The organism is Pseudomonas sp. GL-B-26 (genome assembly GCF_019947405.1).
In the GTDB taxonomy this organism is placed as follows: Bacteria; Pseudomonadota; Gammaproteobacteria; order Pseudomonadales; family Pseudomonadaceae; genus Aquipseudomonas.
On the sequence record NZ_JAGYGJ010000028.1, the window covers coordinates 1 to 57,671 of the forward strand.

Annotated in this window: 46 protein-coding genes and 1 other RNA gene (1 of these 47 running past the window's edge); 28 read left to right on the plus strand and 19 right to left on the minus strand. The window is 59.9% G+C overall.

Translation table 11 applies throughout. From position 1 onward, the window contains the following. Positions 1-149: 149 nt before the first annotated feature. Positions 150-842: an alpha/beta family hydrolase gene (locus KGB23_RS18595; RefSeq protein ID WP_223432112.1), complete on the minus strand. Its 693-nt coding sequence runs from the start codon at positions 840-842 to the stop codon at positions 150-152. 109 nt (positions 843-951) lie between these two features. Between KGB23_RS18595 and ccoN (KGB23_RS18600) the strand changes: the two genes are divergently transcribed. The 8 genes from ccoN (KGB23_RS18600) to ccoP (KGB23_RS18635) all read left to right on the plus strand — a co-directional run bounded on the left by ccoN (KGB23_RS18600) (position 952) and on the right by ccoP (KGB23_RS18635) (position 7,867). Then, positions 952-2,376, plus strand: coding sequence for a cytochrome-c oxidase, cbb3-type subunit I (ccoN, locus tag KGB23_RS18600; protein ID WP_008157299.1), 1,425 nt, complete (start codon positions 952-954; stop codon positions 2,374-2,376). 10 nt (positions 2,377-2,386) lie between these two features. Further along, positions 2,387-2,995 (plus strand): cytochrome-c oxidase, cbb3-type subunit II, encoded by a 609-nt coding sequence (ccoO, locus tag KGB23_RS18605; RefSeq protein ID WP_223432113.1) that lies wholly within the window; start codon positions 2,387-2,389, stop codon positions 2,993-2,995. Positions 2,996-3,010: 15 nt separating this feature from the next. Continuing rightward, positions 3,011-3,211: a cbb3-type cytochrome oxidase subunit 3 gene (locus tag KGB23_RS18610; RefSeq protein ID WP_223432152.1), complete on the plus strand. Its 201-nt coding sequence runs from the start codon at positions 3,011-3,013 to the stop codon at positions 3,209-3,211. Beyond that, positions 3,208-4,161, plus strand: coding sequence for a cytochrome-c oxidase, cbb3-type subunit III (gene ccoP, locus KGB23_RS18615; RefSeq protein WP_223432114.1), 954 nt, complete (start codon positions 3,208-3,210; stop codon positions 4,159-4,161). The genes KGB23_RS18610 and ccoP (KGB23_RS18615) overlap by 4 nt, the downstream gene beginning before the upstream one ends. Before the next feature lie 484 nt (positions 4,162-4,645). Beyond that, positions 4,646-6,088 (plus strand): cytochrome-c oxidase, cbb3-type subunit I, encoded by a 1,443-nt coding sequence (gene ccoN / locus KGB23_RS18620; RefSeq protein ID WP_008157290.1) that lies wholly within the window; start codon positions 4,646-4,648, stop codon positions 6,086-6,088. After that, a complete protein-coding gene (gene ccoO / locus KGB23_RS18625; protein WP_018925301.1) occupies positions 6,088-6,696 on the plus strand; it encodes a cytochrome-c oxidase, cbb3-type subunit II in 609 nt (202 codons plus the stop codon). Before ccoN (KGB23_RS18620) ends, ccoO (KGB23_RS18625) begins: the two co-directional genes overlap by 1 nt. Before the next feature lie 5 nt (positions 6,697-6,701). Next, positions 6,702-6,887 (plus strand): CcoQ/FixQ family Cbb3-type cytochrome c oxidase assembly chaperone, encoded by a 186-nt coding sequence (locus tag KGB23_RS18630; protein WP_003175465.1) that lies wholly within the window; start codon positions 6,702-6,704, stop codon positions 6,885-6,887. Next, the gene (ccoP, locus tag KGB23_RS18635; protein WP_223432115.1) at positions 6,884-7,867 is read left to right on the plus strand and encodes a cytochrome-c oxidase, cbb3-type subunit III; all 984 of its coding nucleotides are present in this window, start codon (positions 6,884-6,886) and stop codon (positions 7,865-7,867) included. Before KGB23_RS18630 ends, ccoP (KGB23_RS18635) begins: the two co-directional genes overlap by 4 nt. 80 nt (positions 7,868-7,947) lie before the next feature. Here ccoP (KGB23_RS18635) and KGB23_RS18640 read toward each other — a convergent pair whose 3' ends face one another. Then, positions 7,948-8,958: a metallophosphoesterase family protein gene (locus tag KGB23_RS18640; protein ID WP_223432116.1), complete on the minus strand. Its 1,011-nt coding sequence runs from the start codon at positions 8,956-8,958 to the stop codon at positions 7,948-7,950. A gap of 458 nt (positions 8,959-9,416) precedes the next feature. Between KGB23_RS18640 and ccoG the strand changes: the two genes are divergently transcribed. From ccoG to KGB23_RS18680, 8 genes are all read left to right on the plus strand, one after another. Next, positions 9,417-10,832 carry a cytochrome c oxidase accessory protein CcoG gene (gene ccoG, locus KGB23_RS18645; RefSeq protein ID WP_223432117.1) on the plus strand — a complete coding sequence of 472 codons (1,416 nt, stop codon included), beginning with the start codon at positions 9,417-9,419 and terminating at the stop codon, positions 10,830-10,832. Between the two features lie 11 nt (positions 10,833-10,843). Further along, positions 10,844-11,383 carry a FixH family protein gene (locus tag KGB23_RS18650; RefSeq protein ID WP_008146825.1) on the plus strand — a complete coding sequence of 180 codons (540 nt, stop codon included), beginning with the start codon at positions 10,844-10,846 and terminating at the stop codon, positions 11,381-11,383. A 174-nt stretch (positions 11,384-11,557) separates the two neighbouring features. Continuing rightward, positions 11,558-14,008: a heavy metal translocating P-type ATPase gene (locus KGB23_RS18655; protein ID WP_223432118.1), complete on the plus strand. Its 2,451-nt coding sequence runs from the start codon at positions 11,558-11,560 to the stop codon at positions 14,006-14,008. Positions 14,009-14,030: 22 nt separating this feature from the next. Continuing rightward, positions 14,031-14,249 (plus strand): cbb3-type cytochrome oxidase assembly protein CcoS, encoded by a 219-nt coding sequence (gene ccoS, locus KGB23_RS18660; protein ID WP_007905420.1) that lies wholly within the window; start codon positions 14,031-14,033, stop codon positions 14,247-14,249. Then, on the plus strand, positions 14,242-14,925 hold the full coding sequence (locus tag KGB23_RS18665; RefSeq protein WP_223432119.1) for a sulfite exporter TauE/SafE family protein: 684 nt from the start codon (positions 14,242-14,244) through the stop codon (positions 14,923-14,925). The genes ccoS and KGB23_RS18665 overlap by 8 nt, the downstream gene beginning before the upstream one ends. A 282-nt stretch (positions 14,926-15,207) precedes the next feature. Then, complete coding sequence (hemN, locus tag KGB23_RS18670; RefSeq protein WP_223432153.1) at positions 15,208-16,590, plus strand: oxygen-independent coproporphyrinogen III oxidase; 1,383 nt, start codon at positions 15,208-15,210, stop codon at positions 16,588-16,590. Positions 16,591-16,719: 129 nt separating this feature from the next. Beyond that, positions 16,720-17,454 (plus strand): fumarate/nitrate reduction transcriptional regulator Fnr, encoded by a 735-nt coding sequence (gene fnr, locus KGB23_RS18675; protein WP_046047868.1) that lies wholly within the window; start codon positions 16,720-16,722, stop codon positions 17,452-17,454. A 78-nt stretch (positions 17,455-17,532) separates the two neighbouring features. Further along, positions 17,533-18,081 (plus strand): adenine phosphoribosyltransferase, encoded by a 549-nt coding sequence (locus tag KGB23_RS18680; RefSeq protein ID WP_008146813.1) that lies wholly within the window; start codon positions 17,533-17,535, stop codon positions 18,079-18,081. Positions 18,082-18,211: 130 nt separating this feature from the next. On the opposite strand, the gene KGB23_RS18685 is transcribed toward KGB23_RS18680, so the two are convergent. The 5 genes from KGB23_RS18685 to dnaX form a co-directional block, all read right to left on the minus strand. Then, positions 18,212-19,360 (minus strand): acyl-CoA dehydrogenase family protein, encoded by a 1,149-nt coding sequence (locus KGB23_RS18685; protein WP_223432120.1) that lies wholly within the window; start codon positions 19,358-19,360, stop codon positions 18,212-18,214. Positions 19,361-19,542: 182 nt separating this feature from the next. After that, positions 19,543-20,145: a recombination mediator RecR gene (recR, locus tag KGB23_RS18690; protein ID WP_033055661.1), complete on the minus strand. Its 603-nt coding sequence runs from the start codon at positions 20,143-20,145 to the stop codon at positions 19,543-19,545. 65 nt (positions 20,146-20,210) lie between these two features. Continuing rightward, on the minus strand, positions 20,211-21,245 hold the full coding sequence (locus KGB23_RS18695; RefSeq protein ID WP_223432121.1) for an NADP-dependent oxidoreductase: 1,035 nt from the start codon (positions 21,243-21,245) through the stop codon (positions 20,211-20,213). A 265-nt stretch (positions 21,246-21,510) separates the two neighbouring features. After that, positions 21,511-21,849 (minus strand): YbaB/EbfC family nucleoid-associated protein, encoded by a 339-nt coding sequence (locus KGB23_RS18700; protein WP_008028561.1) that lies wholly within the window; start codon positions 21,847-21,849, stop codon positions 21,511-21,513. A gap of 67 nt (positions 21,850-21,916) precedes the next feature. Continuing rightward, positions 21,917-23,992 (minus strand): DNA polymerase III subunit gamma/tau, encoded by a 2,076-nt coding sequence (dnaX, locus tag KGB23_RS18705; protein WP_223432122.1) that lies wholly within the window; start codon positions 23,990-23,992, stop codon positions 21,917-21,919. Positions 23,993-24,136: 144 nt separating this feature from the next. Between dnaX and KGB23_RS18710 the strand changes: the two genes are divergently transcribed. Next, positions 24,137-24,886: a substrate-binding periplasmic protein gene (locus KGB23_RS18710; protein WP_223432123.1), complete on the plus strand. Its 750-nt coding sequence runs from the start codon at positions 24,137-24,139 to the stop codon at positions 24,884-24,886. Between the two features lie 55 nt (positions 24,887-24,941). Here the strand turns inward: KGB23_RS18710 and KGB23_RS18715 are convergent, their stop codons facing one another. After that, on the minus strand, positions 24,942-26,642 hold the full coding sequence (locus tag KGB23_RS18715; protein ID WP_223432124.1) for a putative bifunctional diguanylate cyclase/phosphodiesterase: 1,701 nt from the start codon (positions 26,640-26,642) through the stop codon (positions 24,942-24,944). A 283-nt stretch (positions 26,643-26,925) separates the two neighbouring features. On the opposite strand from KGB23_RS18715, the gene KGB23_RS18720 reads away from it, so the two are divergent. Beyond that, entirely contained in the window at positions 26,926-27,240 is a 315-nt protein-coding gene (locus tag KGB23_RS18720; RefSeq protein ID WP_008146799.1) for a helix-turn-helix domain-containing protein, read from the plus strand. Between the two features lie 182 nt (positions 27,241-27,422). On the opposite strand, the gene ffs is transcribed toward KGB23_RS18720, so the two are convergent. From ffs to KGB23_RS18750, 6 genes are all read right to left on the minus strand, one after another. Next, positions 27,423-27,519, minus strand: an RNA gene (gene ffs / locus KGB23_RS18725) — signal recognition particle sRNA small type. Positions 27,520-27,666: 147 nt separating this feature from the next. Further along, complete coding sequence (locus tag KGB23_RS18730) at positions 27,667-28,830, minus strand: putative zinc-binding metallopeptidase (protein WP_223432125.1); 1,164 nt, start codon at positions 28,828-28,830, stop codon at positions 27,667-27,669. A 172-nt stretch (positions 28,831-29,002) separates the two neighbouring features. Then, positions 29,003-31,360 carry an NAD-dependent DNA ligase LigA gene (gene ligA / locus KGB23_RS18735; RefSeq protein ID WP_223432126.1) on the minus strand — a complete coding sequence of 786 codons (2,358 nt, stop codon included), beginning with the start codon at positions 31,358-31,360 and terminating at the stop codon, positions 29,003-29,005. A gap of 91 nt (positions 31,361-31,451) precedes the next feature. Beyond that, positions 31,452-32,306: a cell division protein ZipA gene (gene zipA / locus KGB23_RS18740; RefSeq protein WP_056744244.1), complete on the minus strand. Its 855-nt coding sequence runs from the start codon at positions 32,304-32,306 to the stop codon at positions 31,452-31,454. A 258-nt stretch (positions 32,307-32,564) separates the two neighbouring features. Then, positions 32,565-36,053 (minus strand): chromosome segregation protein SMC, encoded by a 3,489-nt coding sequence (gene smc / locus KGB23_RS18745; RefSeq protein ID WP_223432127.1) that lies wholly within the window; start codon positions 36,051-36,053, stop codon positions 32,565-32,567. Positions 36,054-36,055: 2 nt separating this feature from the next. Beyond that, a complete protein-coding gene (locus KGB23_RS18750) occupies positions 36,056-36,715 on the minus strand; it encodes a GntR family transcriptional regulator (protein ID WP_046047881.1) in 660 nt (219 codons plus the stop codon). Between the two features lie 266 nt (positions 36,716-36,981). Here KGB23_RS18750 and xdhA point away from each other — a divergent pair, with 266 nt between their 5' ends. The 4 genes from xdhA to guaD all read left to right on the plus strand — a co-directional run bounded on the left by xdhA (position 36,982) and on the right by guaD (position 43,103). After that, a complete protein-coding gene (xdhA, locus tag KGB23_RS18755; RefSeq protein WP_223432128.1) occupies positions 36,982-38,436 on the plus strand; it encodes a xanthine dehydrogenase small subunit in 1,455 nt (484 codons plus the stop codon). After that, positions 38,429-40,828: a xanthine dehydrogenase molybdopterin binding subunit gene (gene xdhB / locus KGB23_RS18760; RefSeq protein WP_223432129.1), complete on the plus strand. Its 2,400-nt coding sequence runs from the start codon at positions 38,429-38,431 to the stop codon at positions 40,826-40,828. The genes xdhA and xdhB overlap by 8 nt, the downstream gene beginning before the upstream one ends. 116 nt (positions 40,829-40,944) lie before the next feature. Further along, positions 40,945-41,790, plus strand: a complete 846-nt coding sequence (gene xdhC / locus KGB23_RS18765; protein ID WP_223432130.1) for a xanthine dehydrogenase accessory protein XdhC — start codon at positions 40,945-40,947, stop codon at positions 41,788-41,790. Between the two features lie 8 nt (positions 41,791-41,798). Continuing rightward, positions 41,799-43,103 (plus strand): guanine deaminase, encoded by a 1,305-nt coding sequence (gene guaD, locus KGB23_RS18770; RefSeq protein WP_223432131.1) that lies wholly within the window; start codon positions 41,799-41,801, stop codon positions 43,101-43,103. Between the two features lie 154 nt (positions 43,104-43,257). Here the strand turns inward: guaD and KGB23_RS18775 are convergent, their stop codons facing one another. Next, positions 43,258-44,022 carry a GntR family transcriptional regulator gene (locus tag KGB23_RS18775; RefSeq protein ID WP_223432132.1) on the minus strand — a complete coding sequence of 255 codons (765 nt, stop codon included), beginning with the start codon at positions 44,020-44,022 and terminating at the stop codon, positions 43,258-43,260. Positions 44,023-44,265: 243 nt separating this feature from the next. On the opposite strand from KGB23_RS18775, the gene KGB23_RS18780 reads away from it, so the two are divergent. Next, positions 44,266-45,456, plus strand: coding sequence for a benzoate/H(+) symporter BenE family transporter (locus tag KGB23_RS18780; protein WP_223432133.1), 1,191 nt, complete (start codon positions 44,266-44,268; stop codon positions 45,454-45,456). A gap of 142 nt (positions 45,457-45,598) precedes the next feature. On the opposite strand, the gene KGB23_RS18785 is transcribed toward KGB23_RS18780, so the two are convergent. Then, a complete protein-coding gene (locus KGB23_RS18785) occupies positions 45,599-45,943 on the minus strand; it encodes a YggL family protein (protein WP_007896965.1) in 345 nt (114 codons plus the stop codon). Between the two features lie 234 nt (positions 45,944-46,177). On the opposite strand from KGB23_RS18785, the gene dacB reads away from it, so the two are divergent. After that, positions 46,178-47,638 carry a D-alanyl-D-alanine carboxypeptidase/D-alanyl-D-alanine-endopeptidase gene (gene dacB / locus KGB23_RS18790; RefSeq protein WP_223432134.1) on the plus strand — a complete coding sequence of 487 codons (1,461 nt, stop codon included), beginning with the start codon at positions 46,178-46,180 and terminating at the stop codon, positions 47,636-47,638. A gap of 154 nt (positions 47,639-47,792) precedes the next feature. Here dacB and KGB23_RS18795 read toward each other — a convergent pair whose 3' ends face one another. Both KGB23_RS18795 and rlmKL read right to left on the minus strand, forming a co-directional pair. Then, a complete protein-coding gene (locus tag KGB23_RS18795; protein WP_223432135.1) occupies positions 47,793-50,192 on the minus strand; it encodes a GGDEF domain-containing protein in 2,400 nt (799 codons plus the stop codon). Positions 50,193-50,334: 142 nt separating this feature from the next. Continuing rightward, a complete protein-coding gene (gene rlmKL, locus KGB23_RS18800) occupies positions 50,335-52,605 on the minus strand; it encodes a bifunctional 23S rRNA (guanine(2069)-N(7))-methyltransferase RlmK/23S rRNA (guanine(2445)-N(2))-methyltransferase RlmL (protein WP_223432136.1) in 2,271 nt (756 codons plus the stop codon). Between the two features lie 530 nt (positions 52,606-53,135). Here rlmKL and rmf point away from each other — a divergent pair. Further along, on the plus strand, positions 53,136-53,351 hold the full coding sequence (rmf, locus tag KGB23_RS18805) for a ribosome modulation factor (protein WP_003223300.1): 216 nt from the start codon (positions 53,136-53,138) through the stop codon (positions 53,349-53,351). A 293-nt stretch (positions 53,352-53,644) separates the two neighbouring features. On the opposite strand, the gene KGB23_RS18810 is transcribed toward rmf, so the two are convergent. Further along, positions 53,645-54,664, minus strand: a complete 1,020-nt coding sequence (locus KGB23_RS18810; protein ID WP_223432137.1) for a quinone-dependent dihydroorotate dehydrogenase — start codon at positions 54,662-54,664, stop codon at positions 53,645-53,647. Between the two features lie 229 nt (positions 54,665-54,893). On the opposite strand from KGB23_RS18810, the gene KGB23_RS18815 reads away from it, so the two are divergent. From KGB23_RS18815 to KGB23_RS18825, 3 genes are all read left to right on the plus strand, one after another. Beyond that, positions 54,894-56,105, plus strand: a complete 1,212-nt coding sequence (locus tag KGB23_RS18815; RefSeq protein WP_223432138.1) for a CmpA/NrtA family ABC transporter substrate-binding protein — start codon at positions 54,894-54,896, stop codon at positions 56,103-56,105. 15 nt (positions 56,106-56,120) lie between these two features. Next, complete coding sequence (locus KGB23_RS18820) at positions 56,121-56,696, plus strand: ANTAR domain-containing response regulator (protein WP_008146285.1); 576 nt, start codon at positions 56,121-56,123, stop codon at positions 56,694-56,696. Positions 56,697-57,041: 345 nt separating this feature from the next. Continuing rightward, positions 57,042-57,671, plus strand: partial view of a nitrate/nitrite transporter gene (locus tag KGB23_RS18825; RefSeq protein WP_223432139.1) — the 5' portion only. Its footprint extends 582 nt past the window's final position; only the first 630 of its 1,212 coding nucleotides appear in the window; its start codon is at positions 57,042-57,044; its stop codon lies off the right edge, out of view.

Here is a 57,671-nt window from a genome sequence, read left to right on the forward strand (position 1 = left end):
ACCCTCCCGAAACGTCGGACCGCCCCATAGGGGAGAGGGGGAAAGGGAGCCGATCTTTGTCGTTTCCGGAGCCTGAGTTCGACTCGATTTTTCAGGTCGATGCATCGCGAAAGACACCTCGGTCAGTTCCCTCTCCCTCTGGGAGAGGGTTAGGGTGAGGGCTGGCCCTGAAGAAATGCAGCCACCCTGCCCGCCGCAGCCGCCAGATGCTGCTCATGGGTAAACCCCGAAGCCTTCAACGGCTTCAAGTCATGATCCCCTAACACCAGCCAGTACACCTCGATACTCGGCGCCAACGTGTAAGCCTCGATCGCTTCACGATTCCCCAATGCATCCCGCTCGCCCTGAACAATCAAAGTCCGGGTCTTGAGCGCGGCCAAATGTTCGACGCGTGGTTTCTCCGGTTTACCGACGGCATAAAAGGGATAGCCGAGACACACCAGCGCATCCGCCCCCAATTCATCCGCCAACAAACTCGCCATCCGCCCCCCCATGGACTTGCCACCAATGGCCAGACGCCCAGCGACATGGCGTCGCACCACCGCATACACCTCACGCCAGCACTCGAGCAGTTTCGGCGCCGGGTTCGGTGGACGTTTACCCCCATCAAGACGCCGTTGCGCCATGTACGGAAACTCGAAGCGCAGCACATTGACGCCTTGAGTAGCAAGGCGCGCAGCCATGTCGTTCATCCAGCCACTGTCCATCGGCGCACCGGCGCCATGGGCGAATATCAGCGTCGCCGATGCCGGCACTGAAGCGGCATTCCACAACCATCCATGATCCCGCACACACTGCGCCCATTGATCCCCGTCAATACTGGCCTTGTGCTCTTTGTCCATGCTTGCCTCGCTTTTAGTCTGCCTATAACTCCAGGCGAAGGGAGCGTCTGCCGTGCGGCTTACTCGCAAAGACAGGCCTTCACTTCGGCTGAACCGTGGATGGGGAACCATGAACACTTCTATCAGTACCGCCTACAACTACAAGGTGGTCCGCCAATTCGCCATTATGACGGTGGTGTGGGGCATCGTCGGCATGGGGCTCGGGGTTTTTCTCGCGGCCCAATTGGTCTGGCCTGAACTCAACTTCAATCTGCCGTGGACCAGCTTCGGGCGCCTGCGCCCGCTGCACACCAACGCAGTGATCTTCGCCTTTGGCGGTTGCGCCCTGTTCGCCAGTTCGTTCTATTCGGTGCAACGCACCTGCCAGACCCGATTGTTCGCGCCGAAAATCGCCGCGTTCTGTTTCTGGGGCTGGCAGCTTGTGATTCTGTTGGCGGCCATCAGCCTGCCATTGGGTTACACCAGTTCCAAGGAATACGCCGAGCTGGAATGGCCGATCGACATCCTGATCACCATCGTCTGGGTCGCCTACGCCGTGGTGTTCTTCGGCACGATCATGCAGCGCAAGACCAAGCACATCTACGTCGGCAACTGGTTCTTCGGCGGCTTCATCATCACCGTGGCGATTCTGCACATCGTCAACAATCTTGAGCTGCCGGTGAGTTTCACCAAGTCCTACTCGGTATACGCCGGTGCGACCGATGCCATGGTGCAGTGGTGGTACGGGCACAACGCCGTAGGCTTTTTCCTCACCGCCGGTTTCCTCGGGATGATGTACTACTTCGTGCCGAAACAGGCCGAGCGTCCGGTGTACTCCTATCGCTTGTCGATCGTGCACTTCTGGGCGCTGATCACCTTGTACATCTGGGCCGGTCCGCACCACTTGCACTACACCGCGCTGCCGGACTGGGCACAGTCACTGGGCATGGTGATGTCGCTGATCCTGCTGGCGCCGAGCTGGGGCGGGATGATCAACGGCATGATGACGCTCTCGGGCGCCTGGCATAAGTTGCGCAGCGACCCGATCCTGCGCTTCCTCGTGGTCTCGCTGGCGTTCTACGGCATGTCGACCTTCGAAGGGCCGATGATGGCCATCAAAACGGTCAACGCCCTCTCCCACTACACCGACTGGACCATCGGCCACGTTCACGCCGGCGCCCTCGGTTGGGTAGCGATGATTTCCATCGGCGCGCTGTACCACATGATCCCGAAAATCTTCGGTCGCACGCAGATGCACAGCATCGGCCTGATCAACGCGCACTTCTGGCTCGCCACCATCGGCACCGTGCTGTACATCGCTTCGATGTGGGTCAACGGCATCGCCCAGGGCCTGATGTGGCGCGCCGTCAACGAAGACGGCACGCTGACCTACTCCTTCGTCGAAACCCTGGTGGCCAGCCACCCAGGCTTCGTCGTGCGCCTGGTAGGCGGTGCGATCTTCTTCAGCGGCATGTTGCTGATGGCCTACAACACCTGGCGCACCGTGCGGGCCTCGCAGCCTGCCGAAGTCGCCGCTGCTGCGCAGATCGCCTGAGGAGGCCGCCATGAAACACGAAACAATCGAGAAAAACGTCGGCCTGCTGATGTTGCTGATGGTGCTGGCCGTGAGCATTGGCGGTCTGACCCAGATCGTCCCGCTGTTCTTCCAGGACGTGACCAATAAACCGGTGGAAGGCATGAAGCCCTACACCGCGCTGCAACTGGAAGGTCGCGACATCTACATCCGCGAAGGCTGCGTCGGCTGCCATTCGCAGATGATCCGTCCGTTCCGCGCCGAGACCGAACGCTACGGCCACTACTCGGTCGCCGGTGAAAGCGTCTGGGATCACCCATTCCTGTGGGGCTCGAAACGTACCGGTCCGGACCTGGCCCGGGTTGGCGGTCGCTACTCCGAAGACTGGCACCGCGCGCACTTGTACAACCCGCGCAACGTGGTGCCGGAATCGAAAATGCCCGGCTATCCGTGGCTGGTGGCCAATCAACTCGACAGCAGCCACACCGAAACCAAGATCCGCGCCATGCGCACGTTGGGCGTGCCGTACACCGACGACGACATCGCCGACTCGGTCGCCTCGCTCAAGGGCAAGACCGAAATGGACGCCCTGGTCGCTTACCTGCAAGTGCTCGGCACATCCATCAAGAGCAAGAGGTGAGCCATGCCCTTTGAAATAGTGAGTGAGATGAGCAGTGGAATGATCCGCGGCCTGGGCACGGTCGTGGTGTTCATAGCCTTCGTCGGCCTGACGCTGTGGGTGTTCAACAGCAAGCGCAATCCGGAATTCGCCGAAGCGCGTTTGCTGCCGTTCGCCGATGAACCGCTACCCGATGACGCCACCCAAGAACCTGAAACAAGGAGTACCCGGCCATGACCACCTTCTGGAGTACGTGGATCTGCGTACTGACCATCGGCAGCCTGATCGGCCTGACCTGGCTGCTGATCGGCACCCGCAAGGGCGAAACCAAGGGCAGCGTCGACCAGACCATGGGCCACAGCTTCGACGGCATCGAGGAGTACGACAACCCGCTGCCGCAGTGGTGGTTCATGCTGTTCGCCGGCACGCTGGTGTTTGCCGTTGGTTATCTGGTGCTGTACCCCGGCCTGGGCAACTGGAAAGGCATTCTGCCGGGTTACGAGGACGGTTGGACCGGCGTCCACGAGTGGGAAAAAGAGATGAGCAAGGCCGATGCGAAGTTCGGGCCGATCTTCGCCAAATTCGCGGCGATGCCCGTGGAAGAAGTGGCGGCGGACCCACTAGCGTTGAAAATGGGCGGTCGCCTGTTTGCCTCCAATTGCGCGGTCTGCCACGGCTCGGATGCCAAGGGCGCTTTTGGCTTCCCCAACCTGGCTGACAACAGCTGGCGCTGGGGCGGCAACGCCGACACCATCAAAACCACGATCATGGGTGGTCGCATGGCCGCGATGCCGGCCTGGGGTGAAATCCTTGGTGATGCCGGCGTGAAGAACGTCGCAGCTTATGTGCGCCATGACCTGGCCGGCCTGCCGTTGCCTGCCGACAGCGGTGCCGACCTGCACGCCGGACAGCAAGCGTTCAGCACCATGTGCGTAGCCTGTCATGGGGCAAACGGCCAGGGCACTGAAGCCATGGGCGCGCCGAATCTGACGCAACCGGCCGGTTTTATCTACGGTACAAGCCTGGCGCAACTGCAACAGACGATTCGTCATGGCCGCCAGGGCCATATGCCGGCGCAGAACGAACTGCTCGGCAACGACAAGGTGCAACTGCTGGCCGCTTACGTTTACAGCTTGTCTCATGGGTTGACCACCGAGCGCTTGCAGGCTGAAGGCAAACACGAATAAATCTCGACCGCTCTGCTGCCGCATTCTCCCGGATGCGGCAGTTCCCTGCCCCCTTTGCGACCAAGTGTCGCACCCCTCCGTTGGTCCTCCTTTCGGTTCACCAGATTCGGGTCTAAGCTTCCCCCGATGCGGACTGGCATGAGCCGGTTCCAGGTCGACCCAACCCGATGTGTTCGACGAATCTGCTCGATGACAGGCCGCAAAGGCTGGTAGATACCGGCTGTCGTGCCAATTGCCATCTGTCACCCGATCGTTGTGTTTGAACACACCCCGTTACATCCGACCTGACCCCCTCACCATTTTCGTCCGCTGCGACATTTTGCCCTTGGGCAATTTTGTCCCTACGCGGCGCATGGAAAGGCCGCAGAATCAGCTTTTGAAAGCATTGACCCAGGTCATGGCGCGTTGCAATGACCCCCCGCTTTCTCCATACTTGCGGCCGATTTTTACTCCTAATAAAACACCCAAACCGTGGAACCTTAGAATGAGCACAGCAATCAGTCCGACTGCTTATAACTATAAGGTAGTCCGCCAGTTCGCCATCATGACGGTGGTCTGGGGGATCCTTGGCATGGGGCTTGGTGTCTTCATCGCCTCACAGCTTGTATGGCCGGAATTGAACTTCGGTCTGCCGTGGACGACTTTTGGACGCTTACGCCCGTTGCACACCAACTTGGTGATTTTCGCCTTCGGTGGTTGTGCTCTGTTTGCCACTTCTTATTACGTCGTGCAGCGAACCTGCCAAACGCGACTGATTTCCGACAGCCTCGCGGCCTTCACCTTCTGGGGTTGGCAAGCGGTGATCGTCGGCGCGATCGTTACCTTGCCGCTGGGTTACACCACCACCAAGGAATACGCGGAACTGGAATGGCCCCTGGCTATTCTGCTGGCCATCGTCTGGGTGACTTACGGTCTGGTGTTCTTCGGCACCATCACCAAGCGCAAAACCAAGCACATCTATGTGGGTAACTGGTTCTACGGTGCCTTCATCGTTGTGACGGCGATGCTGCACATCGTCAACCACGCTTCCCTGCCGGTCAGCTTCTTCAAGTCCTACTCGGCCTACGCCGGTGCGACTGACGCGATGATCCAGTGGTGGTACGGCCACAACGCGGTCGGTTTCTTCCTGACCACGGGCTTCCTGGGGATGATGTACTACTTCGTTCCGAAGCAGGCCGAACGTCCGATCTACTCCTATCGCCTGTCGATCGTGCACTTCTGGGCGCTGATCACCCTGTACATCTGGGCCGGTCCGCACCACCTGCACTACACCGCGCTGCCGGACTGGGCTCAGTCGCTGGGCATGGCGATGTCGATCATCCTGCTGGCACCAAGCTGGGGCGGCATGATCAACGGCATGATGACCCTGTCGGGCGCCTGGCATAAGCTGCGCACCGACCCGATCCTGCGCTTCCTCGTTGTGTCGCTGGCCTTCTACGGCATGTCGACCTTCGAAGGCCCGATGATGGCCATCAAGACCGTCAACTCGCTGTCTCACTACACTGACTGGACCATCGGCCACGTACACGCCGGCGCCTTGGGCTGGGTAGCGATGATCTCGATCGGCGCGATCTACCACATGATCCCGAAACTGTTCGGTCGTGTGCAGATGCACAGCATCGGCCTGATCAACACGCACTTCTGGCTCGCGACCATCGGTACCGTTCTGTACATCGCTTCGATGTGGGTCAACGGCATCACCCAGGGTCTGATGTGGCGTGCAATCAACGACGACGGCACCCTCACCTACTCGTTCGTTGAAGCGCTGCAAGCCAGCCACCCTGGTTTCATCGTTCGCGCCCTGGGCGGTGCGTTCTTCGCCAGCGGCATGCTGTTCATGGCCTACAACGTATGGCGTACCGTACGTGCCTCGAACCCGGCTGAAGCCAAAGCTGCTGAACAGATTGCTGTAGTTGGAGCTCACTGATGAAGCATGAAGCAGTCGAGAAGAACATTGGCCTGCTGGCCTTCTTCATGGTTATCGCCGTCAGCATCGGCGGCCTGACCCAGATCGTTCCGCTGTTTTTCCAGGACGTCACCAACAAGCCGGTCGAAGGCATGAAGCCTCGTACCGCCCTTGAACTGGAAGGCCGCGACATCTACATCGCCAACGGTTGTGTCGGCTGCCACTCGCAGATGATCCGCCCGTTCCGCGCTGAAACCGAACGCTACGGCCACTACTCGGTCGCTGGTGAAAGCGTCTGGGACCACCCATTCCTGTGGGGTTCCAAGCGTACCGGCCCGGACCTGGCCCGTGTTGGCGGTCGTTACTCCGATGACTGGCAGCGTGCGCACTTGTACAACCCGCGCAACGTTGTGCCTGAGTCGAAAATGCCGGCCTACCCGTTCCTCGTGGAAAACAAGCTCGACGGCAAAGACACCGCCAAGAAAATGGAAGTCTTGCGCACGCTCGGCGTCCCTTACACCGACGAAGACATCGCCGGCGCCAAGGATGCTGTGAAGGGCAAAACCGAAATGGACGCGCTGGTGGCCTATCTGCAAGGCCTGGGCACCATCATCAAAAGCAAACGGTGATTTAGATGGATATCGGGATGATTCGTGGCCTGGGCACCGTTGTTGTGATGGTGGCCTTCATCGGTCTGGCGTTGTGGGTATTCAGCCCCAAGCGCAAGTCGGAGTTTGAAGACGCGACCTTGCTGCCTTTCGCGGATGATCCCGAAGCCATCAAGCACGTCGAGCAAGCTTCTAGGAGTAACAAAGAATGACTACGTTCTGGAGTCTGTACGTCACAGTCCTCAGTCTCGGCACGATCTTCGCCCTGACCTGGCTGCTGCTGTCCACCCGCAAGGGCCAGCGCAGCGAAGCCACCGAAGAAACGGTCGGCCACTCCTTCGACGGGATCGAGGAGTACGACAACCCACTGCCGAAATGGTGGTTCATGCTGTTCGTGGGCACCATCATCTTCGCCCTGGGCTACCTGGTGCTGTACCCCGGTCTGGGTAACTGGAAAGGCCTGCTGCCGGGTTATAACTACCTCGATAACGAAAAGCAGACCGCGTTCGCCAACGGCCAGAGCGGCTGGACCGGCGTTCACGAGTGGGAAAAGGAAATGGCCAAGTCGGACGCCAAGTTCGGTCCGATCTTCGCCAAGTTCGCTTCCATGCCTATCGAAGAAGTCGCCAAGGACCCGCAAGCCCTGAAGATGGGTGGCCGCCTGTTCGCCTCCAACTGCTCGGTCTGCCACGGTTCTGACGCTAAAGGCGCTTATGGCTTCCCTAACCTGACCGACGCCGACTGGCGCTGGGGCGGCGAAGCGGAAACCATCAAGACCACCATCATGGGCGGTCGTCACGCTGTGATGCCGGCCTGGGCAGAAGTGATCGGCGAGCAAGGCGTTGCGAACGTTGCCGCGTTCGTACTGACCAGCCTCGATGGCCGCAAACTGCCGGAAGGCACCAAGGCTGACCCGGTTGCCGGGCAGAAACTGTTCGCTGCCAACTGCGTGGCGTGCCACGGCCCGGCAGGCAAAGGTACACCAGCAATGGGCGCACCTGACCTGACCCACCCGGCAGCGTTCATCTACGGTTCGAGCTTCGCTCAACTGCAGCAGACCATCCGTTACGGCCGTCAGGGCCAGATGCCTGCGCAAGAACAGCTGCAAGGCAACGACAAGGTTCACCTGCTGGCCGCTTACGTCTACAGCCTTTCTCACGGTGAGAAAGCACCAGTGGCGGACGCCCAGTAAGGCAAACGCTTGACCGCAACAACAAACGGCCCCGCCAGTGAGAATTGGCGGGGCCGTTTTGGTTTTTACCGAGCGCCTGTTTACTTCAGAACAGGGATGGTCTTATCAAGCTTTCGGCTAGGCCAGTTACTGTTACGTACAACGTTCACATTCAGCTCTTTACGATCCTTGGAGAAGCTGGCAATCAGATAGGTTTGCTGAGACGCGGCACCGCTCATGAATACGGGAACCTGACCAAAGTAGTCATATTTTGTCCCACTGTAATAGCTCCCCGAGACAAAGTGGTCGTGCCCACCAAAAACCGCTGTCACCTGATATTTCGCAATCATGCCCCTGAACCTTGCGATTTGCTCATCACTTCCCGCCCAATCAAAAACCTTGTGCATATTAAGAATGATGATCTTGCCTTGTTCCCGAGCAGCCTTTAAATCTCGTTCCAGCCAATCGAGCGACGGGGTAATGTCATACACAGTAGGTATAATGGGATTACCGCCAGAAAACCTTACGGCATAGGTCGGTTCATTGTTCAACTGAACCATATGAACATCACCAAAATCCTTCGAATAAGCAAGACTACCGGAATAATGGCTCGCCCCTAACACAGCGCCCCGTACAGACAAATCCATCGAAGACTTCCCCCAATAACGCGCCTTTAGATCATTCACACTTCCAGCAGCACAATTATTCAGAAAGCAGTCATCCACATTATTCGCGTAATCATGATTACCCAGCCCATAGTCATACAACCCACCCAACTTGTCCTCAAAGACAGACTTCATGTAAGAGCGCTCACCGCCATGACCAAACGCGGTGACATCACCATTGATCATCACGGGAATACGCCCCGCCCCGCCATTCAACTGTCTGAAACTTGCAACGTCGGAATACTGCAAGCCAATGAGCTCCCTGGAACGCTTCTCCTTGTTTGGATCAGACACATTTTTATCCGTGAGATCACTCCAGGGATATTGTGGATCGGAAATAAATATCAAATGCCCTGGCATTTGTTCAACGGTCGCTGCATGAGAAGCAGGAACAACCACACACAGCGCAAAACAAGCCGCCAACTGACGAAACTTAAACACACTCATAGAAATCCATTTCCATTATTTAACAAAGTCAGTGCCGCCTTAACGGACAAGCACTTCACATACAAAACTAATCAAGTAAAAAAACAAATACAACCCACCATCACCGACAAAGCAATAAGGCATATTTCTCGATGTACCGATTCATTACCCCGTTACTGCGTCCGCATAAATAAACCAAGGATCACCTACACCAAACTCTCATCATGATCCTGCCCGCATTACGGGTACATCCAGACAGCAGCACAATCTGAAAAACCGTCCATACTAAACAAGTCAATTGATCTGAATCACGATTTGTTACATTTGCTACACCATCCACGAATTTTCCCCAACGCGACCAAAGGTCGCACCCTTGACCTAGAGCGACAGGCGTATCATTGCGCCACTGCAACACCTCTTTTTGACCGCGGTCGGCATGTACTGACCGAGGCATTTTTCCACTGCCGTGGGATGCAATGATGAGCAACCAGATTCCGGTACACGACGTCACTCCGCCTGCCAAGAACGCGAACAACAGCGTCGACCTCTACGCCTCTCGGGAAAAAATCTACACACGCGCCTTCACCGGCCTGTTCCGCAACCTGCGGATGATGGGCGGTGCCGGGCTGTTTCTGTTGTATTTCGGTACGGTCTGGCTGAGCTGGGGCGGCCATCAGGCCGTCTGGTGGAACCTGCCGGAACGCAAATTCTTCATCTTTGGCGCAACCTTCTGGCCTCAGGACTTCATCCTGCTCTCGGGGATCCTGATCGTCAGTGCCTTCGGCTTGTTCTTCATTACCGTGTACGCCGGGCGAGTCTGGTGCGGCTATACCTGCCCGCAGAGTGTCTGGACCTGGATTTTCATGTGGTGCGAGAAGGTCACCGAAGGCGACCGCAATCAGCGCATCAAGCTCGACAAAGCGCCGATGAGCGCCAACAAGTTCCTGCGCAAATTCAGCAAACACACGATGTGGCTGTTGATCGGCTTCGTGACCGGCATGACCTTCGTCGGTTACTTCTCGCCGATCCGCGAGCTGACCATCGACTTCTTCACCGGCGAAGCCGACGGCTGGTCGTATTTCTGGGTCGGTTTCTTCACCCTCGCCACCTACGGCAATGCCGGCTGGTTGCGCGAGCAGGTGTGCATCTACATGTGCCCGTACGCGCGCTTTCAGAGCGTGATGTTCGACAAAGACACCCTGATCGTTTCCTACGACCCGCGTCGTGGTGAGGGCCGCGGCCCGCGCAAGAAAGGCGCTGACTACAAGGCCATGGGCCTGGGCGACTGCATCGACTGCACCATGTGCATCCAGGTTTGCCCGACCGGTATCGACATCCGCGACGGCCTGCAAGTCGAATGCATCGGCTGTGCGGCCTGCATCGATGCCTGCGACAGCATCATGGACAAGATGGATTACCCGCGCGGTCTGATCAGCTACACCACCGAGCACAACCTGTCCGGGCAAAAAACCAATAAACTGCGCCCACGCCTGATCGGCTATGCCACGGTGCTGCTGGCGATGATCGCCTTGCTGATGACCGCATTCTTTATGCGTTCGCTGGTCGGTTTCGACGTCAGCAAGGACCGCGTGCTGTACCGCGAGAACGCCGAAGGCCGGATCGAAAACGTCTACAGCCTGAAGATCATGAACAAGGATCAGCGCGATCACACCTACGTGCTCGAAGCCGCTGGCCTGCCGGACCTCAAGCTGCAAGGCAAGCGCGAGATCAAGGTCGCCGCCGGGGAGATTTTCAGCCAGCCGGTCGAACTGTCCAGCGCCCCGGAAAAACTGCCATCGAGCACCAACGAGGTGAAATTCATCCTCAAGGATGCCGATGACGACAGCGTCCACATTGAAGCCAAGAGCCGGTTCATCGGCCCACAAGTTCGTTGAGAGAAGTGATCATGCCCACAGCAACTGCCGCAAGCCCCTGGTACAAGCACCTTTGGCCGTGGATCATCATCGCCATCCTGGCGTGTTCCGTGACCCTGACCTTGTCCATGGTGACGATCGCGGTGAACAACCCGGACAACCTGGTCAACGACAACTATTACGAGGCCGGCAAAGGCATCAACCGCTCCCTCGACCGTGAGTTGCTGGCGCAGACCCTGCTGCTGCGCGCCAGCGTTCATCTGGACGACGTGACCGGTGAAGTCGACCTGCGCCTGAGCGGCAACAGCCAACCGAAAACCCTGGAGCTGAACCTGATCTCGCCGACCCAGCCGGAGAAGGATCGCAAGATCACCCTGGCACGCAGCGAAACCGAACAGGGCCGCTACATTGGCCAGTTGAACGACAAGGTCGACGGTCGCCGCTTTGTAGAACTGCTGGGCGTCCAGGACGACAAGACCTGGCGCATGTTCGAAGAAGAACAGGTCAGCCATGACAAGGATCTGCTGCTGGGTGACGAACCGCTGCAAGGCGCCGAAGACCTGAAGAAGTAAACACTTGCGAATGCGATCAAATGTGGCGAGGGAGCTTGCTCCCGCTGGGGCGCGAAGCGGCCCCAAAACCTGCAAACCGGTCCTTTCAGGCATAGCAAGTTCTCAGTATTGCGACTGCTTCGCAGCCGAGCGGGAGCAAGCTCCCTCGCCACAATGGTTTTCATGGCAACAAACATGACCACTCCACTCCCCTGCTACCACTGCGCCCTGCCCGTCCCGGCCGGCAGCCGCTTCACCGCTGCCGTCCTCGGTGAAACCCGCGAGTTCTGCTGCCCGGGTTGCCAGGCCGTGGCCGAAGCCATCGTGGCCGGTGGGCTGGAAACCTATTACCAGCATCGCAGCGAGTCATCGGCCAACCCCGAAGCCTTGCCAGTGCAGTTGGTGGATGAGCTGGCGCTGTACGACCGCGCCGACGTGCAAGCCCCCTTCGTCCGCCACGAAGGCGAACTCGCCGAAACCACCCTGCTGATGGAAGGCATCAGTTGCGCCGCCTGCGGCTGGCTGATCGAGAAACACCTGCGTGGCTTGCCGGCAGTGGCCGAAGCGCGCCTGAACCTGTCCAACCATCGCCTGCACGTGCGCTGGGCCGATGCGCAACTGCCGCTGAGCCAGGTACTCAGCGAATTGCGCCACATCGGTTACGCCGCGCACCCCTACCAGGCCGACCGCGCCAGTGAACAACTGGCCAGCGAAAACCGCTTGGCCCTGCGTCAACTCGGCGTGGCCGGGCTGCTGTGGTTCCAGGCGATGATGGCGACCATGGCCACCTGGCCGGAATTCAACATCGACCTCAGCCCCGAGCTGCATACGATCCTGCGCTGGGTCGCGCTATTTCTCACCACCCCGATCGTGTTCTACAGCTGCGCGCCATTCTTCAAAGGCGCCATGCGCGATTTGCGCACCCGCCACCTGACCATGGACGTTTCGGTGTCGCTGGCGATTGGCAGCGCCTATATCGCCGGGATCTGGACCTCGATCACCGGCGTCGGTGAACTGTATTTCGATGCGGTCGGCATGTTCGCACTGTTCCTGCTGGCCGGGCGTTATCTGGAACGTCGCGCCCGCGAACGCACCGCCGCCGCCACCGCACAACTGGTCAATCTATTGCCCGCCTCATGTCTGCGCCTGAGTGCCGATGGCCAGAGCGAGCGGATCCTGCTCAGCGAACTGCGCGTCGGCGATCAGGTGCTGGTGCACCCCGGCGCGATCCTCCCGGCTGACGGCAAGATCCTCGACGGCCGGTCGAGCATCGACGAATCCCTGCTCACCGGCGAATACCTGCCGCAACCGCGCACGCCGGGCGATGCGGTCACCGCCGGCACCCTGAACGTCGAAGTTGCGCTGACCGTGGAAGTCCTTGCCCTCGGCCAGGACACCCGACTGTCCGCCATCGTCCGCCTGCTGGACCGTGCTCAGGCCGAGAAGCCACGACTGGCGGAAATTGCCGACCGCGCCGCGCAGTGGTTCCTGCTGCTGTCGCTGATTGCCGCTGCCGTCATCGGCCTGATCTGGTGGGAACTGGATTCGTCGCGAGCCTTCTGGATTGTGTTGGCAATGCTCGTTGCGACGTGTCCGTGCGCCTTGTCCCTGGCCACGCCGACCGCCCTCACCGCCGCCACCGGCACCTTGCACAAACTCGGTTTGCTGCTGACTCGCGGCCATGTGCTGGAAGGTCTGAACCAGATCGACACGGTGATTTTCGACAAGACCGGCACGTTGACGGAAGGTCGCCTGGCCTTGCGTTCGATTCGCCCGCTCGGCGCGCTCAACAGCGATCAATGCCTGAGCCTGGCCGCCGCCTTGGAAAACCGTTCCGAACACCCGATCGCCCGCGCGTTTGGTCGGGCGCCGCTGGCCGCCGAAGAAGTCCACAGCACGCCGGGGCTAGGCCTCGAAGGCTTGGTCGGTGAACAACGCCTGCGCATCGGCCTACCGGGTTTTGTCTGTGAACTCAGTGGCGCTGCCGTGCCATCGATGCCGGATGAAGCCGGCCAATGGCTGTTGCTCGGCGACAGCCAAGGACCGTTGGCATGGTTTGTTCTCGACGACCGCCTGCGTGCCGACGCGCCCGCCCTGCTCGCGGCCTGCAAGGCTCGCGGCTGGCGCACGCTGCTGCTCTCCGGCGACAGCTCGCCGATGGTCGCCAGTGTCGCTGCGGAACTGGGCATCGATGAAGCCCGGGGCGGCTTGCGTCCGGACGATAAATTGCAGGTCTTGCAACAGCTGCACAAGAAAGGCCGCAAGGTGTTGATGCTCGGTGACGGGGTCAACGACGTGCCCGTGCTGGCCGCCGCCGACATCAGCGTGGCCATGGGTTCGGCCACCGATCTGGCGAAAACCAGTGCCGACGCGGTATTGCTGTCGAACCGCCTCGATGCATTGGTCCAAGCCTTCAGCCTGGCTCGACGCACCCGCCGGGTAATCATCGAGAACCTGCTGTGGGCCGGGTTGTACAATGGCCTCATGTTGCCGTTCGCCGCCCTCGGCTGGATCACTCCGGTATGGGCCGCGGTCGGCATGTCCATCAGTTCGTTGACCGTGGTGCTGAACGCCCTGCGCCTGACTCGCATGCCAGACACGCCTGCGGTCAGCGCCACGCCAGAAACCCGTCCGCTGCCGGCCTGAGCCGCGCGGGCATGGAGTCAAGATGCCAGCTCTCTACGTGATGATCCCGGCCGCGCTGCTGATCGTGGCCATCGCTATTTACATCTTCTTCTGGGCAGTCGACAGCGGTCAGTACGACGACCTCGACGGCCCGGCCCACAGCATCCTGTTCGACGATCAGGACCCAAACCACAAGGCTGCGGTCGACGAAGCCAGCGGCCATCCGGCCAAACCGGACGACAAGGCGCCACCCCATGCTTGAGTTGGCGCCGCTGCTGGTGTCTGCGGTGATTCTCGGTCTGCTCGGTGGCGGGCATTGCCTGGGCATGTGCGGCGGGTTGATGGGCGCGTTGACCCTGGCAATCCCCAAGGAACAACGCAGCCGACGCTTTCGACTGCTGCTGGCCTACAACCTGGGGCGAATTCTCAGCTATGCAACGGCAGGCCTGCTGATCGGTTTAGCCGGTTGGGCGGTGGCCAACAGCCCGGCGGCGATGTTCATGCGTGTCATCGCCGGATTGCTGTTGGTCGCCATGGGCCTGTACCTCGCCGGTTGGTGGAGCGGCCTGACCCGCATCGAAAGCCTCGGTCGCGGCCTGTGGCGGCACATCCAGCCCGTTGCCAACACACTGCTGCCGGTGTCGAACGTCCCCCGCGCGTTACTGCTGGGCGCGCTATGGGGTTGGCTGCCGTGCGGATTGGTTTACAGCACCCTGCTGTGGTCGGCGAGTCAGGGCAATGCGCTGGACAGTGCGCTTTTGATGCTCGCGTTCGGGCTCGGCACCTGGCCGGTGTTGCTCGCCACGGGGTTGGCGGCTGAGCGGGTCACGGCGTTGTTGCGCAAACGCAGCGTGCGGATGACGGGGGGTTTGCTGGTTATGTTGTTTGGCATCTGGACCTTGCCGGGGCCGCATCAGCATTGGCTCATGGGCCACTAGATCTGTGGCACCCCCTTGTAGCAGCTGCCGAGCCTGCGAGGCTGCGTTCGGTGCGGGCCGCGTTCGGACGCAGCCGTCGTAAACCCTGAGTACCAAATTCACCTGAAGCACCGCACAGTCTGATTTCACGACGGCTGCGCCGCCGAACGCAGCCTCGCAGGCTCGGCAGCTGCTACAGGGTGATGTTTGGCAATGACACCGTTGATGCAAATCAAGATGCCCCACCGCGCCGCCCCCTAGACTCGCTGACACTGCCAGCCTATCCGGGGGAATGCCCGCATGATGCTCGACGCCATTCGTTGGGACACCGATCTGATCCGCCGTTACGACCTGGCGGGACCGCGCTACACCTCCTACCCGACCGCGGTGCAATTCGACGGTCATGTCGGCACGTTTGACCTGTTCCACGCCCTGCGCGACAGCCGTAAAGCCCTGCGCCCGTTATCGCTGTATGTGCACGTGCCGTTCTGCGCGAACATTTGCTACTACTGCGCCTGCAATAAAGTCATCACCAAGGACCGTGGCCGGGCCCAGCCCTATTTGCAGCGCCTTGAGCAGGAAATCCAGCTGATCGCCTGCCACCTCGACCCCGCGCAGAAAGTCGAGCAACTGCATTTCGGCGGCGGCACCCCGACCTTTCTCAGCCATGACGAACTGCGCCAGTTGATGGCCCAATTGCGCAAAAGCTTCAACTTGCTGGACGACGACTCCGGCGACTACGGCATCGAAATCGACCCGCGCGAAGCCGACTGGTCGACCATGGGCCTGCTCCGTGAACTGGGCTTTAACCGGGTCAGTATCGGCCTGCAAGACCTCGACCCGGCGGTGCAACGAGCGGTCAATCGCCTGCAAAGCCTGGAAGAAACCCGCGCGGTGATCGACGCCGCCCGCACGCTGCAGTTTCGCTCGATCAACATTGACCTGATCTACGGTTTGCCAAGGCAGACACCCGAGAATTTCGCCCGCACCGTCGATGAAGTGATCAACCTGCAACCGGATCGCCTCTCGGTGTTCAACTACGCGCACCTGCCGGAACGCTTCATGCCGCAACGGCGAATCAACAGCGACGAACTGCCGACACCGGCGCAAAAACTGGAAATGCTCCAGGGCACCATCGAGCAGTTGACCCAGGCCGGTTACCGCTACATCGGCATGGACCACTTCGCACTGCCCGACGATGAACTGGCGATTGCTCAGGAAGAATCGACCCTGCAACGCAACTTCCAGGGCTACACCACCCACGGTCATTGCGACCTGATTGGCCTGGGCGTGTCAGCCATCAGCCAGATCGGCGACTTGTATTGCCAGAACAGCAGCGACCTGAATCAGTACCAGAACACGCTGGCCAGCGCGCAGCTGGCCACCAGCCGTGGTCTGCTGTGCAACGCCGATGACCGCCTGCGACGTGCGGTCATCCAGCAACTGATCTGTAATTTCAGCCTGGAATTCGCCGAGATCGAACACGCCTTCAACATCGACTTTCAGGGTTACTTCGGCGGACTCTGGCCACAGTTGCAGGGAATGGCCGAAGACGGCCTGATCGAACTGGATAACGAACGGATTACCGTACTGCCCGCCGGACGATTGCTGGTGCGTTCGGTGTGCATGGTGTTCGACGCGTACCTGGAACAGCACAATCGCCAGCGGTTTTCGCGGGTGATCTAGCCATCACCTCACCGGCCGGTCTACGAAACGCAGGCTTTACGACCCTGCGACAAAATCGCCGCGTGCCTGAATGTCCTCCCGTGGGTTACCCTTACGGCTTATGTGTGTTTTCCCACAAGGATTTAAGAAATGTCCGAGCCAGTAAAGCTGCGCGCTCATAGTCAGGCCCATTGCAAGGATTGCAGCCTGGCTCCCCTCTGCTTGCCACTTTCTTTGAATCTGGAAGACATGGATGCGCTGGACGAAATCGTTAAACGTGGCCGCCCGCTGAAAAAGGGCGAATTCCTGTTCCGCCAGGGCGACACCTTCGATTCCGTTTATGCAGTACGCTCTGGCGCCCTGAAGACCTTCAGCCTGAGCGATGGCGGCGAAGAACAACTCACCGGTTTCCACCTGCCGAGCGAACTGGTCGGCCTGTCGGGCATGGACACCGAAAAACACCCGGTCTCGGCGCAAGCCATGGAAACCACATCGGTGTGTGAAATCCCTTTCGAACGCCTCGACGAACTGGCGCTGCAACTGCCGCAGCTGCGCCGTCAGTTGATGCGCGTGATGAGTCGCGAGATTCGCGACGATCAGCAAATGATGTTGCTGCTGTCGAAGAAAACCGCCGACGAGCGCATCGCCACGTTCCTGGTCAACCTGTCAGCCCGTTTCCGCGCCCGGGGCTTCTCGGCCAACCAGTTCCGCCTGAGCATGTCGCGCAACGAAATCGGCAATTACCTGGGCCTGGCGGTGGAAACCGTGTCCCGGGTGTTTACGCGCTTCCAGCAAAACGAACTGATTGCGGCTGAAGGCAAGGAAATCCATATCCTCGACCCGATCCAGCTCTGCGCCCTGGCCGGCGGCTCGCTAGACGGCTGATTTCGGCGATGGCGGCTGAGCGAAACGGTTCAGCCGCCGTTATACTGCGTCGTTTGCAGCCTGCCAGGACACCCGACGATGGTCTTCGACTCCTTCGACATCAAATCCCTCATCCGCCCTGTGATCGACTTTCCCAAGCCGGGCGTGATCTTTCGCGATATTACCCCACTGTTCCAGTCGCCCACGGCCCTGCGCCTGGTGATGGACAGCTTCGCCCATCGTTATGTCGAGGCTGATTTCACCCACATCGGTGCGATGGACGCTCGCGGCTTTCTGATCGGTTCGGTCCTGGCCTATCAGCTGAACAAGCCGCTGGTGCTGTTCCGCAAGCAAGGCAAACTGCCGGCCGACGTACTGGCCGAGGGTTATGCGACCGAATACGGCGAAGCCTTCCTCGAAGTCCACGCCGACAGCCTGTGCGAGGGCGATTCGGTGGTGATGTTCGATGACCTGATCGCCACGGGCGGGACGCTGATTGCGGCGGCGAACCTGGTTCGGCGCATGGGCGCGCGGGTTCATGAAGCGGCGGCGATCATTGATTTGCCAGAGTTGGGCGGATCGCAGCGTTTGGAAGATATGGGGATTCCGACGTTCTGCCTGACGCAGTTTGCATTGTCTGATAAGTAACGCGGCGTCTGCACCGACGCCTTCGCGAGCAAGCCCGCTCCCACATTAGAACCGCGTCCGCCTGGACAACTTGATTAAATGTGGGAGCGGGCTTGCTCGCGAATGGCAGCACCACCTATCTCAATGTCTGTTAGAGCCCCATCTGCTTGCTGATGATCTCGTTCATCACTTCTCGCGTACCGCCGCCGATCGACAAGATCCGGTTATCGCGATACAGCCGCTCCACCAGGCTCTCGCGCATATAACCGAGGCCACCCAAAATCTGCACCGCATCCGTGGTAATCCGATCAGCCGTGTCAGTCGCAAAATTCTTGGCCATGGAAATCTCCTTGATCACACTCTGCCCCGCCGCCATTTTCGCCGCTTGGCGGTAGGTGAACTCCCGTGACACCTCCAGCGCCGTCGCCATTTCAGCAAGGCGATGCTTGAGCACCTGAAACTTGCCGATGGGTTTACCGAAGGCTTCACGCTGACGAGCCCATTTCAGACTCTCTTCCAGCGCCAGTTGCGCGGTCATGTTGGCCATTAACGCCAGCGCCAGGCGCTCGCTCTGGAAGTTGCCCATGATGCAGGCAAAGCCCATGTTTTCAGCACCAATCAGATTGCCTACCGGCACCCGGCAATCGTCGAAGAACAGTTCGGCAGTGTCCAACGCCCACCAACCCATTTTCTTCAACTGACGGCCGACCGTAAAACCGGGCGTGCCCTTCTCGATCAACAGCAGGCTGATGCCAGCGAATCCCGGTGCACCGGTACGCACCGCGACGGTGTAGAAATCCGCGCGGACGCCGCTGGTGATAAAGGTTTTACTGCCGCTGACCCGGTAGAAGTCGCCGTCAAGCACGGCGCGGGTTTGCAGGTTGGCGACGTCGGAGCCACCGCTGGGCTCGGTCACGGCCAGGGCGCTGATCTTCTCGCCGGCAAGCACTTGCGGCACAACGCGATCGCGGACTTCAGCCCTGGCCCACTTGAGGATCGGCGGCAGGCCGATGTCCAGCGAGCCGAGCCCCGCCACCAAGCCGCCGGAACCACAGCGCATCAGCTCTTCGCTGGCGGCGACCTTGGCGAACAGATCACCTTCATGGCTGCCACCCAGGGCTTCGGGATAACCGATCCCCAGAATCCCCGCCGCGCCGGCCTTGAGGTAGAGCTCGCGGGGAAAGCTTTCGGCTTCTTCCCACTGGTCGATGTCCGGCAAGATCTCGCGCTCGACGAAGCGTCTGACGCTGTCGCGGACCAATTGGTGGCTGGGGTCGAAGTATTCCTGAAAGGCAGGCATCGGCGAGCTCCACTGAAGGTTCAGCGAACTTACCGAGCGCTTGCTTGGTTTTCAAGAGGCTGGTGTGAATCAGGGAGACCGAGGCGCGCCATTCGCGAGCAAGCCCGCTCCCACATTTGATCTCCAGCGTATACAAATCAAATGTGGGAACGGGCTTGCTCGCGAAGGCGTCAGTTCAAGCACTACAAGGCAATAGGCTTACGCCCGGCAAACGAATGCGCCAACGTCCCGCCGTCCACCAGCTCCAGCTCGCCACCCAATGGCACGCCGTGGGCGATGCGCGAGGCGATCAGGCCTTTGTTGCTGAGCAACTGGGCGATGTAGTGCGCCGTGGCTTCACCTTCCACGGTCGGGTTGGTCGCGAGAATGACTTCAGTGAACGTGCCCGCCTCTTCGATCCGCGCCAGCAGTTGCGGAATACCGATGGCCTCAGGCCCGAGTCCGTCGAGTGGCGACAGATGGCCCTTGAGCACAAAGTAGCGACCACGGAAGCCGGTCTGCTCCACCGCGTAGACGTCCATTGGCCCTTCCACCACGCAGAGCAAGGTGTCGTCGCGACGGGTATCGGCGCATTGCGGGCAGAGGTCGTCTTCGGTCAGCGTGCGGCACAACCGGCAATGACCCACCCCTTCCATGGCCTGGCTCAGTGCCAGGGCCAATCGCGAGCCGCCGCTGCGATCACGCTCGAGCAGCTGCAACGCCATGCGTTGGGCAGTTTTCTGACCCACACCTGGCAAAATTCGCAGGGCGTCGATCAGTTGGCGAATCAAAGGGCTGAAGCTCATGGGGAAAAGTCCGACAAAACAACGAGACGCGGTTTATACCCGCGCCTCTGTTTAGCGTCAATTACTCAGTCCTGCGCGACCCGCACAACCAGTTTGCCGAAGTTGCGTCCTTCCAGCAGACCGATGAACGCTTCAGGTGCCTGCTCCAGGCCATCGATCACGTCTTCACGGAACTTCACCTTGCCGTCGCGCACCCACGGCGCCATGGCGCTGACGAATTCCGGCTGACGATCACCGTAGTCGTCGAACACGATGAAGCCCTGGATTCGCACACGTTTGGTCAGTAGCGTGCGCTGCAATTGCGGCAGACGATCCGGGCCGGTCGGTGCTTCGTGAGCGTTGTAGGACGCGATCAGACCGCAGAGGGGGATTCGCGCCTTGGGATTGAGCAATGGCAGCACGGCATCGAACACCTTGCCGCCGACATTTTCGTAATAGATGTCGATGCCCTCGGAGCACGCCTTGGCCAATTCATCGGCGAAGTTCGGGCTCTTGTGATCGATGCAGGCATCAAAACCCAGCTCATCGACCACATAACGACACTTGTCCGCGCCACCGGCCACACCGACCACGCGCAAGCCCTTGATCTTCGCCACCTGGCCGACCACCGAACCCACGGCGCCGGATGCAGCCGCAACCACCAGGGTTTCGCCGGCCTTGGGCTGGCCGATATCCATCAGCCCCATATACGCAGTCATGCCGGGCATACCCAACACGCCCAGCGCCATTGATGGGCTCGGTAGCCCGGACGGCACCGGAATGATGTCGCGACCGTCGCTGATGCTGTGGCTCTGCCAACCGGTAGAACCGACCACCACATCACCTTCTTGAAACTTCGGATTCAGCGAGCGCTCGACCCGGCTGACAGCGCCACCGGTCATCACCTCGCCGATTTCAACCGGTGCGGCGTAGGACGGCGCGTCGCTCATGCGTCCGCGCATGTAGGAATCGAGTGACAGGTAAAGAGTCTTTAGCAGCACCTGACCGTCGGCCAGGTCCGGCAGGGCAACGCGCTCCAGGCGGAAATCCTCCGGCGTCGGCGCGCCTACCGGGCGGGATGCCAGGACGATACGTTGGTTGAGGGTCAATGCTTGTGGCATGTGAGCTTCTCCTTCTGATCGATGAATTCGGCGGTATGGAGAGCAGACCTTTATGCAGGTGTCGCGTTCGATGTTACTTCAGCAGGACCGAGTCGACTTCTTCGCGAGCAAGCCCGCTCCCACATTAGAACTCGGTCGAATAATGTGGGAGCGGGCTTGCTCGCGAAGGCGGTCTGACAAGCACCGCATGTCTACCTGCCAGAAACAAAAATGCCAGGCGCGATGCCTGGCATTTTTTGTAACCCATCCGAAGCGCTTTAGCGAATCAGAATGGCAGTTTCATACCCGGTGGCAGTTGCATGCCAGCGGTCATGCCGGACATTTTGTCCTGGCTGTTGGCTTCGATCTTGCGCACGGCATCGTTGACGGCGGCGGCGAACACAGCCTCCAGCATCTCTTTGTCGTCTTCGCTCAAGCCTTCGACCAGGCTTGGATCGATGGTCACGCGCTTGACGTCGTGACGACCGGTCATCACCACAGTGACCATATCGCCACCGGCTTTACCGGTGACTTCGGCGTTGGCCAGTTCTTCCTGCATCTTGGCCATTTTTTCCTGCATCTGCTGTGCCTGCTTCATCAGGCCGGCCATGCCACCTTTCATCATGGGAATCACCTCAAAAGTACTTGGATAAAAACAGCGCCCGGCCCTTTCGGCCGAACGCCTTCAGTTATTAGCCCTGAGTGACCAGGGTCTCGACAGGTTCAATAGTATCGTTACGGACCACCGCACCGAACTGCTGCATCATTTGCTGGATGAACGGATCACCGTGGATCGACTCTTCGGCCTCGCGCTGACGGTTCGCGCGGCGACGGGACGCGGCCTGGGCCGGAGTTTCCTGCTCGGGCTTGATCAACTCCATGCGCAGAGTCAGCGTACGCCCGTGAAACTGGTTCAACGCATCGTTCAAGCGACGCTGTTGAGTCGCGTTGAACAACGCGCTGTGGGCCGGGTCCAGGTGCATCAGCCAATTGTCACCCTCGACGGCGATCAGCGTGCAGTTGGCGGCAATGCTGCCGGTCATGCCGGAGATCGGCAGTTTCGGGAACAGCTCCAGCCATTGCGCCGCCAGACCGGTGGCCGGCATGGCGGCCGGTTCAGGTTCGGCTTCCGGCGCTGGCTCGGCGGTGTGTTCGCTGGCCAGTTCATCGAGGTAGCTGTAGGCCGATTCCATGTCCGGCTCGATGTAGTCCTCGTCCAGCGGCGGCTCGTCGTCCAGGTCCATGCCCGGAGTGGCGGCATCGACTTCGGCCACCGACGGCTCCGGAATCGGCGCAGCGGCCCACTCCGGTGCATCCGGTACCACGCTGTCGGGGGGCGGCAATGGCATCGGCGCCAATTCGGGTTGTTCGCTGGCGATTTCCAGCACCGGCTCGACGGCGGGTTGCTGAACGACTTCGGGTTCTATCGGGTCGTTCCAGGGCAAATCGACGACGGCTTCGACCGCTACCGCCTCAACGACAGGCTCGGGCGCAACGACGGGCGCAACCGGTTCAGGCTCGGGCGCTTGCACTGGAGCAACCACCGGCGCAGGCGCGACGGGTGCAACTGCCGCAGCGACTACCGGCGCAACAACGGGCGCGGCAGCCACTGAATTTGCGGAATCAACTGTGGCCTGGCTGATCCCCACTGGCTTTAGCGGTTGCCTCGGAGCGTCCGCGGTGTCTGCCGGGCGGAACGCGAGCATCCGCAGCAAGACCATTTCGAAGCCACCGCGCGGGTCAGGCGCCAGCGGCAAGTCGCGGCGACCGATCAGGCCCATCTGGTAATAAAACTGCACGTCTTCTGCCGGCAAGGCCTGGGCCAGTGCCAGCACCCGGTCACGGTCGCCATGACCGTTGTCGACGCCTTCAGGCAGGGCCTGGGCGATGGCGACACGGTGCAGCACGTTGAGAATTTCCGAGAGCACGCCGTTCCAGTCCGGGCCTTGTTCGGCCAGATGACGGACGGCTTCGAGCAAGGCCTTGGCGTCGCCTTCGATCAGCGCATGCAGAACGTCGTAGACCTGACCGTGATCGAGCGTGCCGAGCATCGCCCGTACGTCGGCGGCCATGACTTTGCCTTCACCGAAGGCAATCGCCTGGTCAGTCAGGCTCATGGCGTCGCGCATCGAACCGTCGGCAGCACGGCCCAGCAGCCACAGTGCATCATCTTCGAACGGCACGTTCTCGACACCCAGCACATGGGTCAAATGCTCGACCACACGCTCCGGCGTCATGTTCTTCAGAGAGAACTGCAGGCACCGCGAAAGAATGGTTGCAGGAAGTTTCTGCGGATCGGTGGTCGCCAGGATGAACTTGACGTAGGGCGGCGGCTCTTCAAGGGTTTTCAACAGCGCATTGAAGGAATGGCTGGAGAGCATGTGCACTTCGTCGATCAGGTAGACCTTGAAGCGCCCGCGGCTCGGCGCGTACTGCACGTTATCGAGCAGTTCGCGGGTGTCTTCGACCTTGGTCCGGCTCGCGGCGTCGATCTCGATCAGGTCGACAAAGCGGCCCTCATCGATCTCGCGGCACACCGAACATTCGCCGCAAGGCGTTGAAGTGATACCTGTTTCACAGTTCAGGCATTTGGCGATGATCCGCGCGATGGTGGTCTTGCCGACCCCGCGGGTACCGGTAAACAGATAGGCGTGGTGCAGCCGCTGGCTGTCCAAGGCATTGATCAGAGCCTTGAGCACATGGGTCTGGCCGACCATTTCGCGGAACGAGCGCGGACGCCATTTACGTGCAAGAACCTGATAACTCATCGAAAACCGTCGCAACGAAGGAACAGAAGCGGCTAATGCTATCGGAGCAAGGCCAAAATTGCATCCGGTGCGCTCGTCTAATCTGGCTAAGATGGTCTTTGGGGGGCTTTTATCGGCTCGGGTTTTATCAGCACCGGAGCGTTTATGCGGCGGGTCTTGGGGGCACTGCTGTTGATCAGCCTGAATGTCGCTGGCGCCGAGCCGCCATTGCGCTTCGTGGTGCCTGACAGTTGGGCGATGCCGATGGTGCAACTGGAACGCGGCCGCCCCACCCAAGGCATCCTGCACGACGTGATGGTCAGCCTCGCGACCCAGGTCGGCGTGCCGGCCGAATTTCACGTGCTGCCTCGCACGCGAGTGCAAAACGCCATGGAGCACGGCGAAGTCGATATCCGCTGCTATGCGGCGCAGTCCTGGCAGCCGAATCAGTCCGGGGATTACATCTGGAGCATTCCACTCTGGTTTCAGCGCGACATGCTGATCAGCCGGGCAGATCCGCTGACCTCAGTGACGCCTGCGGACTTGTCGCGACAATCCATCGGAACGGTACTCGGCTACAGCTACCCGACCCTGCAACCGCTGTTCGACGCCGACCGACTGCATCGCGAAGACGCGCGCAACCAGGAACAGGTGCTGGAAAAACTCCTGGCCGGACGCTATCACTACGCCGTGAGCAATCAATGGACGCTGGACTGGTTCAATCAGCGCCTGCTGCCTGGCCGGCAACTGCAAGGCGTGGCGGTTTTGCAGGAACAGAGTGTCGGCTGCTATATCCGCAACGATCCCAAGGTGCCCGTGGAGCGCATTTTGCGCACCTTGGTGCAAATGAAAATGTCCGGGGAAATCGACGACATTATCCGGCTCTACATTGGTTCGGAGCCCAGCACACCCTAAGCGATTCCTCTGATCAACACCGAACCCATGTGGGAGCGGTGTCGATCACAAAACTTCAGACAACCTGATCCAGCACCTGCCATTGCGGCGGTGCGACAAAACCCTCGACCCAGCCCGCCACCTCTGCGGGCGGCATCGGTCGGGCAATGAAATGGCCTTGAGCAACTTCGCAGCCCAGGCGCAGCAGCAATTCACCGTGCTCGATACTTTCCAGCCCTTCGGCGATCACCTGCCGACCAAAGGCCCGAGCCAGGCCAATGACCGCCATGGTCAGGGCCAGATCATCACGATCATTAAGGATGTCGCGTACGAACGACTTGTCGATCTTGATGGTTTGGGTTTGCAAACGCTTGAGGTAGCTCAGGGACGAATAACCGGTGCCGAAGTCCCCCAGTGAAAACTGCACCCCCAGCGCCTGACAGGCCTGTAAACAGACACTGACATGCTGAATGTTCTCGATCGCCACCGACTCGACGATTTCCAGATCGAGCATCTGCGGGGCCACCTGGGCATGCCGGGCGAGCACGTGTTTGAGCCGGTCGACGAAATCCGCGCGCTGAAAATGTCGTGCCGCAATATTAATGCTGACCGGCCAGCCCCGCCCCGCTTGCTGCCAATGGTGCAACTGCGACAGGACCTGATCCATCACCCATTCACCAATGTCGATGATCAGGTCCGTTTCTTCCACCAGCGGCAAAAACTCCCGGGCCGGCACCATGCCGTGTTGCGGATGCTCCCAACGTAACAACGCCTCGAAGCCGACAACCTCGCCACGACGCATGTTCACCTTGGGCTGGAAATGCACACGCAACTCACCGGCAGCCAGCGCCTGGCGCACTCGCGCGACCGTCTGGTGAGTGGCCTTGACCTCCTGATCCCGGGACACGTCGAACAAATGGAAACGATTGCGACCGCTTTGTTTCGCCACATACATGGCCTGATCGGCATGACGCAACAAGGTTTCGGCATCTTGATTGTCGTGGGGGAACAGGGTGACGCCGATACTGGCAAACACATTGATGCTCTTGCCATGCAACGAGTACGGCGCCGAAATGGCGCCGAGCACCCGGTTCAACGCCGCACGCAGCTCCGGCAGATCCCGCACGTAACGCAATACCAGCACAAACTCGTCACCGGCCAAACGTGCCACCACATCTTCACCGCGCACAATGGTGCGCAAACGCTTGGCCACCTCGACCAACAGCAGATCGCCACTGGCATGCCCGTAGCCATCGTTGACCGCCTTGAAGCCGTCGAGGTCGAGCATGCATACCGCCAGCGGGATGTTTTCGTGACGGGAGAACTCCAGCGCCTGATCCAGCAAATCCGAGAGGAACGCGCGATTTGGCAGCCCGGTCAGCACGTCATGCCCCACCCGCCATTGCAGTGAATGCAGCAATTGGTGTTTTTCGCTGATGTCGAAACGAATCGAAAGATAACGGTCAATCCGCCCGGTGGCATTATCGAGCACCGGCACCATGGTGCTGTCGACCCAATACAGGCTGCCGTCCTTGGCGCGATTACAAATCTCGCCTTTCCAGACCTTGCCCAAGGCGATGGTGCGCCACATAGCTGCGAAGAAATCGGCGGAGTGCAGACCCGAGTTGAGGAGACGATGATTCTGTCCGAGCAGTTCTTCGCGGCTATAGCCGGACACGGCACAGAACTGATCGTTGACGTGGGTGATCCGGCCGCTCAGATCGGTCTCGGAAAAAATCGCGGCGGCATCCACGGCCCTGCGGTATTTCTCATCCATGAGTCAGGCTCGCTTTGGCTAGCGGTGATACCGCTCGACCAGCGCAGAATGCCCGGAAGAGGTGTTTTTACAGGTAATGCGCAGCAACACGATATCACTCCATGAACAGTGTTTGATGGCCTCCTGACAGCAGAGATCAACTAACCTTAAAGGCCCCAAATGCCCATTTTGAGCGGCAATTCTACGAAATGCATCACATTTTGCAAAGCAAGGTGATGGATCATGCAGTTGTCTAATGCAAAGATCTATCGTTAAGTTCTTGATTCTAAATGGGAATTAAGCGATGCAAATTTCAAGTTTGGGTGCGGCCATTCGGCGCTACCGCAAGGTCGCTGGGCTTACTCAGGCTGAACTCGGTGAAAAAACCGGTTTTGACCCCAAAACCATCAGCCGCTTCGAAACCGGCACCTACACCCCCAGCGTGGAAGCCTTGTTCCTGTTTGCCGATGTGCTGGGTGTGAAGCTGAAAGCCTTTTTCGCAGATTTAGGCGATGAAGATGAACAGCGGGCGTATCTGTTCGGTGTCATACATAAAGCCACCCCGAAGGATCTGGGAAAGCTGATTGCAGCGGTTGACCAGGCCTTGTCCAAGCCTTAGCGCCAGAAATAAAAAAGGAGGCCGAGCTGTCGCATTCGACAGCTAGGCCTCCTTTTATGTGTTCGCTCGGAAAACCGGGAACGAAAAAACACCGCCCTGGACAAGATCCGTGGCAGAGCAACAAGAATGTATTTTTTAGACAGATAACGCGAGAGAGGACTCGCGGTGCGTTATGGAGGCAACCCCACCAGCCACACCCCGGCACACAATGTTCCCGCTGTGGCTGCTTCCTTCCGGATCTGACCAGGTTCACGGGTAATCGTTGCGGGGGGACCGATGGGGTCACCATAACGACGCCCGCCTGACGGCGAGCCGCGCCATTGTACCTATCTGAGACGAAGTTACAACCGTTCGGGCGGATTAAAAAATATGTGCTGCTTCAAGGACATGCAGAGCCCTGGAAAAGATCGCAGCCTGCGGTAGCGCCTACCCCTGCAACACCTCATCCGCCCGGCCGCCCTCTTGCTGGATCACCAGGTGGATGAAGTGCAACTTGGCGATCACTGCCGGCGGCAGGACGAACGGATAGAAATCCGGCTGCCCCATGCTGCGCGACAACTCATTAAGCATGCCAGCCAGTTCGATCCACGCATTGACGAACGACAGGAACGCCGCCCCGCCGGGATGCTGTGGATCGTAGAGGGTGCTTGGGGGAAACGGCTGATAGTCGAAGTCCATCTCCCTGGCACTCATCCCGAACCCCAATGCCGTATCCACCGCGTCCATCATGTGCAGGTAGTGAGCCCAGGTTTCGGCCCAATCCTCCCACGGATGCATGGTCGCGTAGGCGCTGACGCAATGTTGCTGCCAGTCGAGCGGTGCGCCTTGCTGGTAATGCCGCTCGAGGGCATCGGCATAGCTGGCGCGCTCGTCGCCGAACAGGCCGCGGAACGGTTCCAGCCAATGGCTGTTGGCGATCAGCCGATCCCAGTAGTAATGCCCGACTTCATGACGAAAATGCCCGAGCAGCGTGCGATAAGGTTCGTGCATCTGCACCCGAATTTGCTCGCGATGAGCGTCGTCGGCTTCTTTGATATCGAGGGTGATCAGACCGTTGGCGTGACCAGTGGTCGGCGGTTTGCCTTCGAGGTCGACACCGATGAAATCGAAAGCCAGCCCCGTCTCTTCGTCCACGGTTTTGGGAATCACTTGTAAACCCAGGCTGACCAACTGTGCGACCAGACGCCGCTTGGCCGTTTCGACCTTGCGCCAGCGTTCGTGGTTTTCGGCAATCGACAGGTCGGGGATGGTGTGGTTCAGGCTACAGGCGATGCATAACGCATTGTGGTCATTGGCGGGCAACAGCCAATTGCAAGCGGCTGGGGAATCGAGGTTGGCGCAGCGGCGAAAGACACCGGTCTCGGGATCGGCGTCGAGCAACCAGGTATCAGCCTGCACGCCGGGCTGCAGCGACGATAGACGACTCTGCTCAGGTTGATAACCCAACGCCGCCGAACACGCCAGGCACTGGCTGTTGCGAAAAAACAGCGACTGCCCGCAGCGGCACTGCCAGACCTTGCTGTTACGCGAGCTTTCGCCGATGAAGGGCGCGGCGATGCGTGAGCTGAGCTGTTCGAAGAAGCGGTACATGACGATCTCTCCCTGAGTCTTGCCAAGACTAGATCATTGCCGCGCGAAGATCGTTCCCGCTTTTAGCGCAACGGCAACTATCGCCTTCGCGAGCAAGCCCGCTCCCACATTCGACCGCATTCCTTTGGGAGAACCGGGTTAAATGTGGGAGCGGGCTTGCTCGCGAATGGCATCACACCGAAATATTGTGCTTACTCAGAAACTCGACAAAAGCCTCTTCATCCAGAACCTTCAACCCCAGCTCATTGGCCTTCGCCAGTTTGGAACCTGCACCCGGCCCAGCGACCACACAATGGGTCTTGGCCGATACCGAGCCCGCCACCTTGGCACCGAGGCTTTCAAGTTTGTCTTTGGCGATGTCGCGGCTCATCAACTCCAGCGAACCGGTCAGCACCCAGGTCTGCCCGGCCAGCGGCAAGCCTTCAACGACTTTCTTCTCGCTCTGCCAGTGCATGCCGAAATCACGCAGCTGTTTCTCGGCGGCTTCAGCAATTTGACGATGTTGCGCAACCGCAAAGAACTCCCGAACCGAAGTAGCCTGCTTCTCCGGCAGCGCCTGACGCATATCCAGCCAGTCGGCGTTGAAAACCCCTTCAAGCGAACCAAACTTGTCCGCCAGCTTCTGCGCCCCACCCGGCCCCACCGAAGGAATGTGCAGCTTGTCGAGGAAGCCACCCAACGTAGTACTGGCAGCAAACTCGGCGCCCAACTCGCCCTGATCCTGAATCTGCAGGCCGTGCTTGAGCAGATCCTTGATCACCTGCTGGTTATGCGCATCTTCAAAGAAACTGTGAATCTCGTGAGCCACTTCCAGGCCGACATCCGGCAAATACGTGAGCACTTGCGGCAACGCCTGCTGAACCCGCTCCAGCGAGCCGAGAGAACGCGCCAGCACCTTCGCCGTCTCTTCGCCGACATCGGGAATCCCGAGGGCGTAGATGAAGCGCGCCAGGCTCGGCTTCTTGCTGTCTTCGATGGCGCTGAGCAGGTTCTTGCTCGACAGTTCGGCAAAACCTTCGAGGTCAACGATCTGCTCGAACGTCAGGGCGAAAAGATCGGCTGGCGAATTCACCAGACCTTCATCCACCAACTGCTCGACGCTCTTCTCACCCAGGCCTTCGATGTCCATGGCGCGACGGGAGACGAAGTGAATGATTGCCTGCTTGAGTTGCGCACCGCAGGCCAGACGACCGACGCAGCGGTACACCGCGCCTTCGCTGACGGTCTCGCGACCTTTGCTGCGCTTGACCAGTTGCGTGCGCTCGACATGCGAGCCGCAGACTGGGCACTTCTCAGGAATCTGCACGGCTCGCGCGGTTTCCGGGCGACGCTCCATGACCACCTGCACCACTTGCGGAATCACGTCGCCTGCGCGGCGGATGATCACGGTGTCGCCGATCATCAGACCCAGACGCGCCACTTCGTCCATGTTGTGCAGCGTCGCATTGGCCACGGTCACGCCGGCCACCTTGACCGGTTTCAAGCGCGCCACGGGCGTCACCGCACCGGTACGACCGACCTGGAATTCCACGTCGAGCAATTCAGTGAGTTCTTCCATCGCCGGGAATTTATGCGCGATCGCCCAGCGCGGTTCACGAGCACGGAAGCCCAGCTCACGCTGAGAGGCAATGCTGTTGACCTTGAACACCACGCCGTCAATTTCGTAGGGCAGCGAATTTCGGCGCTCACCGATGTCACGGTAATAATCCAGGCATTCAACGATGCCGTGAGCCAGTTTCAGCTCATGACTGATCGGCATGCCCCAAGCCTTGAGTTGCTTGAGATTGCCAATGTGCGTATCAGCAATGTCGGTCGAAATCTGACCGATGCCATAGCAGCAGAACTCCAGCGGACGGTTGGCGGTGATCTTCGAATCGAGCTGGCGCAAGCTGCCGGCCGCCGCGTTGCGCGGGTTAGCGAAGGTCTTGCCGCCGACTTCCAGCTGCGTGGCGTTGAGTCGTTCGAATCCGGCCTTGGACATGAACACTTCGCCGCGTACTTCCAGGGTCGCTGGCCAGCCGGTACCGTGCAGCTTGAGCGGAATGTTGCGCACGGTACGCACGTTGACGCTGATGTCTTCGCCGGTGGTGCCGTCGCCGCGAGTCGCGCCGCGCACCAGCACGCCGTCCTGATACAGCAAGCTGACCGCCAGGCCATCAAGCTTGGGTTCGCAGCTGTATTCCACGACCGCGCCGCCGCCGAACAAGTCGCCAACCGGCAGGTCGAGACCTTCCGTTACCCGGCGATCGAACTCGCGCATGTCGGTTTCTTCGAAGGCGTTGCCGAGGCTGAGCATCGGCACTTCGTGACGCACCTGAGTGAACGCCGACAGTGCCGCACTGCCGACGCGCTGGGTTGGCGAGTCGCTGGTGATCAGTTCGGGATGGGCCGCTTCGAGGGCCTTGAGCTCGTGGAACAACCGATCGTATTCGGCGTCCGGAATGCTCGGCTCGTCCAGCACGTGGTAGCGATAGTTGTGCTGATCCAGCTCAGCACGCAGCTCTAGAATGCGGTTTTTGGCGGCGGTCATGGGTGTTCTCTCATAAAGCAAAAGAGCAGCCGAGGCTGCTCAATCTATTTTGCTGATCGTCCCGCGCGCGGCGCGGCAACAACCTTTTGAATCAACGCTTCTGGGTCAAGGCGCGACGTTCGAACTCAACGATGCGCTGACGGTAATGCTCGATCGTCTGGGCAGTCAGAACGCTGCGCTGGTCGTCTTTCAGTTCGCCGTTCAGCTCCTGGGACAGTTTACGCGCCGCGGCCACCATCACGTCGAAGGCTTGCTTCGGATGACGCGGGCCTGGCAGACCGAGGAAGAAGCTCACTGCCGGTGTGCTGAAGTGGTCGATGTCGTCCAGATCGAAGACGCCCGGCTTGACCGCATTGGCCATCGAGAACAGGACTTCGCCGTTGCCGGCCATGCTTTCGTGGCGGTGGAAAATGTCCATCTCGCCGAAACGCAGACCGCTTTCCAGAATGTTCTGCAACAGCGCCGGGCCTTTGAAGCCGGCAGCGTCGCGGCAGATCACGCTGATCACCAGCACTTCTTCGGCTTGCGGTTGTTCCTTGTCGCTGGTCGAACTCGAAGCCTTGGTGTCATCCGGAAAATCGTCGTCACGGCTGCTGAAGCTCGGGCCGCCGTCCAGATCCAGACTGAGGTTCATGTCGCCTTGCGAAGGCTCGCCATGGCCACGCTTGCCGCGCTTGGAACCCGACTCACGCGGCTCACGAGCAGGCATGCTCACCGACGGCAGATCGTGCTCGTCCAGTTGCGGCTCTTTATGCGTATCCAGCACACGGGGCGGGCCCAACAGCTCGGCGCTGGTGTCCTCGTCCGGCAAGTTGGACAAACTTCGGTCGAGACGGAATTTCAGTTTCCCCTTGCCGCCGCGCATGCGACGCCAGCCATCGAAAAGAATACCGGCAATGACAATAATGCCGATGACGATCAGCCACTCGCGCAGACCGATTTCCATGTAATCCCGTGCCTCTATAAAAAATGCTGAAAAATAAGAGGTTTACAACTCGTAAACCGCTTTAAAACGTGGCGCCAACTCTATGTTCTGACAGGCGTTTTGCCCACGTATACGAAAAATTGACATTAAACTAGCACGACCAAAGGCAACTTTACACCGTCTGTCACAACGGCTTGCGCGAATATGTCGATTGGCCAGCAAGTCAGGACAGGTAAATAAGTCCTACAACTCAAAAATACCTCTCCTACAAGCGCCGACTCAGGCATCCACCATCGCCATCGCCTCCTCGACATCCACTGCCACCAGACGCGAACAACCCGGCTCGTGCATCGTCACCCCCATCAGTTGCTCGGCCATTTCCATGGCGATCTTGTTGTGGGTGATATAGATGAACTGCACCGTCTGCGACATCTCTTTGACCAGCCGTGCGTAGCGTCCAACGTTAGCGTCATCCAATGGCGCGTCAACTTCATCGAGCATGCAGAACGGCGCCGGATTCAACTTGAAGATGGCAAAAACCAGAGCCAGGGCCGTCAGGGCTTTTTCGCCACCGGAGAGCAAATGGATGGTGCTGTTCTTCTTTCCTGGCGGCTGCGCCATGATCGTTACCCCTGTATCGAGTAGATCTTCGCCCGTCAGTTCCAAATACGCGCGGCCTCCACCGAAAACTTTTGGGAAAAGGGCCTGTAAACCGCCATTGATCTGATCAAAGGTATCTTTGAAACGGTTTCGGGTTTCCTTGTCGATCTTGCGAATCACGTTTTCGAGCGTATCCAGCGCCTCGACCAGATCGTCGTTCTGCGCATCCAGATAACGTTTACGCTCGGATTGTTGCTGGTATTCGTCGATGGCCGCCAGGTTGATCGCACCGAGACGCTGAATCCGCGCGGCAATGCGCTCGAGCTCTTCTTCGGCGTCCTTTTCATTGGCTTCAGCCGTCAGCGTGGCGAGCACGCCATGCAGATCGTAGCCGTCTTCGAGCAACTGATCTTCGAGCGTCTTGCGGCGCACGGTCAGGGCTTGCCATTCCATGCGCTGGGTTTCCATCTGCCCACGAATCAACTGCGATTGCTGCTCGGCCTGGTTGCGACGTTTTTCCGCGTCGCGCAGTTCACGGTCGGCGTCTTCCAGAGCGATCTGCGCAGTCTTGAGTTCTTCGTCGACGGTCATGCGCTTGTCGAGCAACTCTTCAAGTTTGAGGCGCAACTCTTCCAGCGGCGCCTCGCCCTCCTCCAGGTTGAGACTCAGCTGTTCGCGCTTCTCGGTCAGGCGCTCGGACTGCATTTCCAGACGCTCCAGCGCCTGACGCGTCGAGTCGTGCTGGGCCTTGAGCGAACCCAGACGCACTGCCAGTTGATGCGCATGATCCTTGTGCTGCCGGGCTTCCTGCCGCACCCGATCAAGTCGCTCGCGCAAGCTGTCGCGCTGGGCCAGCAGCAACTCGCGCTGCTCGGTGTCCAGCGCCATGCTGTCGAGGGCTTCCTGCAATTGCAGACGCGCCTCGCCGATATTTTCGTGTTCCAGAGCGCGTTGCTCAGCCAATTCGGTGAGTTCTTCGTCCAGTCGTGTACGGCGCAAGGTCAGTTGTTCGGCCTTGGCTTTGCCGGCGGACAATTGAGCTTTCAACTCACCTTGCTGACGCGCTTCGTCTTGCAGCAGACGGCGCAGATGTTCGCGACCGTTTTCCTGCTGACGCTGCTGCGCCCTGAGATTCTGAAGTTGGGTTTCCAGGGTTTCAACCGTGGCTTCGCGCTCTTCGCGCTCAAGGCCCAGACGCTGGATTTCCTGACCACGAGCGAGCACACCGCTTTCCGCTTCGCTGGCCCGGCGCACGCGCAAAAAGTGTCGACCGACCCAGTAACCATCGCGACTGATCAGACTCTCACCAGCAGCCAATTGACCACGCAAGGCCAAAGCCTGTTCGAGGCTGTCGACCGGTTTAACCTGCCCCAACCATGGCGCCAGATCGATCTGCGCTTCAACTTTATCGAGCAAGCTGCCGGGCACGCGCACGCCATCACTGGCGGGGCTGAGCAAACGCAAATCGCCCTGGGCAAAACCGGCCAGATCGAAATCGCCGAAGTCATCCACCAACACCGCTTGCAGGTCGGCGCCGAGCACGGTTTCCACCGCCAGCTCCCAACCTGCCTCGACTTTCAGGCCTTCGGCCAGACGTGGACGGTCCGCCAAATGCTGTTCGCGCAGCCATTCAGCGGTGCCCGTGCCGGGATCGAGAGCGGCTTGCTGCAAGGCTTCAAGGGAGGCGAGGCGACCATTCAGACGCTGCAAATCGCCCTGAGCCTGTTGCTGATTTTGCAGCGCTAATTGCAATTCCTGACGCAGTTGCTCAAGGCGTTCGACCTGGGCTTCTTCACTGGCCTGTAAATCTTCCAGCGTCGCTTCACTCGCGGCCAATTGCTCGCTGAGTTCCATGATCGCCGCGTCTTCCGGGTCTGCCGAGAGCAACGCTCGCTCTTCGCCGAGACGCTTTTGACGATCGGCCAGGCGCTCCATGCTGGTTTCCAGCTGCTGGATCCGCGACTGCTGAACTTCGGATTGGCGACGCGGCTCGGCGGCCGTCAGGTTGAAGGTGTCCCACTGCTCTTGCCAGGCGTGCATGGTGGTTTCGGAGTCTTCCAGCGCGGCGGCGGCCTCTTCGGCGGCGGCGCTGGTGACTTCCTGTTCGGGGGTGAGCATGTCCAGCTCTTCGCCCAGCGTCAGCAGCAAGGTGCGGTCGTGACCCAGGTGAGATTCGGTTTCCAGACGTGCGCGTTCGGCTTCTTTCAGGTCGTCCTGCAATTGGCGCAAACGCTGCTGACCGTGCTGAATACTCTGCTCGACCCGGGCGATGTCGCCGCCGACCGAATAGAAGCGCCCCTGCACCAGATTGAAGCGTTCGGACAGGTCGTGGTGCCCGTCACGCAAGCGTTCGATAGCTGCATCGGCATTGCGCTGCTCGGCGACCAGCGCTTCGAAGGTGACTTCCTGATTGCCGATGATTGCTTCGCGCTGACCGACCTGTTCATTCAACGCCTGCCAGCGCAGAGCCGACAGCTGGGCCTTGAGCTGACGCTCCTCGCCCTTGTATTCCTGATACTTCTTCGCGGCCTCGGCCTGGCGGTACAAGCGTTCAAGCTGACGCTCGAGTTCTTCGCGCAGGTCGGTCAAGCGGGCCAGGTTCTCGTGGGTGCGGCGGATGCGGTTTTCAGTCTCGCGCCGGCGCTCCTTGTACTTGGAGATGCCTGCCGCTTCTTCAATGAAGTTGCGCAAATCTTCCGGCTTGGACTCGATCAGCTTGGAGATCATCCCCTGCTCGATAATCGAATAGCTGCGCGGGCCCAGGCCTGTACCCAGAAAGATATCGGTGATATCGCGACGGCGGCACTTGGTGCCGTTGAGGTAGTAAGTGGTCTGGCTGTCGCGGGTCACTTTGCGACGAATGGAAATTTCCGCGTAGGCCGCGTATTCGCCGAGCAGGGTGCCGTCGGAGTTATCGAACACCAGCTCGATGCTCGCCTGACTCACCGGTTTACGGCTGGTCGAGCCGTTGAAGATGACGTCGGTCATCGACTCGCCGCGCAGGTTCTTGGCCGAACTCTCGCCCATCACCCAACGCACGGCGTCGATGATGTTCGACTTGCCGCAACCATTGGGCCCGACCACTGCCGCCATGTTACTGGGGAAGTTCACCGTGGTCGGGTCGACAAAGGATTTGAACCCTGCCAGTTTGATGCACTTTAGCCGCACGCTTAAGCGTCCGTCAGGGCAGAAACCACCAGATCACTGCTGCGCTGGGCATACGCCGTCAGCACAATGCGGATCTGCGGAAAATCACGGGCCAGCACGGCGGCGAGCAAGCGTTCGAACAACTCCAGGAACTCGCTCATCGAGGCCTTGCGCTGTTCCAGGGCGAGGAAATACGCGCGGCTCATGGCCGGCTGCAGATTCTCGACGGTTTCCTGCAAGTACGGATTGTTGGCGAACGGATACGCGGCGCGCATCACACTGAAGCTGTCGTCGACAAAGGTGCGAATGTCCTGACGCTCGTAACTGGCGGTCAGACGCTGCTGGATTTGCACGAACGGCGCCATGTCGGCCTGGACTTGCCAGCCGCTGGCCACTGCATTGCCCAGCAGAATGTAAAGCTCACTCATCAGCGTGCACAGGCTCTGGACCTTGTGAACCGTGAGTTCGGTCACGTGGGCGCCACGTCGCGGCAGGATCGCGATCAGGTGGCGGCGCTCGAGGATCAGCAAGGCTTCACGGACCGAACCGCGGCTGACATTGAGGGCCAGCGTGACCTTCTGTTCCTGGATGCGCTCCCCGGGCTTCATTTCGCCACGAATGATGCGTTCGGCGAGGTGGTGAGCAATTTGCTCGGCGAGGCTGTCCGGCGCCTTGAACGTCATGGTTGTCCTTCAAACTCTTCGATCTGCACAAGCGGCGCAGTGTAGCGCACATGAAGGGTCATGGCGGAGTGCCCACTCGGCGGTTTTTGGCACGATTCAAGCAAAAAGCAGGCTATCCCGTGAGGGTCAATAATAAAGGAACGAGTCGTTGATCGACAAAATGCTATTTCCTGACCTTTAAGTCAGAAAATCATTGACCACAAAGTCAGACCTGATAAATTCGGTTCAAGTCGGTTAACAACAATAATGAGTCTGCGAGGCCTTCCGTGATCCAGTTTTTACTTAACCAGGAACTCCGTAGCGAGCACGCCCTGGACCCAAACCTGACCGTGCTCAATTATCTGCGCGACCATGTGGGCAAACCCGGCACCAAAGAAGGCTGCGCCAGCGGTGACTGCGGCGCGTGCACCGTGGTGGTCGGCGAGCTGCAAACGGATGACGATGGCCGCGAACACATTCGCTATCGCAGCCTCAACTCGTGCCTGACGTTCGTTTCGTCACTGCACGGCAAACAATTGATCAGCGTTGAAGACCTCAAGCACCAAGGCGAGCTGCACAGCGTGCAAAAAGCCATGGTCGAGTGCCACGGCTCGCAATGCGGCTTCTGCACACCGGGCTTCGTGATGTCGCTGTTTGCACTGCAAAAGAACAGCGATCAACCGGATGCGCATAAAGCCCACGAAGCGCTGGCCGGCAACCTTTGCCGCTGCACCGGTTATCGGCCGATTCTGGCTGCCGCCGAACAATCCTGCTGCGGCAAGCAAACGGATCAGTTCGACGCCCGTGAAGCCGACACCATCGCTCGCCTCAAAGCCATCGCCCCTACCGATATCGGCGAACTCAACAGTGGCGACAAGCGCTGCCTGGTGCCGCTGACCGTCGCCGATCTGGCTGACCTCTATGACGCTTATCCACAGGCTCGCCTGCTGGCCGGCGGTACGGATCTGGCGCTGGAAGTCACGCAGTTCCACCGCACCCTGCCGGTGATGATTTACGTCGGCAATGTCGCCGAGATGAAGCGCATCGACCGTTTCGACGATCGCCTGGAAATCGGCGCCGCCACCGCCCTCTCCGATTGCTACGAGGCCTTGAAAGCCGAGTACCCGGACTTCGGCGAATTGCTGCAGCGCTTCGCTTCGCTGCAGATCCGCAACCAGGGCACCCTCGGTGGCAACATCGGCAACGCCTCGCCGATCGGTGACTCCCCGCCCCTGTTGATTGCACTCGGCGCGCAGATTGTCCTGTGCAAAGGCGACGTTCGCCGCACGATGGCGCTGGAAGACTACTTCATCGATTACCGGGTCACCGCGCGCCAGGAAAGCGAGTTCATCGAAAAGATCATCGTGCCGCGTGCCAGCGCCGAACAACTGTTCCGCGCCTACAAAGTGTCGAAACGTCTGGACGATGACATTTCCGCTGTCTGTGCCGCGTTCAACCTGCGCATCGACAACGGCGTGATCGCCGACGCCCGCGTCGCCTTCGGCGGCATGGCGGCTACACCAAAACGTGCCAAGGCTTGCGAAGCCGTATTGCTCGGCGCCACCTGGAACAACGACACCGTCGAACGCGCCTGCGCCGCACTGGCCGAAGATTTCACGCCGCTCTCGGATTTCCGTGCCAGCAAGGAATACCGCCTGCTCAGCGCCCAGAACCTGCTGCGTAAATACTTCATCGAACTGCAAACACCGCACATCGAGACTCGGGTGACCGCTTATGTCTAATCATCACACTGTAGAGAAGACCCAAGCCGAACTGGCTGAACTGTTCGCCAAAGACCTGACCACCGGTGTCGGCCGCAGCGTCAAGCACGACAGCGCCGCCAAGCACGTGTCCGGTGAAGCGCAGTACATCGACGACCGACTGGAATTCCCGAACCAGTTGCACGTTTATGCTCGGCTATCAGACCGCGCCCACGCGAAAATCATCAGCATCGACACCAAACCTTGTTACGCCTTTGAAGGCGTGCGCATCGCCATTACGCACGAAGACGTGCCGGGCCTGAAAGACATTGGTCCATTGCTGCCGGGCGATCCGCTACTGGCCATCGACGACGTGCAATTCGTCGGTCAACCGGTGCTCGCTGTCGCGGCGAAGGACCTGGAAACCGCACGCAAAGCCGCCATGGCCGCGATCATCGAATACGAAGATCTGGAGCCGGTGCTGGACGTGGTTGAAGCGCTGCGTAAACGCCACTTTGTGCTCGACAGCCACACGCATCAGCGCGGTGATTCGGCCGGCGCTTTGGCCACTGCCGAGCATCGCATCCAGGGCACGTTGCACATCGGCGGCCAGGAACACTTCTACCTCGAAACCCAAATCTCTTCGGTGATGCCAACCGAAGACGGCGGGATGATTGTCTACTGCTCGACGCAGAACCCCACCGAAGTGCAGAAGCTCGTCGCCGAAGTGCTCGATGTGTCGATGAACAAAATCGTCGTCGACATGCGCCGCATGGGCGGAGGTTTCGGCGGCAAGGAAACTCAGGCCGCCAGCCCTGCGTGCCTGTGCGCAGTGATCGCGCACCTCACCGGCCAGCCGACCAAAATGCGCCTGCCGCGGGTCGAAGACATGCTGATGACCGGCAAGCGTCACCCGTTCTATGTTGAGTACGACGTCGGCTTCGACAGCACCGGTCGGCTGCACGGCATCGCCCTGGAACTGGCCGGCAACTGCGGTTGCTCGCCGGACCTGTCGGCGTCGATTGTCGACCGTGCGATGTTCCACGCCGACAACTCGTACTACCTGGGCGACGCGACCATCAACGGTCACCGCTGCAAGACCAACACCGCGTCGAACACCGCTTACCGTGGTTTCGGTGGCCCGCAAGGCATGGTCGCTATCGAAGAAGTGATGGACGCCATCGCCCGCCATCTGGCCCTCGATCCGCTGGCGGTGCGCAAGGCCAACTACTACGGAAAGACCGAGCGCAACGTCACCCATTACTACCAGACCGTCGAGCACAACATGCTCGAGGAAATGACCGCCGAACTCGAAGAAAGCAGCCAGTACGCCGAGCGCCGCGAAGCGATTCGTCGCTACAACGCCAACAGCCCGATCCTGAAAAAAGGCCTGGCGCTGACCCCGGTGAAATTCGGTATTTCCTTCACCGCCAGCTTCCTCAACCAGGCCGGTGCGCTGATCCATGTCTACACCGATGGCAGCATCCACCTGAACCATGGCGGCACTGAAATGGGCCAGGGTCTGAACACCAAAGTCGCGCAGGTTGTGGCCGAAGTGTTCCAGGTGGAAATGGACCGCGTGCAGATCACCGCGACCAACACCGACAAGGTGCCGAACACCTCGCCGACCGCGGCTTCCAGTGGTGCCGACCTGAACGGTAAAGCGGCGCAGAACGCGGCGGAAATCATCAAGAAGCGCCTGGTTGAATTCGCCGCGCGGCAGTACAAGGTCAGTGAAGAAGACGTGGAATTCCACAATGGCCACGTGCGGGTTCGCGATCACATCCTGACGTTTGAATCGCTGATCCAGCAGGCGTATTTCGCTCAGGTGTCGCTGTCGAGCACCGGGTTCTACAAGACCCCGAAAATCTTCTACGACCGTAGCCAGGCTCGGGGCCGGCCGTTCTATTACTACGCCTTCGGCGCAGCCTGCTGCGAGGTGATCATCGACACTCTCACCGGCGAGTACAAAATGCTGCGCACCGACATCCTCCACGACGTCGGCGACTCACTGAACCCGGCCATCGACATCGGCCAGGTCGAGGGTGGTTTCATCCAGGGCATGGGCTGGCTGACCATGGAAGAACTGGTGTGGAACAACAAGGGCAAACTGATGACCAATGGCCCGGCCAGCTACAAGATCCCGGCGGTGGCGGACATGCCGCTGGACCTGCGTGTAAAGCTGGTGGAAAACCGCAAGAACCCGGAAGACACAGTGTTCCATTCCAAGGCCGTGGGCGAGCCGCCGTTCATGCTCGGCATCGCGTCGTGGTGTGCGATCAAGGACGCCGTGGCCAGTCTTGGCGACTACAAGCATCAACCGAAAATCGACGCACCGGCGACGCCGGAGCGGGTGTTGTGGGGCTGTGAGCAGATGCGCCAGTTGAAGGTGGCGAAGGCTATCGAGGCTGAAGTTGAGTTGGCTTCGCTCTGATACCGAGGCGCGGCCTTCGCGAGCAAGCCCGCTCCCACAGGGGAATGCATTCCAAATGTGAGAGCGGGCTTGCTCGCGAAGAGGCCCGGATAGACAACAGAAATGTTGAGGTGAATATGTACAACTGGATCGACGCCCTCGCCGACCTGCAATCCCAGGGTGAACCCTGCGTGTTGGTGACCATCATCGAAGAACTCGGCTCAACACCGCGTAACGCCGGTTCGAAGATGGTCATCAGCGCCACCCAGACCTTCGACACCATCGGTGGCGGGCATCTGGAATACAAGGCCATGCAGATCGGCCGCGAGATGCTGGCCTGTGGCAAGCAGGACACGCACCTGGAGCGCTTCAGCCTCGGCGCCAGCCTGGGTCAGTGCTGCGGCGGCGTGACGGTGTTGCTGTTCGAACCAATGGGCCAGGTCCAGGCGCAGATTGCCGTGTTCGGTGCCGGCCACGTCGGCCGGGCGCTGGTGCCACTGCTCGCCAGCCTGCCCTGCCGGGTGCGCTGGATCGACTCGCGGGATTCCGAATTCCCGGAACAGATCCCCCACGGCGTACGCAAAATCGTCGCCGAAGAACCGGTGGATGAAGTCGACGACCTGCCCGCCGGCAGCTATTGCATCGTCATGACCCACAATCACCAGCTCGACCTCGAACTCACCGCCGCGATCCTCAAACGCAACGACTTTGCCTACTTCGGCCTGATCGGTTCGAAGACCAAACGGGTGAAGTTCGAACACCGCTTGCGCGACCGTGGTTTCGACAGCGCCGTGCTGCAACGCATGCGCTGCCCGATGGGCATCGGCGAAGTCAAAGGCAAGTTGCCTGTGGAAATCGCCATCTCCATCGCCGGCGAAATCATCGCCACCTATAACGCCAATTTCGGCCAGCACACCGCCAGCGCCGGATCATCGATCGCCAAACTGCTGCCTGCTTCACGCCGCAGCCAAGCCACGAATTGAGAATTTTTATGCCTCTGACTCGCAAAGCCTACCGCGCCGCCATTCTGCACAGCATCGCCGACCCCGCCGAAGTGGGCATCGAAGCCTCGTATGAGTTTTTCGAAGACGGCTTGCTGGTGGTTGATAACGGCCAGATCAGCGCCCTTGGTCACGCCAGCGACTTGCTGCCAACGCTGGCAGCCGACATCGAGATCACCCATTATCAGGACGCGCTGATCACCCCAGGCTTCATCGACACCCACATTCACTTGCCACAAACCGGCATGGTCGGCGCCTACGGCGAGCAGTTGCTGGATTGGCTCAACACCTACACCTTCCCATGCGAAAGCCAGTTCGCCGACAAGGCTCACGCTGACGAAGTCGCAGGCATTTTCATCAAGGAACTGCTGCGCAACGGCACCACTACGGCGCTGGTGTTCGGCAGCGTGCACCCGCAATCGGTGAACTCGTTCTTTGAAGCCGCCGAGCAGCTGGACCTGCGGATGATTGCCGGCAAGGTGATGATGGACCGCAACGCGCCGGACTACCTGACCGACACCGCCGAATCCAGCTATGTCGAAAGCAAGGCGCTGATCGAGCGCTGGCACGGCAAGGGCCGTTTGCACTACGCGGTCACCCCGCGCTTCGCCCCGACCAGCACCCCGGAACAGCTGACCCTCGCCGGCCAGTTGCTCAGCGAATTCCCTGACCTGTACATGCAGACTCACATCAGCGAAAACCTCAAGGAAGTCGAGTGGGTCAAGGCGCTGTTCCCTGAGCGCAAGGGCTACCTGGACGTCTACGACCATTACAAGCTGCTCGGCGAGCGCTCGGTATTCGCCCACGGCGTGCACCTGTGCGATGACGAATGCGCGCGACTGGCGGAAACCGGCTCGGCGATCGCCTTCTGCCCGACGTCGAACTTCTTCCTCGGCAGCGGTTTGTTCAACCTGCCGATGGCCGAGAAGCACAAGTTGAATGTCGGCCTCGGTACGGACGTCGGCGGCGGCACCAGTTTCTCGCTGCTGCAAACGTTGAATGAAGCGTACAAGGTCATGCAGATGCAAGGCGCACGGTTGAGCCCGTTCAAGTCGCTGTACCTGGCCACCCTCGGTGGTGCGCGTGCGCTGCGTCTGGAAGACAAGATCGGCACCCTGCAACCGGGCACTGATGCGGACTTCCTGGTGCTGGACTACAACGCCACGCCGCTGCTCAGCTATCGCTTGAAGCAGGCCAATAACATTGCCGAGACGTTGTTTGTATTGATGACGCTTGGGGATGACCGGACCGTGTTGCAGACGTATGCGGCGGGGAATCAGGTGCATCAGCGTTAAGATCTTTCGGGCATAAAAAATCCCCCGTCGCTTTTCAGCACGGGGGATTTTTATTGCCAGTCACATCGCCTTCGCGAGCAAGCCCGCTCCCACAGTTGAAATGCATTCCCCTGTGGGAGTGGGCTTGCTCGCGAAGGGCGCGCTGCGGTGTCACTTACAACTTGGCTGCAGGCCGCCCTGGCTTCTTGGTCTGCAACAAATGCGAGAACACCGCATGCAAATCATCCGACGCGCTTTCTTCGTCGAGGTTGAGTTTGCTGTCGATGTGATCCATGTGATGCATCATCAGGTCCACTGCCAGCTCAGCGTTGCGCGCTTCGATAGCGTCGATCAGCTGGGTGTGCTCGTCGTAGGAACAGTGGGAGCGATTGCCGCTTTCATACTGGGCAATGATCAACGACGTCTGGGACACCAGGCTGCGCTGAAAGCTGATCAGCGGTGCGTTTTTCGCCGCTTCGGCCAACTTCAAGTGGAACTCGCCCGACAGACGAATACCGGCGCCGCGATCGCCACGGGAGAAGCTGTCGCGCTCGTCGTTGACCATCTGGCGCAAGTCGGCAATCTCCTCGGCAGTGGCATGCTGCACCGCCAATTCAGTGATCGCACGCTCCACCAGACGCCGGGCCATGAACACCTGGCGAGCCTCTTCGACACTCGGGCTGGCGACGACAGCGCCACGATTCGGACGCAGCAGCACGACGCCTTCATGGGCCAGGCGCGACAGCGCGCGGCGAATGATGGTGCGACTGACCCCGAAAATTTCCCCCAGCGCTTCTTCGCTCAACTTGGTGCCGGGCGCCAGACGCTGTTCGAGGATGGCCTCGAAGATATGCGCGTAGACAATATCGTCCTGGGTACCGCTGCGGCCGGCTTTGCCTGCTCGCGGTTGTTTCTTTAGGGGTTGCAACTGTTCGTTCATGGGCACTCGAGTCGGAAGAACTGCGGCGAATTGACCGTGACTGTAATACGGCACAGTGGGTCGCTGGCAAGTATCGCGTAAAAAACACCGCGATTGTACACAATGGCGGGTGGCAACACGACTGTACGGCTGTTTGCGGCCTCGGCTGTATTGCAACGCCCGGTTACTTTTGAGTTTAGGCTTGAACGCATTGGAAGACTTCACTTCGGAACATTTTCATACGTAAAAAGGAACACCGCTGTCATGAACGACATCACGCACACGCAGCTCCGCCCTTTGGCCGATACGTCGCCTTCTGCGATCGTCGCCGGCTTCATTGCGATGATGACCGGTTACACCAGCTCGCTGGTCCTGATGTTCCAGGCCGGGCAAGCGGCGGGCCTGACCAGCGGGCAGATTTCCTCGTGGATCTGGGCGATCTCGATTGGCATGGCGGTGTGTTCGATTGGCCTGTCTTTGCGCTATCGCACCCCAATCACCATTGCCTGGTCGACACCCGGCGCGGCGTTGCTGATCACCAGTCTGGGTGGCGTGACCTACGGCGAAGCCATTGGCGCCTACATTACCTGCGCGGTGCTGGTGACCATTTGCGGCCTCACAGGCAGCTTCGAACGGCTGGTGAAAAAGATTCCAGCATCATTGGCCGCAGCCTTGTTGGCGGGGATTCTGTTCAAGATCGGCAGCGAAATATTCGTCGCCGCGCAGCATCGCACCGCGCTGGTATTGGGCATGTTCTTCACTTATCTGGTGGTCAAACGCCTGTCGCCGCGTTATGCCGTACTGGCCGCGCTGTTGATCGGGACGGCGCTGTCAGGGTTCATGGGCCTGCTGGATTTCAGTGGCTTCCACCTGGAAGTGGCGACACCGGTCTGGACCACACCGCACTTCTCCCTCGCCGCGACCATCAGCATCGGCATTCCGCTGTTCGTGGTGGCGATGACCTCGCAGAACATGCCCGGTATCGCCGTGCTGCGCGCCGACGGTTACACCGTACCGGCCTCGCCGCTGATCACCACCACCGGCATCGCCTCGTTGCTGCTGGCGCCGTTCGGTTCCCACGGGATCAACCTGGCGGCTATCAGCGCGGCGATTTGCACCGGGCCGCATGCCCATGAAGATCGCAACAAGCGCTACACGGCGGCCGTCTGGTGCGGGATTTTCTACGGGATTGCCGGGGTGTTCGGCGCGACGCTGGCAGCGCTGTTTGCCGCGCTGCCGAAAGAGTTGGTGCTGTCGATTGCGGCACTGGCGTTGTTCGGCTCGATCATCAATGGCTTGAGCATTGCGATGAACGAAGTGAAGGAACGGGAAGCGGCGCTGATTACCTTTATGGTGACGGCGTCGGGGCTGACACTGTTTTCCATCGGTTCGGCGTTCTGGGGGATTGTGGCAGGGGTGTTGACGCTGGTGATTCTGAACTGGCGTAAAAGCTAAAAGCTCGCAGCCTCGTTTCACTCGACAGCTGCTACAGGACAATGCAATCCATGTAGCAGCTGTCGAGTGAAACGAGGCTGCGAGCTCTTGATCTTCCGGACATAAAAAAACGGCGACCCTTGGGTCGCCGTTTTTTACAACATCAAGCTACCGGATTGATCGGCTTTTCCGGGTACCAGACGTCGATCAGCGGGCTGACAGTCGCTTCAGTCAGTTCGCTGCGGCCTTTGAGCCAGGCTTCAACAGCGGCACGCTGCTCTTCGGACACCGAGCCACGCTTCTGCAGGCAAACCAGACCGAAGTCGTCGCCGCCAACATAGCCCAGACCGTTGGCTTCCATGGCTTCTTTCAGGAACGCGTCGAGGAAAGCATCAATGGCTTCATCAGCCAAATCTTCTTTGAAATCCAGGTTCAGTTCGAAACCCAGCTCTTGAAATTCATCGACGCACAGTTTTTTGCGCAGACGCTGGGAACGGTTAGTCGCCATTGGAACAATCCTCATAAGTAATAACGGGCGGCACTTTAGCAGTTTAAGGCGCCGATTGCCCGTCTCTCTGGGTTGCAAGCCCTACCGTCGGTAAAAAATAGCGGATTAGAAGGCCAGGGCACGGCACAAGCTGCTACACCTTGGGGCATAATGCCGACACTTTCATGACCACTGAGGGAATTTATCTTCATGCCCTCGTTTTTTTCCCCCCTCGGCTGTAGGGTTTTATTTCACATGATCAAATCTTTGCGTCCATTGTTACTGGCCGGTTTTCTGCTCCCTCTGGCCTTCTCTGTTTCCGCCGCCCCGATCAACACCGCGCTGTCGCCCAACGTTGAAAAAGCCCTCAAGGCCAGCAAGATGCAGGACAACGCCCTGTCGCTGGTGATGATCCCGCTCAACGGCCCCGGCACCCCGACCATTTTCAACGCTGACGTCTCTGTCAATCCGGCCTCGACCATGAAACTGGTCACCACTTACGCGGCGCTGGAAATGCTCGGCCCGAACCACCAGTGGAAAACCGAGTTTTACACCGACGGCACGCTCAGCGGCGGCATCCTCAACGGTAACCTCTACCTCAAGGGTGGCGGCGATCCGAAGCTGAACATGGAAAAACTCTGGCTGCTGATGCGTGACCTGCGCGCCAACGGTGTGACGCAAATCACTGGCGACCTGGTGTTGGATCGCAGCTTCTTCGTACAACCGCAATTGCCACAGTTCAACGACGACGGCAATGACGATAACAAGCCGTTCCTGGTCAAACCCGACTCGCTGATGGTCAACCTCAAGGCCCTGCGCTTTGTGGCACGCAACGACAACGGCCGGGTGCTGGTGTCCGTGGAACCGCCGATTGCCACCATTCGCATCGAAAACCAGGTCAAAGCCGTCAACTCCAAGCAATGCACCGGTGGCGTGCGTTACAACCCGGTGACCCAGGCCGATGGCAGCGTGACCGTGACGGTCGGCGGCCAGTTGGGCGAAGGGTGCAGCTCCCAGACTTACCTGTCGCTGCTCGACCACGCGACCTATACCGCAGGCGCCGTGCGGGCGATCTGGAAGGAACTGGGCGGCAGCATTCAGGGCGTGGACCGTTTGGCGCCAACCCCCAAAGACGCCAAGGTCCTGGCTCGGGCCTTCTCGCCGGACCTGGCGGAAATCATCCGCGACATCAACAAATACAGTAACAACACCATGGCCCAGCAGCTGTTCCTGAGCCTGGGTGCGCAGTTCCGCACCGAGGCCGACGGTGACGATGCCAAGGCTGCACAGCGTGTGGTGCGTCAGTGGCTGGCGAAGAAAGGCATCACCGCGCCGCACCTGGTGATGGAGAACGGTTCCGGCCTGTCCCGTGCCGAACGGGTGAGTGCGCGTGAAATGGCCGGCATGCTGCAAGCGGCCTGGAAAAGCCCGTATTCGGCCGAGTTCATCAGTTCGATGCCGATTGCCGGCACCGACGGCACCATGCGCAAACGCCTCAAGACCACTGCGATGCGCGGTGAAGCTCACATCAAGACCGGCACCTTGAATACGGTTCGGGCGATTGCCGGCTTCAGCCGCGACATCAACGGCAATACCTGGGCGGTAGTGGCGATCCTCAACGACAAGGCACCGTTTGGCGCGTCGTCGGTGCTGGATCAGGTGCTACTGGACCTGTATCGCCAGCCGAAACTGCCGGAAACGGCTTCGGTGCTGTAACCCGCCTCTCCAAACACTGGAGATCAAATGTGGGAGCGGCGGTGCGGCGATCCGACTTGCTCGCGAATGCGGTGTGTCATTCAGCATTAATGTCGACTGATACTCCGCATTCGCGAGCAAGCCCGCTCCCACAGGGTTTTGCGTACAGCCGCACCTAACTCATCTCGCCTTCGACCCGATCCCGCCCGGCCAGTTTCGCCGCATACACCCCCGAATCCGCCCGCAGCAGCAGCGCATCCGCGCCCTCCCCGACTCGCCAACTGGCAATCCCGAAACTGGCGGTCACGGTCCCGACGCCTTCGATCGGCGAACTGCGCAACCCTTGCCATAGTTGCAAGGCCAGGACATGGGCATGCTCGCCGTTGATATCCGGGCAAAGCACCATGAATTCCTCGCCACCCAAGCGACAGAACACGTCGGTGCGCCGCAACCGATGACCGATGCGTTCGCACACAATCTGCAACACCCGATCGCCGACCGCGTGGCCATGCTGGTCATTGATGCGTTTGAAGTGGTCGATATCGAGCATGATCACCGACAGTTCGCCGCCACCGCGTTCGACCCGGACCATTTCGGTGGTCAGGCGTTCCTGGAAATAGCGGCGGTTGTGGATCCCGGTCAGGGAGTCGGTGATCGATAGCGCCCGCAGTTCTTCTTCCACCCGTTTCAAGTCGGAGATGTCCGAGACATAGCCGTGCCAGAGCACGCCGCCACCGGGCAATTCCTCCGGCGTCGCCTCGCCACGAACCCAGCGCAGGCCGCGCAGGGGCAGCTGCACGCGGTATTCCTCGCGCCAAGGGCTGAGGGTGTCCGCCGACGCCCGGATCGAAGCGCGGACCCGGGTGGTGTCCTGCGGATGAATCCGAGTGAAAATCGCTTCGGCGTTGAACAACAGCACATCCGGTTCAAGTTCGTAGATCTCGCGAATACCGTCGCTGGCGTAGATCACGCTGAAGCGCCCATCGAACTCCATCTTGAACTGGTAGATCCCGCCGGGCACATGGGCGCTGAGTTTCTTCAACAACAGGTCCCGTGCCGCCAGGGCCTCGTGGACCCGCTTGCGTTCGGTGATGTCGATACAGATCGCCAGGTGCCCGACCCACAAGCCTTGCTCGTCGAGGACCGGGGTCGCCAGCATGTTCACCGTCAAATGGCTGGCGTCGCCACGCAGCAGCGTCCATTCCCGCGCCTCATGACCACCCTCCTCGCCGCCCTCGACCAACATCGCCTGGCAGGTCGGTATCGGTTTGCCATAGCGCGCGCTCAACTCCGCCGAACGTGCCAGGAGCTCTCGGGGCAGGTGCAGGTTTTCCAGGGTCATGTGGCCCACCACCTCAGCGCTGGTGTAGCCAAGCATTTGCTCGGCACCGGCATTAAAGGTTTGGATAACCCCGCGCAGATCAGTGGCGATGATCGCCACTTGGGTCGCGGCATTCAGCACGCCACGCAACTGGCCATGGGTGCCGCGCAACTCCTGCTCGCGGGCGCGCAGTTCCTGAGTCCGTTGCTCGACCATTTTCAGCGCCCGTCGACGCTGACTGACCAGCACATAAAGCAAGGCACTGAGCAACAGACTGAGCAAACTGCCCAGCACCACCAGGGTGGTCACCGAAGAGTGATTGGCTCGCAGGAAGGCATCGCTGGGCTGAATGTCGACTTGATAGTCATGGTCGGCAAGCCGTAACAGCCGGGACGCAGCCAACTCACTGGGGGCCGAGGTGTTGGGGGACTCATAAAGCACTTCGTGCTGATCGTCTGTGGATAAGTCGAGGATGCGCACCGAAAGGTAGTCACGGCCCGCCTCCGGCAGCCCGTCCGCCAGCAACTGATGCATGCTGATCACAGCCATGACATAACCGTACGATTTCACCCCCGCCGTAGCCGGACTATTGCGCAGCAACACCGGTGCGACCAGCAGCACGCCGCGCGCATAGGCCGGTTCGATACTGACCAGATGCATCGGCTGCGATACCGCCATGCCGCCGTGCTGATCGGCCCGTTCAAGGGTGGAACGGCGCAAGGGTTGAGCCCACAAGTCGTAGCCCAGCGGCGAACCCAGTTTGCTTTGGGTCTGGCTATACAGCACCGCCACGTACTCATCCCGTTCGGCCGCCAGTTGCAGTTGGCCGTCGGCATTGAGTTCGCGCAGGGTGAACTCGGGTAAACCCTCTGCACGCACCTTGCGTTCAAATTCCGTTCGTTCGGCACCGGTTACCCGCTTGGCGAAGGAATAGGCCTGAGTCCGGTGCAGCAGCGGTTGGGTGTAACCGTCGAACTCCGCGCGGGAGACCGAGTCGGAATTGGCAAAGAACCGGCGCAGGCCATCGAGGCGCTGCTCCTGATCTTCGAAGCGTTCTTCGATACGGCTGTAACGTTCACTGGCCAGCAGTTGGAAACGTTGCCGCAATTGATGTTGGAACAGATTCAGCGTCGACCACGCCAGCAATCCCGTGAGAATTCCGCCGACAACCAATACCAGCAGTGCGACCAGCCAGGCCGAGACATCTTCACTGATAAAACCCAGGATCTTCGGGCGCACGGCGTGCAACGACATAGACGCAACTCAAAACGCCAGGTGCGGGAAAGCCCATTGGCCATTTGTTGAGTTATAGCTATTAGCCATCAATTTGACCAGCACAGAAAGAAGCCAAGAGCCTTTAAAAATCAAGGCTCTGTGGATCCAATTCCTTCAAGTGTCAACGTGCCGTGATTTTCCAGGCACGGTGGATTTTGCCATTACGGGCGAAATCCGGATCGATGGTCTGGGCGGTGATTTCCTCGACCGCATAACGCTCGGCAAGGTTTTCCTCGAGCTGGAACTTGCGGAAGTTATTGGAGAAGTACAACACGCCGCCCGGGGCCAGACGCGCCATGGCCAGGTCGATCAATTGCACCTGGTCACGCTGCACGTCGAAGATCCCTTCCATGCGCTTGGAGTTGGAGAACGTCGGCGGATCAATGAAGATCAGGTCATATTCGTCACGGCAGGCGTCGAGCCAAGCCATCACGTCGCCCTGCTCCAGACGGTTCTTCTCGGAGAAACCGTTCAGCGACAGGTTTCGACGCGCCCAGTCCAGATAGGTTTTCGACAGGTCGACGCTGGTGGTGCTGCGCGCGCCGCCCTTGGCTGCGTGAACACTGGCGGTTGCGGTGTAGCTATACAGGTTGAGGAAGCGCTTGCCGGCCGCCTCTTTCTGGATCCGCATGCGCATTGGCCGGTGATCGAGGAACAGCCCGGTGTCGAGGTAGTCGGTGAGGTTGACCAGCAGCTTCACGCCACCTTCGTTGACCTCGACGAACTTGCCCTGTGCCGCTTGGCGTTCGTATTGCTTGGTGCCGCTCTGACGCTCGCGACGTTTGACCACCACGCGGCTCTTGTCGATGTTCAGGGCCTGCGGAATGGCAGCCAGGGCATCGAACATACGTGCCGAGGCTTTTTCCGGATCGATGGATTTCGGCGCGGCGTATTCCTGGACGTGGACCCAATCCTGATACAGGTCGATGGCCATGGAATATTCCGGCATGTCGGCATCGTAGACGCGGTAGCAGTCGATACCTTCACGCTTGACCCACTTGCCGAGGGCCTTGAGGTTCTTTTGCAGACGGTTGGCAAACATCTGCCCGCCTTCGCTCAAGCGCGGCTGCTCGATCACCACCGGTGCCGGTTTGATCGGGTTGCCGTTCTTGTTGTACTTCTCGTACTTGCCGGGTGCTACGTCGTTGTCTGCGACTTCGACTTCGGCTTGTTCACGCTCGACCTGACGCTGTTCCGGGGTGCGACGTTCGCCAGTGACAAACTGGTCTGGAGTGACCTTGATCAGCAGCAACTTGCACGGCAACGCGCCGTTCCAGAACGAATACTGTTTGTGGCTGCGGATGCCCATGCGCTTGCCCAGGTCCGGGGCGCCGGTGAATACCGCGGCTTCCCAGTTCAAGCAAGCCTGACGCAGACGTTCGCCGAGGTTCTGGTAGAGATAGAGCAAGCTCGCCTCGTCACCCAGACGTTCGCCGTACGGTGGGTTGCAGATCACCAGGCCTTTCTGGTTCTGGTCCGGACGTGGCTCGAACGTCCCGACTTCGCCCTGGTAAATCTTGATCCACTCGCTCAGGCCGGCACGCTCAACGTTGTTGCGGCCCGGTTGAATCAGGCGTGGATCGGCTTCATAACCGCGAATCCACAGCGGTGGCTTGGCCAAACCGGCCGCGCAACGCTCAGTGGCTTCTTCGTGAAGCTTTTTCCACAGCGCCGGGACGTGACCGAGCCAGGCTGTGAAACCCCACTGCTCGCGACGCAGGTTCGGCGCCATGTCGGCGGCGATCATCGCGGCTTCGACGAGGAACGTACCGACACCGCACATCGGGTCAGCCAGCGCGCCGCCATCAGCCGCAATGCGTGGCCAGCCGGAACGGATCAGGATTGCGGCCGCGAGGTTTTCCTTCAGCGGTGCCGCGCCCTGCTGCAAGCGATAGCCACGCTGGTGCAGGCTGTGGCCCGAGAGGTCGAGGGACAGGATCGCTTCGCCACGGTCCAGGCGCAGGTGAATGCGCAGGTCCGGGTTGAGCTTGTCGATGGACGGACGGTCACCCTGCGGTGTGCGCAGTTTGTCGACGATGGCGTCCTTGACCTTCAAGGCGCCGAAGTGGGTGTTGTCGATGCCCGAGCCGTGACCGCTGAACTCAACGGCCAGGGTGCCGTCGTTGAGCATGTGGTCTTGCCACTCGATATCCAGCACGCCGTGATAAAGGTCTTCGGCATCCTTCATCGGGAAACGCTTGAGCACCAACAGCACCCGGTTCGCCAGGCGCGACCACAGGCACAGGCGATAAGCGGTTTCCATGGTGGCCATGCCGCGCACGGCAGAGGTGTGCTCACGCGCTTCCTCAAGGCCAAGCCCGATGGCTTCCTCGATGAGCAGGCCTTCAAGGCCTTTGGGGCAAGTGAGGAAGAGTTCGAAACGATCGGACATGGTAATTCCAGAGCCTTTAGCTAAGTGAACCGGCAACGCATTGCCGGCCCGGTTTTCAATCAGGCGCTTTTCTAAAAGAGCGCCCGCGTGGCACGAAGGTGTGCCGTCCCACCCCTGCAAGCTCGGGTTAAAAGAGCTTAGATGCAAAGACAGATAAAAAAGTTGATGCAACAAAATGTCATAAGTCGACCCTTCGTCGAATAGTCCCCCTATTCAACAGGAGGCATTCTCATTAAAGGATTAACCCCATCATGCAGCGCGGGGCTGATCATACCGGGGTTTTGCCAATAAACACGGGACAACATCGTGTTACTTATCGCCATACCATCTTTATCGTTACGTCCTTATGACAAAACGATCATTCCCTCGATGTGACGCATTGGTTAGAACTCAACACAGGTTGACGCCGCAATGACGTCAACACCTTGGCTCGCGACGCCGGCAGCGAGCCCCAACGGCAGGAGTTTTTCTGCCAGACCTCAATTGAGGTCGACGCGATAAATACAGTCAACAAGTGAGGGCAACACCCTATGAGAAGACTTAAGCGTGATCCGTTGGAAAGAGCATTTTTGCGCGGATATCAATATGGCGTTGGTGGCAAATCCCGTGAGCTTTGCCCATTTACTCTACCGTCGGTACGCCAAGCCTGGATTAACGGCTGGCGAGAAGGACGCGGCGACAACTGGGACGGTATGACCGGCACTGCGGGAATCCATAGACTCAACGAACTTCACGCCGTCGGCTAACACAGGGCACACACTCCGACACGACAATCTGATTACGTAACGACTTACCACGCACGCCCCATCCGGGCGGCGGGCTTCGGCCCAGGGGCTCCTTCGAGGAGCCCTTTTTTATGCCTGCTTTTCGCCGAAATTCAATTCCCTTGTAGCAGCTGCCGAGCACCGCGAGGCTGCGTTCGGCGGCGGAGCAGTCGTAGAATCAGACACTGCGGTCTTACAGGTACACCGTGCTTTCAGGTTTCACGACGGCTCTGCCGCCGAACGCAGCCTCGCGGTGCTCGGCAGCTGCTACACGGTCAGCGTAAGGCTGCTATTGCGTCTACGGATTCACGAATCAGCGCCGGACCTTTATAGATGAAGCCGGAATAGAGCTGCACCAGGCTTGCACCTGCAGCGATTTTCTCAGCTGCGTGCTTGCCTTCGGTGATGCCGCCCACGGCGATGATCGGCAAGCGACCGGCCAACTCGTCCGCCAGCACCTTCACGGTGTGGGTGCTCTTGTCGCGAACCGGTGCGCCGGACAAACCGCCCGCCTCGTCACCATGCTCCATGCCTTCAACACCGATGCGGCTCAGGGTGGTGTTAGTGGCGATCACCGCGTCCATCCCGGTTTCGATCAGCGCTTGCGCGACCTGAGCGGTTTCTTCGTCGGTCATGTCCGGCGCAATCTTGATCGCCAGTGGTACATGTTTGCCATGGCGCAGCGCCAGTTCTGCGCGGCGCGTCGCCAGGTCGGCCAACAATTGCTTCAGCGAATCGCCGAATTGCAGGCTGCGCAGGCCCGGGGTGTTCGGCGAGCTGACGTTGACCGTCACGTAGCTGGCGTGGGCGTAGACCTTGTCCAGGCAGATCAGGTAGTCGTCGACCGCCCGCTCAACCGGGGTATCGAAGTTTTTGCCGATATTGATGCCCAGCACGCCCTTGAACTTGGCCGCCGCCACTCGGGCCAGCAGGTGATCGACGCCAAGGTTGTTGAACCCCATGCGGTTAATGATCGCCTCGGCTTCCGGCAGACGGAAAATGCGTGGCTTCGGGTTGCCCGGCTGCGGACGTGGGGTGATGGTGCCGATTTCGACAAAACCAAAACCCAGTTGCGCAAAACCGTCGATGGCCGCGCCGTTCTTGTCCAGACCGGCCGCCAGACCCACCGGGTTCGGGAAGTCGAGGCCCATGACAGTCACCGGCATTTTCGCCGGTGCCTTGCACAGCAAGCCGTTGAGGCCCAAACGCCCGCCCGCGCCGATCAGGTCCAGGGACAGATCGTGGGAGGTTTCCGGGGAAAGTTTGAACAACAGCTGACGGGCCAGGGTGTACATGGGCGGGTTTGACTCTGGGCTACGAAAAGTGGCGGCGATTATAGCCGGGCATCGGGGTTGCAGGCGAGGCGCGCGACAAAATCAGCGAGCGATGGCATATGCCTTGCACCGTCACTGACATCAGCACTCATGCCAACGGCGGGATGAGTCGAAAGACAAAGGCGTCGTCACTTGGCCTTGCCCTGGCAAGCAGCCCGGTCCGGCGCTTTTTTATGGAAGGTGTTTACTGATGATTGAAGTTCCAGCCAACCCTCTGGCCTGGGTCAACGGCAGCGATGCCCCGGAAAAGACCGAAATCAACCTTGGCTTCATGGCCCTGAGTGACTGCGCCTCGGTAGTGGTCGCGGCCACGCAGGGCTTTGCCCAACCTTATGGCCTGACCCTGAATCTCAAGCGCCAGTCGTCCTGGGCCAACCTGCGGGACAAACTGGTCAGTGGCGAACTCGACGCCGCGCACAGTCTGTACGGTTTGATCTACGCCGTGCATTTGGGCATCGGCGGTGTCGCATCGACCGACATGGCGGTGCTCATGGGCCTGAATCAGAATGGCCAGAGCATCAACCTCTCCCATGGCTTACAGGCGCTGGACGTGACCAGTCCTGAAGCACTGGAACGGCACGTGCACCAAAGTCGCCCAAAACTCACCTTCGCCCAGACATTTCCTACGGGCACCCACGCCATGTGGCTGTATTACTGGCTTGCGAGTCAGGGCATCCATCCGTTGCAGGACGTTGACAGCGTGGTCGTGCCGCCGCCGCAAATGGTCGCGCACCTGCAAGCCGGACGCATCGATGGCTTCTGCGTCGGCGAGCCGTGGTCCGCCAGCGCGGTGCAGCAGAACCTGGGGTTCACGATGGCAACCTCCCAAACCATCTGGCCCGATCATCCGGAAAAAGTCCTCGGTTGCACCCGCGCCTTTGTCGAGCAATACCCCAACACCGCAAGGGCGCTAGTGATGGCGATTCTGGAGGCCAGCCGCTTCATCGAAGAAAGTACCGAGAATCGCCGCAGCACCGCGAAGCTGTTGAGCGCACCCGAATACCTCGACGCGCCACTCGACTGCATCGAACCGCGATTGCTCGGTGACTACGCCGATGGCCTGGGTAATCGCTGGCAGGACCCGCACGCACTGCGCTTCCATGGTGATGGCGAGGTCAATCTGCCGTATCTGTCCGATGGCATGTGGTTCATGACTCAATTCCGTCGTTGGGGTTTGTTGCGCGACGACCCGGACTACCTGGGCGTGGCCCGTCAGGTCCAGCAACTAGACTTGTATCGAGAGGCCGCCACCGCTGTAGGTGTGGCCGCGAGTGATCAGCCAATGCGCAGCAGCCAGTTGATCGACGGCAAGGTCTGGGATGGCCTGGACCCCGCCGGCTATGCCCGCAGTTTCAAGCTGCACGCCATGAGCGACAGCTCGCCCCTTCTCGCCAGCCGCTGACAGGAGACTGCGAATATGTTGCGTATCCTGCTGATCAACGACACCGCGAAGAAAGTCGGTCGCCTGAAAGCGGCCCTGACCGAAGCCGGATTCGAGGTGATCGACGAGTCGGGTCTGACCATCGACCTGCCCGCGCGCGTCGAAACGGTGCGTCCGGACGTGATTTTGATCGATACCGAGTCACCGAGCCGCGATGTGATGGAACAAGTGGTGCTGGTGAGCCGCGACCAACCGCGGCCGATCGTGATGTTTACCGATGAACATGACCCCGACGTGATGCGTCAGGCGATCAAGTCCGGGGTCAGTGCCTACATCGTCGAAGGCATCCACGCACAGCGCTTGCAGCCGATTCTCGATGTGGCCATGGCGCGCTTTGAAAGCGACCAGGCCCTGCGCGCCCAACTCAACGCCCGCGACCAGCAACTGGCCGAGCGCAAGCGCATCGAGCTGGCCAAAGGGCTGCTGATGAAAATGAAGGACTGCAACGAGGAAGAGGCCTACACCCTGATGCGCCGCCAGGCCATGAGCCGGCAGCAGAAGCTGATTCAGGTGGCGGAGCAGATCATTGCCATGAGCGAGCTGCTCGGCTGAAGCCCTGCGGTGAATGCCCTATCGCCTTCGCGAGCAAGTCGGATCGCCGCACCGCCGCTCCCACATTTGATCGCGGTCTAATGTGGGAGCGGGCTTGCTCGCGAATGGCCGCGACTCGGTTTCGACTGTTGGCACAGATCTCGCTAGGTAATCGCTACAGGTAACCAACGGCGGTTGCCCCACCTACGACAAAGACGTCGCTCACCTCATTTGCCCTTTGGCGAATCCGGTGGCGGCGTTTTTTTGTTTTGGCCCCACAGACCGGGGCCGGTGGTGCGGCCGATGCGGCGCCCCACCTGCAAGCTCATGACTCCTTCTCGAGACTCCTAACAGCTGAGGTGCGCGATGAATTCAAGCTTCTGGAAATCTGGCCATACCCCGACATTGTTCGCGGCCTTCCTCTATTTCGACCTGAGTTTCATGGTCTGGTACCTGCTCGGCCCACTGGCAGTGCAAATCGCCGCCGATCTGCACCTGACCACCCAGCAGCGCGGGCTGGTGGTGGCCACGCCGATTCTGGCCGGGGCGGTGTTGCGCTTTGTAATGGGCTTGCTGGCTGATCGCCTGTCACCGAAAACCGCCGGGCTGATTGGCCAGGTGATCGTCATCTGCGCCCTGTTCGGCGCCTGGAAACTCGGCATTCACAGTTACGAACAAGCGCTGGTGCTGGGCCTGTTCCTCGGCATGGCCGGCGCGTCCTTCGCCGTCGCCCTGCCGCTGGCCTCGCAATGGTACCCACCACAACACCAAGGCAAAGCCATGGGTATCGCCGGTGCCGGTAACTCGGGCACCGTGCTCGCCGCACTGATCGCCCCGGTGCTGGCGGCTGCGTTTGGCTGGAGCAACGTGTTCGGCTTCGCGCTGATCCCGCTGATCCTGACCATCATCGTCTTCGCCTGGCTGGCCAAAAACGCGCCTGAGCGGCCAAAAGCCAAGTCCGTGTCCGACTACTTCAAGGCCTTGGGCGACCGCGAC

Excerpts from the sequence above, each read along its gene's own strand:
- KGB23_RS18595 (WP_223432112.1), bottom strand. The coding sequence starts at position 842 with ATGGACAAAGAGCACAAGGCCAGTATTGACGGGGATCAATGGGCGCAG.
- ccoN (WP_008157299.1), top strand. The coding sequence starts at position 952 with ATGAACACTTCTATCAGTACCGCCTACAACTACAAGGTGGTCCGCCAA.
- ccoO (WP_223432113.1), top strand. The coding sequence starts at position 2,387 with ATGAAACACGAAACAATCGAGAAAAACGTCGGCCTGCTGATGTTGCTG.
- ccoP (WP_223432114.1), top strand. The coding sequence starts at position 3,208 with ATGACCACCTTCTGGAGTACGTGGATCTGCGTACTGACCATCGGCAGC.
- ccoN (WP_008157290.1), top strand. The coding sequence starts at position 4,646 with ATGAGCACAGCAATCAGTCCGACTGCTTATAACTATAAGGTAGTCCGC.
- ccoO (WP_018925301.1), top strand. The coding sequence starts at position 6,088 with ATGAAGCATGAAGCAGTCGAGAAGAACATTGGCCTGCTGGCCTTCTTC.
- KGB23_RS18630 (WP_003175465.1), top strand. The coding sequence starts at position 6,702 with ATGGATATCGGGATGATTCGTGGCCTGGGCACCGTTGTTGTGATGGTG.
- ccoP (WP_223432115.1), top strand. The coding sequence starts at position 6,884 with ATGACTACGTTCTGGAGTCTGTACGTCACAGTCCTCAGTCTCGGCACG.
- KGB23_RS18640 (WP_223432116.1), bottom strand. The coding sequence starts at position 8,958 with ATGAGTGTGTTTAAGTTTCGTCAGTTGGCGGCTTGTTTTGCGCTGTGT.
- ccoG (WP_223432117.1), top strand. The coding sequence starts at position 9,417 with ATGAGCAACCAGATTCCGGTACACGACGTCACTCCGCCTGCCAAGAAC.
- KGB23_RS18650 (WP_008146825.1), top strand. The coding sequence starts at position 10,844 with ATGCCCACAGCAACTGCCGCAAGCCCCTGGTACAAGCACCTTTGGCCG.
- KGB23_RS18655 (WP_223432118.1), top strand. The coding sequence starts at position 11,558 with ATGACCACTCCACTCCCCTGCTACCACTGCGCCCTGCCCGTCCCGGCC.
- ccoS (WP_007905420.1), top strand. The coding sequence starts at position 14,031 with ATGCCAGCTCTCTACGTGATGATCCCGGCCGCGCTGCTGATCGTGGCC.
- KGB23_RS18665 (WP_223432119.1), top strand. The coding sequence starts at position 14,242 with ATGCTTGAGTTGGCGCCGCTGCTGGTGTCTGCGGTGATTCTCGGTCTG.
- hemN (WP_223432153.1), top strand. The coding sequence starts at position 15,208 with ATGCTCGACGCCATTCGTTGGGACACCGATCTGATCCGCCGTTACGAC.
- fnr (WP_046047868.1), top strand. The coding sequence starts at position 16,720 with ATGTCCGAGCCAGTAAAGCTGCGCGCTCATAGTCAGGCCCATTGCAAG.
- KGB23_RS18680 (WP_008146813.1), top strand. The coding sequence starts at position 17,533 with ATGGTCTTCGACTCCTTCGACATCAAATCCCTCATCCGCCCTGTGATC.
- KGB23_RS18685 (WP_223432120.1), bottom strand. The coding sequence starts at position 19,360 with ATGCCTGCCTTTCAGGAATACTTCGACCCCAGCCACCAATTGGTCCGC.
- recR (WP_033055661.1), bottom strand. The coding sequence starts at position 20,145 with ATGAGCTTCAGCCCTTTGATTCGCCAACTGATCGACGCCCTGCGAATT.
- KGB23_RS18695 (WP_223432121.1), bottom strand. The coding sequence starts at position 21,245 with ATGCCACAAGCATTGACCCTCAACCAACGTATCGTCCTGGCATCCCGC.
- KGB23_RS18700 (WP_008028561.1), bottom strand. The coding sequence starts at position 21,849 with ATGATGAAAGGTGGCATGGCCGGCCTGATGAAGCAGGCACAGCAGATG.
- dnaX (WP_223432122.1), bottom strand. The coding sequence starts at position 23,992 with ATGAGTTATCAGGTTCTTGCACGTAAATGGCGTCCGCGCTCGTTCCGC.
- KGB23_RS18710 (WP_223432123.1), top strand. The coding sequence starts at position 24,137 with ATGCGGCGGGTCTTGGGGGCACTGCTGTTGATCAGCCTGAATGTCGCT.
- KGB23_RS18715 (WP_223432124.1), bottom strand. The coding sequence starts at position 26,642 with ATGGATGAGAAATACCGCAGGGCCGTGGATGCCGCCGCGATTTTTTCC.
- KGB23_RS18720 (WP_008146799.1), top strand. The coding sequence starts at position 26,926 with ATGCAAATTTCAAGTTTGGGTGCGGCCATTCGGCGCTACCGCAAGGTC.
- KGB23_RS18730 (WP_223432125.1), bottom strand. The coding sequence starts at position 28,830 with ATGTACCGCTTCTTCGAACAGCTCAGCTCACGCATCGCCGCGCCCTTC.
- ligA (WP_223432126.1), bottom strand. The coding sequence starts at position 31,360 with ATGACCGCCGCCAAAAACCGCATTCTAGAGCTGCGTGCTGAGCTGGAT.
- zipA (WP_056744244.1), bottom strand. The coding sequence starts at position 32,306 with ATGGAAATCGGTCTGCGCGAGTGGCTGATCGTCATCGGCATTATTGTC.
- KGB23_RS18750 (WP_046047881.1), bottom strand. The coding sequence starts at position 36,715 with ATGACGTTCAAGGCGCCGGACAGCCTCGCCGAGCAAATTGCTCACCAC.
- xdhB (WP_223432129.1), top strand. The coding sequence starts at position 38,429 with ATGTCTAATCATCACACTGTAGAGAAGACCCAAGCCGAACTGGCTGAA.
- xdhC (WP_223432130.1), top strand. The coding sequence starts at position 40,945 with ATGTACAACTGGATCGACGCCCTCGCCGACCTGCAATCCCAGGGTGAA.
- guaD (WP_223432131.1), top strand. The coding sequence starts at position 41,799 with ATGCCTCTGACTCGCAAAGCCTACCGCGCCGCCATTCTGCACAGCATC.
- KGB23_RS18775 (WP_223432132.1), bottom strand. The coding sequence starts at position 44,022 with ATGAACGAACAGTTGCAACCCCTAAAGAAACAACCGCGAGCAGGCAAA.
- KGB23_RS18780 (WP_223432133.1), top strand. The coding sequence starts at position 44,266 with ATGAACGACATCACGCACACGCAGCTCCGCCCTTTGGCCGATACGTCG.
- KGB23_RS18785 (WP_007896965.1), bottom strand. The coding sequence starts at position 45,943 with ATGGCGACTAACCGTTCCCAGCGTCTGCGCAAAAAACTGTGCGTCGAT.
- dacB (WP_223432134.1), top strand. The coding sequence starts at position 46,178 with ATGATCAAATCTTTGCGTCCATTGTTACTGGCCGGTTTTCTGCTCCCT.
- KGB23_RS18795 (WP_223432135.1), bottom strand. The coding sequence starts at position 50,192 with ATGTCGTTGCACGCCGTGCGCCCGAAGATCCTGGGTTTTATCAGTGAA.
- rlmKL (WP_223432136.1), bottom strand. The coding sequence starts at position 52,605 with ATGTCCGATCGTTTCGAACTCTTCCTCACTTGCCCCAAAGGCCTTGAA.
- rmf (WP_003223300.1), top strand. The coding sequence starts at position 53,136 with ATGAGAAGACTTAAGCGTGATCCGTTGGAAAGAGCATTTTTGCGCGGA.
- KGB23_RS18810 (WP_223432137.1), bottom strand. The coding sequence starts at position 54,664 with ATGTACACCCTGGCCCGTCAGCTGTTGTTCAAACTTTCCCCGGAAACC.
- KGB23_RS18815 (WP_223432138.1), top strand. The coding sequence starts at position 54,894 with ATGATTGAAGTTCCAGCCAACCCTCTGGCCTGGGTCAACGGCAGCGAT.
- KGB23_RS18820 (WP_008146285.1), top strand. The coding sequence starts at position 56,121 with ATGTTGCGTATCCTGCTGATCAACGACACCGCGAAGAAAGTCGGTCGC.